The following is a 57671-nucleotide window of genomic DNA, read 5'->3' on the forward strand; positions in this document are numbered from 1 at the left end:
CGGCATCTTTTAGAAAAGATACAAAGAGTTTGAAGAGTTTTTTAAGTCCTGCTGGATTCCCCTTTCTAAAGTCGGATATACTGTGGTAGTTGGGTTTGATGCCCAATAAAAGCCACTGCAACTCTATATTACGAGCGCACTCTTTTTCTAACTTTCGGGAGCTTCTTAGCCCATTGAGATAACCATACAAATAGATTTTAAGAAACAGCTTAGTATCGTAACTCGGTCTGCCTTCGCTTTTTATAGTTTGTACGGTAAAACCCATCGCCGTTAAACTCAGGGCATCTATAAAACGAACGGGGTTGTCTGGTAAAATAGTGTCTTCTAAACTAGAAAAACACATTTGGTTGCGCGGTATTCCTGTGATGTGTTGCCTTGTTAAATATACAACTTTTCTTCCTTTTATTAAAATAATTTGACTATTTTTGAAAGAAATAAACCGAAGTTTTTTCACAGACTGACGTTAGGCATCACTTTGGCGCGACACATAGAAAAACTGAAATAAATCACAAATCTTTTGCTTAAATACCATAAATTGGTATATTTGTATAAAATAAAAAAGTATGGCACGAAACACATCGATTTTAATTGGAGAATATTATGAGAATTTCATAAATGGACAAATTGCAACTGGAAAATATAGTTCCGTAAGCGAAGTAGTTAGAACTGCATTAAGACATTTTGAAGAAGAAGAAAATCAAAAAAAATCTTTGATTAGCGAATTAGAAATTGGAGAAAAAAGCAAAAAAATCGACAATTTTGACAGGAACGAAAACTTAACTTTGCTGAATAAAAACTTCCAAAAATAATGGCGGAATATATAATCAGTGAAAAAGCGCTTGAAGACTTAAATAATATTTGGAATTACACAGCAGAAAATTGGTCACTTGAACAAGCGAACCGATATTATAACTTAATTGTTGACGAGATAGAATATGTTTCTGAAAATTTTGAGGCAACAAAAGATTTTGGCTATATTAGAAAAAATTATAAATTTTCAAAAGTTAAATCGCATTTGGTGTTTTATAAGAAAACTAAAAATACAGAAATAGAAGTCGTGAGAATTTTACACGAAAGAATGGACATAAAAAATAGAATAAACGATTAAAAAAGAAAAGCGAACGCCTAATCGAGTAGACGGCTCCGTCCCTAATGAAACGGAGTGCGCCTCTCACACCACCGAGCGTAAGGGTCACGTATTCGGCGGTTCGCAAAGAGATGGATTAAGTGAGATGTAAACATCAGTCAAGGATTGATACCCTTTTTGTTTTAAGTGTTTCAAGGTTATGGTAGTTCCTAAAATTGGACTCTGAGCAATCGCCCAAGCACCTTTTCGAGTTCGACTCCATGCATAGGCGTAGTCTTGATCAATTCCTAATCGTATGAGGTTTTTCCTCTTCCGTTCAGGTTTTTTCCAATCATGCCAAATACAGTAACGAAGCCGGTTTACTCATAAGTGTTTATTGTTTTTTTTGTATTCGTGATACCGCTTCGCTACATTCTGAGCCAGTCCTCTATATCCCGTAATTTCCCCATAATACTCGTTCCCCGAAAATAGTTTAACCATCCTCGTTGAATTTCGTTTATCTTGGCAATACGGTCTTCTAGCTTGATGGTCTAGTCCTTATGTATTTATCGTGTGAATCGTAAATACTAAAGTTTGTACAGACAAGGCGTCTACAAAACGAACTGGATTATCTGGTAAAATCGTGTCTTCTAAACTTGAAGAACACATTTGGTTGCGCGGTATTCCTGTGATGTGTTGTATTATTAAGTATACAATCTTTCTTCCTTTTACTAAGATAATTTGACTATTTTTGAAAGAACGAAATGGAAATTTTTTCACAGACTGACGTTGGCAAACATTTAAAAAAAATGAAAGAATTTATTAATACTTTTTTCCAAGCATCAAATGAAAGATTAAGAAATCCATTGATTTTTTACTTTTTTATTTCTTGGATAGCATTTAACTGGAGACCAATTATTACATTATTTCTTTCTGAAAAAAAAATTGAAGAAAGAATTAATTATATTGGTACTAATTTCAATGACATTCAGTTAACATTATATTATCCTTTGTTTGTAAGTTTAGGTTATGTAATCTTACTACCATATTTCACTTTGCTAATAGAAAAAATTGTTCAGCTTGCTAAAATTGGAAGAAAGAACAACTATGTTAATGAAAAGATTTCTGATTTTGTTGGTAAGCAAAAAATAGCAAAAGAAGAAAGAAAATATGAACAAGAAAAAGCTGGTAATGCAGAAATTTCAGAATTGAATACACGAATTGAAGAACTTCTAAGAACAAACGATGAAAAGCAAAAATCAATTGATAGTTTGAAAATTGACTTAACAAACGAAAAGAAAGAAAGAAATAAATATGAACAATATATAAGTCTTGATAGTCAGGATGATTTAGAATATTCAATTGAACTTAAAAAGCAACTAGATGAAGAATATGAAGATTTTTTAAAAACAGAAGTGTCAACATATTTTGAAAGAATTGGAACGGAAATAAGTCAATTCAAATCAATACCAAAAAATACTGAACTAATAATAATTGAAAAATTAATATATAGTGGTTTAATAAAGAAAGTTGATGACGATGAAAATCAAAGAACGTATTTTATTTTAACTAAAAAAGGAAAGTATTTTTGGAAAAATTATGTCATGTCCAAAAACATTTTGACTCAGCAAGAATCAGAAAGGGAAGATGACTTACCATTTTAAACAAAAAAACGTTTGCTAATAGCAAAGGCTTCGTTGCGTCTGAAAGACGAACAATGAACCCGCGGTTGAACGCAATCGATTACATGCCGTCAAAACTATGGAGTTATCGTAAAATGAGAAGAGAGATTACAAGAGGCTAAAACACCTCTTTTTTTTGCATTATAAACACACTCTTTTTTTATAGTGATTCCTGCACTCCAAGCTTCGGGATTGTGCATAAAATCGCTTACCCATAAAGTTAATTTTTGGGGTCCCGATAGCTTTTGGGAGAACTTTGACTACCGCCAAGATACCAAACAGGCGGACCGCGCTGGTCAAAAACCGCTATCTGGTGTAAATTACCTGCTTTGCAACACGGACATTTGGGTAAAAAATGTTTATTCTCTACCTTCTCTAGCACTTTTACCTGTAGTTTTTCTTGTAAAACCTTAATTTTTTGACATTTCCAATATTTTAGCCCCTTATAAGTTTGGAGTGTTCTTATAAATTTCAAACTCCTATATTTGATCTATATAATAAATGGACTTTTAATCAGAAGCCAGAAACATTAGCTAATGCAGAAGAAATAGGAATTGTAAAGACTTGCCGCAAATGTGCCGTTACCTAGTCAAACTAGTTTACAAAGTCTAGCAACAACTAAATTAGTTACCCTTTTTTTGAGTAAGATAGGATTTATCCGTCTTAAACTATTTTTCTCACTAAATGATGATGCCTCCTACAATATTATTCATGAAAAAGAAATTTTCAATTTAACAAATGCAATATCATTTTGTTAAAAAATACTATCGCTTACAAGTCTTCTCCGCTAATCAACACCGCTCTAATAGCAAGTGCATCATTGGTTGAAACTTACCTGATAAATTCTTTGTAAAAATCACATTCATTAATTGAAAACAGTTCTGTTAACTTTTTGAATTACCTGCTTGTTACTAAAATTTTACTATTGTCCTATTTTGTAATTTACATTCTGCTTAAGGATATAGGTCACTGAATATTCATAATAGACATCTAATTTGCTTCGACGTCCCTTTAGACTCTTCGTTCTATTACTTTGAAATGTTTTCTTTTTGATATTGCAAAAACAGCAATTTATTTATTTTGCATTACAAAAAGCAATATTTTAATACAGTAAAACTTAATTATTAAATCAAATCTGACAAAGTATCATCATAAAAACTAAAGCTTAAGTACGATTAGAAATAACAGTAAAAATTATAAACCTTTCTGACTCCAATGCAGACTCTTTGTATCAAACGAATCTTTTTACTTTGACCACAGCACCTTCAACCGAAGACAAATCCTCTTCATTCTAAACATAATTTAAAAAATATTCTGCCTAAGTTTAGAAAAAAAATTAATCGAGCGAAAGTCTTTCGGCAAAAGCCAGAAAAATAATATTCAGTCACTAAAATATTTCTCCTTCTCCACCCAAAAATTCTCCAAACTCCCTTATATTGCAATAATAATTTTTAAACTATGAAAATAAATTTACTTTATTGCGATACACAAAGACCAGATAAAAGAGCGATTGCCAAATGTATTGCAGAAATCTCTGTGAATGTAAGTGATTCGTTGGCGAATGAGCTGACAGGTATCCTGCTGGACGGTGATCCAGTGGATATTGAAATAGATGATAAAAACTCTAGTTCAGTGCTCAGAGACTTGCGGAAACTAAATATCGACTACGAAATTATAGAATAATTTTATCGGTTTTACAATAAGATATTATTGAATAAAAATATAAAAAATCGCAAATCGCTTGCCTCTAAATGATACAAGTGATTTGCTATATTCTAGAAAGCAAAACATTCTGACGAAATATTTAGTTATGGTGCAATGTGACCTAAAATTATAAAGAAATAGTTTTGAAACCCATTTCCTGCAAGCCAAACATATAAGCGAAACCATCGGGAGTTGTATGAATTGAAGTGTGGTAATCTGATTTTTTTACCTCGAGATGATTCATTGCAAACTCACAAACTACAAGACTTATTCCTGCTTTTTCGCTCATTTCGATAAAAGGTTTTAAACTTTAGTCTGTGGCTAAATCTTTTACTACCGAACTAATTAATACGATTTGGAAATCAATTTTTGGATTGTTGGCCTTTAGCGTTTGTCCGGTATGTACCGCAGCTTGAAAATAACGTGCATTTGGAACAAGTATCGCATATTTACCTGTCTTTTTAACAGCATTTTCAACCGATGCAACCGATGCTGATTGCGCCATAACTGGCGTCAAGAAAATAGATCCTGCAAAAACTAAAAGAGCAATTAAAAAATGATTTTTCATTTGATTTATTATTTTTAAAAAATTTGATTTACTTGATATTTTTCTGTGACCTAAATCACAACTGTAAAGGTAGCCCATCTGTTTTGCGGAGCATGTAACAATTGTTACAAACAATGATGGCGTTTGAGTTTTTTTCTCAATATAAGCTAAATGTCTATCTATTTTCTTTTGATTGAAATTAGCTTTCTTGCTCTTGTGCGCTTTGCTTTTAGTACCATCGATAGAGATAGTTTCACCGGCAATCAAGTCCACATCTTTAAGGAATGACAAAGAGTTTGAACAGGTTTTTTAATCCCGCTGAATTCTAATTTCTAAAGTTAGAAATACTATGGTGATTGGGTACAATTCCGCATAAAAGTTATTACAATTTGATATTGCGAGCGCACTCTTTCTCTAGTTTTCTAGCACTTCTTGGACCATTGATCTATCTATATAAATAAATCTTAAGAAACCATTTTGAATCGAAACTTGGACCAACTTCTGCCTTTATCGTGTGAATCGTAAAGCCTAAAGCTTGTAGTGATAACGCTTCCGCAAAAGCATTTACAAAATGAATTAGATTACCTGGTAAAAACGTGTCTTCTAAACTTGAAAAACACATTTGGTTGCGCGGTATTACTACGTGGTGTTGCACCATTAAATATACAACTTTTCATGCTTACAAATTCTAAATATATAGAATATTAGAAAGAATAAAACGGTAGTTTTTTCATAGACTTACGTTAGCGAGAATTTGATTATGGCAAATTATATCTTCAAAAGCTATAAAGAAGGTTCAAAAGCTGGAGCAAGATTATTGTTTTTCAACCAATTTCTAACCAACGCTATGACCTATCTTTTTCTGAATTTTAGGGCCTTTATGATTGCAATGCATCCATAATTATTCATCAGCTCTACTCTACTCAGAATTCTAATAATTTCAATATTTCCTGAACTATTTTATGCTAAGAGATACAGCGCTTCACAATCTTTATGGGCTTATGCATACAGCGTTTTGTACACATTTGAACTACTCTGGATCGCGGCTTATGCTTATTGCAAAAACAGGCAAAAGTGGCTGGCTAACAAGAAAATTGGCTACTTAGCTGTCAGTCTTTTGCTAGTAGCTTCTCAGTTTGCGATAAGAAACTCGTTGCTAAAATACTCAACTATTAAATTTAATCTTCCTTTTAACAATAAATTTTTGTGAAGCTTTAAATTCGGGAAAGATAGAAAATTTTGTCTTCGAACCTTTTTTGGGCGAGCCCTTTCGCCAGAAAGACTATTGTCAAATAGCCGATTTATCTTGGCTCAGGTCAGGCTGTCTGCTTTTTCTTTTCTGGCAAAAAAGCCAGAAAAGGATGTCGCGACCATCCTTCTCGCATAATTTTCTTGAATAGATATTTTTGAATTTCCAATTTTAATTGTGATACGAACGCCTACTGCATCTAGATTTAACATCGTGGCAGAGGCATATAGTCACTCATAAAGGAGACTTAGTGCTTCTTTCTATGTACCTTGCGAGCTTATGTTTATTTAATGCACATCTATGCCCGAAAAATTACAAGATTTACACAAAAAAAAACCATTTCTAGGTCTCATTGTTAACAAAAAAGTGTTTTATCCGTCACTTCTTATTGTCGTTGTTAGTGTCATACTAGCAATGCTCTTCAGCGGACAAGCTCAAAGTAGTTTTGAAAATGCACAGCGAATTGTCGCCGAAAAGGGCGGATGGATTTACACAATTTCTGTCAATGCTTTTATTATATTTTGCCTTTTTATGGCCTTCGGAAAATATAGCTCCATTAGATTGGGCGGACCAAAAGCCAAGCCCGAATTTAAAGTTCACGCTTGGTTTGCAATGCTCTTTAGTGCAGGAATTGGAAATGGCCTGGTACTCTTTAGTATTGCAGATCCCGTTCGAGATTTTATGAACCCTCCCCGACTCGCCGCAGATGCTGCTCCTACGGCAATAGCTCAAGAAGCTATCAATTTTTCTTTTTTGCATCACGGAATTCACGGTTGGGCAATATACTCTGTGATAGGCCTTTCACTAGCGTACTTTACTTACAATAGAAAAATGCCGCTCACTATACGCTCGGCCTTTTATCCATTACTTGGCGATCGGATCTACGGCTGGATCGGCGATGTTATTGATGTTATTGCTGTGGTCGCCACGCTCTTTGGTCTAGCAACGACAATGGGCTTTGGTGTTGGACAAATTAATGCTGGTTTCAATCATGTATTTGGCATCGCAAACAGTCTTCCTACCCAATATTTAATTATTTTGGGTATTACTCTTATAGCCACAATATCAGTGGTAAGTGGTGTCAATAAGGGAGTTAAATTTTTAAGCGAACTAAATGTTGGTGTTGCCGCAGTCATTTTTATTATGGTGTTATTATTGGGTCCGACCGCATTTATTCTTACAAGTTATGTACAAAATATTGGAAGTTACCTGACCAACTTTTTAGATCTAGCCACCTGGTCTGATTCGTATGGAGGTGATTCTTGGCATAATAATGTCACACTGATGTATTGGGGCTGGTGGGCTTCTTGGTCGCCTTTTGTAGGAACATTTATTGCTCGAATTTCCAGAGGTAGAACAATCCACGAATTTATTCTAGGCGTTTTATTTCTTCCAGCCTTAGTCACGTTTTTATGGTTTTCTGCTTTTGGTGGTACCACAATGTTAGGATTAATGGAAGGTGATTTCGCAGTAGCAAATGCGGTAGACGAAAATATTTCTACTGCGCTCTACGTCTTTTTTGAAAAATTTCCATTAGCAATAGTGCTAAAAGTCTTAGGAATGATTCTTATTTGTAGTTTCATTATTACTTCTGCAGATTCGGGAGCACTAGTAGTAGACGGAATTACCTCTGGTGGTGACAAAAAAACACCAGCGATCCAAAGGATTATTTGGGTATCACTTTCTGGAATTATTGCAGCAACATTATTAACTGGAGGTGGCTTAGGTACATTACAAGCCGCGGTTACTATTTCAGGATTACCTTTTACAATTCTGCTTTTGATGATGTGCGCGTCTTTATATATGGGTATTAAAGAAGATTACAAAGTTAGTCAGCGTAGATCTAATTTAAAGCCAGACGAATCCTATAATAGCGATTTAATTAAAATTTTAGAAGAAGAAAATGTTTTAGAAGAAGATGAAAAACTGATACTAACCGAGGAAAAAATCGCAAAACAAATCACTGATAAAGAAGAAGGAAAATTTTAAATTTCAGAAGTTTTTTTTTAAATTAAAAAGTGTCGAAAATAGCTTCCCGCTTTAGTTACACTACTGATAATGATTATAAAATTGCCATTATGAAAAATATTCTCGTTGCTACCGACTTAACCGAAATGGATGAAAAAGTAATCAACTATGCAAAATTCCTAAAAAATAAATGGAATCTTGACACTATAAATTTTGTTCATAACATCCGTCTCTATGACATTGATGATACGCTAAAAGATCTATTGGGAACAAAAGATATTAAATCTATAATTCACCGAAACCTTAATGCTAAAATATCCAAAATTTTTCAAGAAGATGAAAATTATACTTTAGAAATCCTTGAAAATGCAAATACCGAGTACGCGTTGAAAAATTGGGCAGAGCGAAATAATGTCAGTACGATTTTGCTAGGATTTAAACAAAAAGACAATGGTACTGCCGCAATGTCACAAAAACTGATTCGGATTTTTAAGGGAGATGTCCTACTGGTGCCGGCAAATGCGGCTCTGAGTTGGGATCGAATTTTAGTGCCTACAGATCTAAGCGCAATGTTTCGCACAATACATGCAAAAATGGAGGTCTTAAAGAGGATAAATCCACCAGTAAACTTTAGGATTGTGAAATCTTTTAATATTCCAACTGTGTTTTTTCCTTATATTGATATTGAGGATCAAAAGGTCATAAAAGAAGCTGAAAAACACATTAACAAACAATTTATCGATGCTAAGAAAAAATATAAAATTAGCGACGATGATGTTTTTGTTGCAGTCTTTAGAGGTAAAAATAGTATTGTAGAAATTATCAAAAAAGAAAGTAAGGCATTTAACGCCGACTTGATATTAATGAGTGCCAAAGGCGATAGTAGTGTGAGTTCAATCCTAATTGGTAGCACTATTAATGAGCTGATAAATAGCGCACCGTTTAAAGCTATCTACATTTTAAAGGAAAAGTAAACTTTAAGGTCCTAGCAATATGAATTATACAAAAAAAGACTAGTTAAAAATTTCATCTTTTTTTGTATAATTCTAATCTTGAAGTCAGTGCTGCCTAAAACTGGGCGGTACAAGAAAGTAATTCCTATAGTAATTAGATTCAAATTTATTGCTACAAAAAGATAAATCTGTCAATTTTTGATTGTCAATTTTTGCAACACTTATTATCCACAAAGCTATTTCAAAAATTAATTAGAAATCAGATTGAATCGATTTCGATTAATTTTTCAGATGGCGGTGTAAATCACTTCAATTTACAATACCGCAGGAAAGGTGTCATAAAGATGTGATTATGACACATGCAATGAACTTTGTTCAACTTAATAATTATCTAAATAGATTTTAAAAATTTTCTCTCTTAAACTTACTATATAAAAAAAATGTTGTGATCATTCACTATATTCCATTTTAATAGATAGTACGTTTACTTATTTTTCTTAGCCACTTCCTATTTTTTACTATTTCAATCGGTGAGTTCTGTTAAGGCAATTCGTGTGAGGCACGATTTTTCTGTACCTGTGGTTTCGCCCATTTCAAAATCTTTTAGTTTGTCCAAATTATCCAAACAACATTAAAAAAAACGTTTTCAGAATCTTTTAACACATGCTTTAAAATTAAATACGGCTTCTTGTTATCCAATCTAAAAACCCCGCTGGCGATATGAGTCGAACTTTCTACAAAGCTCAAAAAGAAATTTCACTAGAACCTTAGGTTTTTAAAATGATACGTTTAAAGTTTTTTAGGAATATAAGTTCATCGAGCAAATACAATTTAATTCAGTTGAAGAGTATAATAAAATGTACCATGAAGCCGAAGTGCGCATCGAGAGGAATTTGTGTTTTCTAAATAAAGTTAGCAAGTATCACCTTTATTCTATTTCAAATAGTTGTAAAATTTATATTGGAGATTTTCGAAATATTGTGCTTCAATTTTTTGTTAACCATAATAGTAGAAATAATTGCGATCCTTTACTTTATCAATTATCGTACTCTATTTATTCATAGTTCAATCATCACTGGTTTAAAATTTAGCAAAAGTCAGTTATAAAATAATTGCACATTGATTTTATTTCAAATTTATTATGTTGTTTAAACTTCAATATCGATGCTTAATTCGTTGCCTCAATCAACAGTACTTTTAGCGTACTGTTTCTAGTCATAATATTCAAATGCATCAATGATATCTAAATAAACGCCGTCAAATCCGGCATTCAGTATTTTTTTAAGATAAGAATTTTCATTGCTGTAAATAATATTTTGCCAGTCAGAACTCCAATATCTAACTTTGAAGTTCCCTGGCCAAGCCGGATTTTCTGCATCTAGCCAAACCGGTTTATTTTTACTCCAGCCTGATTCCCAATAATATCTATAATCTTCAGCCTCGCCTATTGACATATAGGAAACTACAAGTCTTTTGCCACCATTTGCCTTATTTTTTAATTGATTTATTTCTAAAGCTGTAAATGGTGTTCCATCCGTAAAGAATAAATCCATAATTAATAAATCATAATTTGTGGTCACAACGGCATTAATAAAACTATTTTTTGAGGAATAATTTGTTGGATTTATAAGATAGAGAAAGTTTTTCACTTGACCCATAGATGTTGCTGCAGCATTATTTTCTAGGTAAATTTTGATAGGATAATTTGGAATAGTATTTAATTCTCGCTGGTTTGCTGCAAAAGAAACATATCCTGAATTATTGTTTTGAAGATAGGAATTGTCAACCTTGGTAGATGTTGAGCAATAATCAGTTACTAATATTTTTTTATTTGAACTTCTAGCAAGATTTAAAAATTCTTTAAGATAGGAAATGGTAACAGCTGGTGTAGCTTGATTGTCATCGTCGTAGCCATACCATAAATCCTCTTGACCAACTGCATCTATGGCATTTAAGTATTCATTATTTTTTTGTTGTGTATTGTCTCCATCAATGCTCACTAATTCGATTCCGTTTTGAGGTATGATATTAAACTTTGGGTTGATCGCTTTAGAATATCGACTTATTCCAATGACAAAATCGCGCATTTTTTGCTTGGAATTTGCGACAGTGTTCTCAGTTGACTCGTCATTTTTACTACATGATGAAAAAGTAATAAGTACTAGGAAAGTGAAGTATAGGATTTTCATATTACATTTTAGTAAGTTTTTAGTTATTTTTTTGCAAACTCAATTATGAGAAAAGCTTAAACGAGTTTAATTTATTAAACGACTGAAAATAAACGGTATTGTAAGAGAAAGTTAAATTATGATAATTAAAGCTTTCTACTCCGATCATGCAGATTTGAAATCTGTGCGCGCTCTTATGATCAATTAAACATAAATACATTTAAAGCAACTTTCAAGTTTCACTTAAATGATTTTCCTTTTAAAAAAAAACCTCTTTTTTAATGAATGTAGCTTTTGAATCGTTTTATTTACTCAACTTTATTGGCACGAAATACAATTCGGCGTTCTCATTCGCGAGAGTAACTTGTAATATCTGAGCGATCGGCTATTGAAATAGCAATAATGAAAAATTGCTAGATCGAAAAAAGTTTGTTACGGCTCAAAATTTTTAATGGTTGATAATAACTCAGTTTTGTAATTGTAAATTTCATCTAAAGAAGATATTAATTTTTTTTCTCCGTTGTCCTTTCCGTTATTAAAAAGCTCGATATATTTATTGGAAGAATTAAAATGTAAACGACAAATAGGCTTTCTATTATTATCATCTAATAAAATTCCAAAATAAGACTGCGTATCTCTAAATGCAATTCTTGAGGCAGGTAGTACTTCGCGTAGTATTGCTTTAACGATTTGAGAACCTTCAATTTCTTCTTCTGATGTAATGAATTTTGGAGTTTCCACGTTATTGTCAATTGCAGTAATTTGTTCACCTGCTTTTGAAGGAACGGCTTCTGAAATATTTAAAGCATTTTTTAAGCGGAAATTTATAGATTCATTAATAGAACTAGAAAAAGCCTTTTTCGTATATTCTCTAAATGCAATTAATCTTGGTGCTGTTAAAGGCTTACTAAAAAATCGATTGACTAAAAGACGAACCATTTCATCAGAAGGTTCTTGAATTTCTTTTTCAAATTCGTTTCTAATTGCTTTTATATACTTTAGTCCTTCTGCTGAATCTAAGATCTCTTCGAGATTATAACCATTTTTCGAAAAATTCTCTAAGATTTTTAGACTTGTATCTTTTAAGTCAGATATGTCTAAAGTGAAAAATGGTTTTTCGTCCATTATATTCGGCTTTTCTAAATCTGCATAAAAATTATAAATATGTCCATTAGTTAAAACTCCAAAACGTGACTTTGAGACATGATAATATCTATGAAGTTGAGAATTATGCGCATCAACATTTTCTTTCCAATTTTTACATTCTATTATTAAAATTGGCTCACCATCTCGTTTGATAACGTAGTCGATCTTCTCTCCTTTTTTAGTCCCTATGTCACAAATAAATTCAGGAATTACCTCCGTTGGATTGAAGATATCATATCCAAGAATTTGAATAAAAGGCATAACAAAAGCATTTTTTGTAGCCTCCTCCGTATTTATTTGATCTTTTAAAGAGTCAACTCTTTGATGTAATTGTTGTAATTTTAATTTTAAATCTTCCATCATACAATTAATTTTAATTTTATTTACAATTTTATTTTGCGGGATTTCACACAACTCGTATATTTATAAAACTTTATTTAACCAATCTACCCATATTTGGGTTATACTAGATAGTTCGAATCATTTTTGTTATCCCCTCAAATATATAATTTATTTCCGAAAAAACTGATATAAAATTATTTGTCCAAATTAATTTTTACAAATACAGTATCATGACGGTAACCCGTTCACGTCCTCAAATAATTGAGATTTCCTAGCCCTGATGGAAGTGGTATCCTTTTTAATAATTCAGGCTAGAAGCCTTTGAAAGGCTTTTAGCCTGAATTATTAAAAAGATATAGCGGACAGCAGGATTAGCTCCAAAAAATTGATACTAGTAGCACTAGATTAAGAAACCGTTCAGTGCTTAAGATTTGGAATTATAATCTCAACTTGAAACAACTTACTTTAAACAAAAATTTCGTAAATTTGCACTCCAAATAAAGGACTAGAATATGTTAGATAGACTTCAAATAGTAAAACAACGTTTCGATGAGATCTCGGATTTGATTATACAACCCGATGTAATCTCTGATCAGAAGCGTTATGTGCAGTTGAATCAAGAATACAAAAGTTTGAAAGCGCTCGCTGAAAAACGTGATGAATATGTAATTTTAATGGCCAATATAGAAGAAGCCAACGAAATTATTGCCGATAACAGTGATGCCGATATGACCGATATGGCCAAAATGCAACTGGATGAAGCTAAAGAAAGATTACCAGAATTAGAGGATGAAATAAAATTCATGCTTATTCCTAAAGATCCCGAAGATGCAAAAAATGTGATGGTGGAAATTCGTGCCGGAACCGGTGGCGATGAAGCAAGCATTTTTGCAGGAGATTTATTTCGCATGTACACTAAATATTGTGAAAACCATGGCTGGAGAACATCTGTGGTTGATATGAATGAGGGAACTTCGGGCGGTTTTAAAGAGGTGATTTTTGAAGTAAGCGGGGAAGATGTGTATGGAACTTTAAAATTTGAAGCTGGTGTTCACCGTGTGCAACGAGTTCCTCAAACGGAGACGCAAGGACGGGTTCACACATCGGCAGCGACAGTGATGGTGCTTCCTGAAGCCGAGGAATTTGATGTGCAAATTGACATGAACGATGTGCGTGTCGATTTCTTTTGCTCGTCAGGACCTGGAGGACAATCCGTAAATACAACTAAATCAGCAGTGCGATTGACTCACATTCCTACTGGATTAGTAGCGCAATGTCAAGATCAAAAATCACAACATAAAAATAAGGATAAAGCGTTTGGGGTTTTACGTTCTCGTTTATACGAACAAGAATTAGCTAAAAAGCAAGCGGAAGATGCCACTAAGCGTACTTCTCAAGTGAGTTCAGGTGACCGTTCAGCTAAAATTCGTACCTATAATTATGCTCAAGGTCGTGTTACAGATCACCGTGTAGGTTTAACTTTATACGATTTAGGAAATATAATGAATGGTGACATTCAAAAAATTGTTGATGAATTAGCGCTAGTCAACAACATGGAAAAACTAAAAGAAGCTAGCGAAGTTTTCTAATCTTAGATTCTACTTAAAATAAAAAGCCAGCGAAAATATTTTCCGCTGGCTTTTTGAGTAAAAAATATTTTTTAAAGACTAAAGAATGCTTTCTTGTTCTTTTTCAAGGCTTAATTTCTTTTCAAAAATTTTATTTCTAAAGGACTCATATTGGGCTGTAGCAGCATTAATTTTTTTATCAAAAATGGTGTTGTCTTCAAGCTTGTCAATTTCCAGATTGAGTTTTATTAATTTCATATCGTACTCCCTAGCTATTGCGCTCCAGTTTGCAATGGCGTGATCATTATCTCCTTTCCGGACAGAATCAATAAAGCTTACATAATCTTTCGTTACTTTTTGCGCTTTCAGTTCGTTTTCACTTTTACATGAAATTAGTGTTATCAAGACTAATAACAGTAGTAATTGTAATTTTAAATATTTCATTGTATTTTAATATTTTTAATCAATAACATAGTAGACTGACATCAAGATAGATTTCTATTTCACTTTTACTATCTTACAAAGAGATCATTTCTATTTCTTAATGATTGATTTAGGGATTTACAGTACTTCCAAAGGAATTTTATGCAAGTGTTAAACTGTATAATTAATTCATTACATGCTGCTACAAAATTATAGTAGTCATAATAAAATCTGTTACATCTAGAAAGAAGTATGTTATAAAATTTAAAGATATTAAAAACGGAGGAATCGTACAATCCATTACTGTTTTTTACGGGAGTTCAGTATCGAATTCTTAGAAGTTTTTTTTAAAATTTAATTAGGTACAATTCACATTGACATTAAACCGAATTCACTTTCAAGAATCGATTATAAACTTTCGTGTTTAAGAATCGTGAAATAAGCGAAACAACAAGTTAACTTTTATTCAACTGGCAAATAAACAGTAAATTCAGATCCTACGCCTGTTTGGCCTTTTGCAAAAATAAATCCTTTGTGGTTTTCAACAATTTTTTTACAAATAGCAAGACCAATTCCTGTTCCTTTATATTCATTTTTGTTGTGCAGTCTATTAAATAGCACAAAAATATTTTTAGCATATTTTTGTTCAAAACCTATTCCGTTATCTGTAATATTTATTTTGTGGTAATTATGGTATGTATCGGGCAAAAATTCTTCCTCATTAGAAATAACTTCTGCATAAGTAATCTCGACAATTGGCGGAATGCCTTGTCGGTGATATTTAAGAGAGTTACCAATTAAATTGATAAACAATTGCTGAATTTGGAACGGAATAACATCCAAAACGGGTAAGTTATTAATTTTTATAATCGCGTTTGTATCCTCTATGGTTTGAGCCAGATCTTGTTTTGCATTTTCAAGTAACGTATTTAAATCCGTTTCTTCAAAGTTCTTTTCTGTTCTGTTTGTTCGCGAAAACTGCAATAGGTCGTCAATCAAAACGCGCATTCTGTTAGTTGATTTTTGAATATTAGAAACGTATTGCTGACCTGACGGTGATAGATTATTAAAATCTTTAGTGATGAGTCGAGAGATAAAAGTTTCAATTTTACGCAAAGGTTCTTGTAAATCGTGGCTTGCTATATAATTGAAAGCGCTTAGTTCCTTATTATTGCTTTCTAACTCTCTATTACGCTCTTCCGTTAGTATTTTATCGTCTATATCAGATGTTATGTCTCTAGTTGTACCAATGAATATTTTATTATCAGATGAAAATGTGACAACTTCTCCCGTTCCTTTTAAATACCTCACTTCTCCATCCTTTCTAATTATACGATACGTAAAAGGATGCAAATCATTATGAGTTAGTATGTTTTTTGTGTTTTTATCTAATAATTCTTTATCATCAGGATGAATAAATTTAGCATATTCCTCTCTTCCTGCCTCGAATGACTGCGGTTCACAACCCAATAATCGATATTGATTATCTGAAAAAGTATATTTTCCAGTTTCTAGATTTAATTGCCAACTCCCAAAATTTCCAATAATTTCTGAAAGCTTATTGACTTCTATGGCAACGGAAAGAGTATTAATTGTATTTCGAAGTAAAACTAAATCTTTATTCATCTTAATGAAAGCAATCGTAATTAAGATTAAAGTTATTAATAGTGTAAGGTAAATTAAGAGCGGTGTATAATTCATAGTTGAATTATAATCTTGCTGTCTGTATCTCAAAAGGCTTTTTTGAGTAACTATCATCCCTTCAATCTCAGTCCGAATAGAATCCATTGCAAGTTTGCCAATAGTCGAATTTTCAGCTAATGCCTTTTCATCATTTACTTCTTGTTCTACTAGATAAAGCGTTTTTGATAAAAAATTTAGTCGCCTACTGATGAGATATTGCAGCCGTTTTAAATTTCGTTGTTGTGTACGGCTATTTGAAGTGAGTTCAGCAACTCTTTTATATGATTTTTTTATTCGTTGCTTAGAACTGTAATAAGGGGTTAAAAAATTCTTGTCTTTGCTTAATAAGTAGCCTCTTTGACCCGTTTCAGCATCTTTAACATAAGAGAGTAAGCGCTCCAATTCTATATTAACTTCATAACTTTGAGCAATCCATGTTGACGATTTTTTTAAAACCGTAATATGCTTAAAAGTAATTGCCCCTATGAAAAAGATAATTGCCACTGAAATGATGAAAATTATCTTTAAAAAAAGAGGGGATTTATGAAGCTGAATATGTTCCATCTTACATTCTCATTAAAAAATTTTCTTTATTTAATCCTGATGTATGGTATTGCCAGTTCATGGTTACAACCTCGGAAAGGATTTTTTTAAGATTTTCAAAATCATTTGGTTTTTTAATGTAAATATTGGCGCCATTTACAAAAGTTTCCTCAATATGCTCTTCTGAGGAAGAAGTCGAGTATATTGCTATTGCAATATCATCTAATTTTCTATTTTTTTTAATCTCTAATAAACATTCTACGCCGTTCTTTTTTGGCATATTTAGATCTAGAAACAATACATTAGGCAAAATTGAATCTTCATTGTTTAAATAATTCATCAACTCAACACCGTCATTAAATGTGCTTACTTTTGTATTTATTCTCAACTCATCAAATGCATCTGTAAAAAACAATCTGTCGTCTTCATCATCGTCAGCAAGGCAAATGTTAATGTAATCAGCTGTCATAAAAGTGGGGTTTAGTTGTTGTTTTTATTTGATAATTCTCGTCGTTTGTTTATGATTTTATGGAAAGCAGAGGGAGTCATTCCTGTCATGTGTTTAAACTGTGTACTTAAATGAGCTACGCTTGAATAATTCAATTGAATTGAAATTTCAGTTAAATTGAATGAAGTATTGATCATTAATTGTTTTGCAAGTTCTATTTTTTGAATTATGATAAAATTTTCAATCGAAGTATACGTTACTTCTGAAAAAACATTAGATAAATAAGGATAGCTAAGATTCAATTTTTCAGCAATATAAACGGAGCTCTTTATATTAAATGGTTTATCAGTGTGAACCATTTCAACAATTGTATCTTTTATTTTTTGAACCAAAACACTTTTTTGATTTTCAACAATGCCAATGCCATATTCAGAGAATGTGCGGGTAATTTCCTCGATTTTATCAGAGGGTACTTTTTCTAGAAAATTGAATTCTCCAAATCCAATAATGTTAAATTTAAATCCCAATTCTGATAGCTTTTCATGAACAATTTTTTTTGTCAGTTGAGCGTAATCAAACTTTAAATATATCTTCATAAAATTCTGTTTAACGGTAAAGATATAAAATTGTTTAAATTAAATTGAATTTCCTTTTTAAATCATATCAAAATAAACAACTGTAAAAAGATACAGTACTTTTGTACGCCTATTTTATGTACTTAACATTAGTTTGTTATATTTTGAATATAAGGAATTTATAAAAAAAAATAGATTGACATTTGCAAAAAATTAAATTACAAAAAAACCAAATTATACAATTGTTAATTTTAAATTATTTTTAAAATAAGTTTATTTTTTAAAATACAATTTGATTCTTTACGAACTTATAATCTAATATTTTATGCAATTTAAAGTCGATATCAATTCTATGTTTGTAATTTTGCAAAACAACTTACAAACATGACAACACAACAAATAATTGAACAGATTAAATTTAAAAAATCATTTCTTACAATAGGCTTAGATGTTGATTTAGAAAAGATTCCAACGCACTTATTACAAGTCGAAGATCCAATTTTTGAATTTAATAAAGCGATAATTGATGCTACACATGATCTTGCAGTTGCTTATAAACCCAACATCGCTTTCTATGAAGCTTACGGGATTAAAGGCTGGATTTCATTAAAGAAAACAATTAATTATATCAATGAGAAATATCCTGAGATATTCACTATCGCTGATGCAAAACGAGGAGATATAGGAAACACCTCATCAATGTATGCAAAGGCATTCTTTGAAGATCTTCAATTTGATAGTGTTACGGTAGCCCCTTATATGGGGAAAGATTCAGTAGAACCCTTTTTAGCTTTCGAAAATAAACATACAATTATGTTAGCGCTTACTTCTAATGACGGCGCTTTTGATTTTCAAACGTTACTTGTAAATAAAGATCAACAAGAAAAGGAATTGTATAAAGAAGTTTTAGAAACTTCAAAAAAGTGGAAAAATAGTGAAAACTTAATGTATGTTGTAGGAGCTACAAAAGCAGAATATTTCGCTGAAATTCGAAAAATAATCCCTGATAGTTTTTTATTAGTTCCTGGGGTTGGTGCACAAGGCGGAAGTCTTGCTGAAGTTTGTAAATACGGTTTGAATTCAAATATTGGATTACTAATCAATTCGTCACGAGCTATTATTTATGCTTCAAATCGAACTGATTTCGCTAAAAAAGCAAGAGAAGAAGCATTGAAAATAAAACAAAAAATGGAAGTGATATTGCAAGCAAATTTATAAAATATAACAATATTCAGTAACATTAATTTATAGGAATCAAAATACCAGGTCTATAACAGTAAAATTTGCTGCTTAATGCCTTTGTGGCAAAAGATAAAATCAAATGATAGAATAAAATTTGAATCTTTCGTCATAATTTTTATGTTGATTTCTTATTTATAGTCAAAGCTTGTTGATTCATTTTGAGCTTTTAGAACAACAAGAACTGCAGCATTTCATCAAGCATCAGTTAACAAATAAAACAGTGAAGGATCTAAAAAGTAAGTAAAACTGCAATAATTTGCGTCTTCGTAGCTAAAAAAAAAATTCCCTAAGTAAAATAAAATTTTAAAGTGAAATTAAAAACACTAATTGATCAAATTGGCACTTCCCATTCTTTTACAACTTCGCCACAGCGAATCATTTCTCTCGTTCCTTCACAAACAGAATTGTTATTTGAATTAGGTTTAGAAAGTCGTTTAGTAGGAATTACAAAATTTTGTGTTCATCCTTGTCATTTAAAATCCACAATTAAATTAGTAGGCGGTACAAAAAAAGTGCATTTTGAAAAAATTAAATTATTAAAGCCTGATATTATAATTTGTAATAAAGAGGAAAACACAAAGGAAATTGTAGAAGAATTAAGTAAGATTTGTCCAGTTTGGATTACTGATATTATCACCATTGAAGATAATTTCCAAATGATAAATGATTTTGGAAAACTTTTTAATTGCAGAACTGAAGCGCAGAAGTGGAATGACAAATTAGCTTTTGCATTGAGCGATTTCAAAAATTTTGTAAAAAATATTCCAGTTAAAAAAGTTGCGTATTTTATATGGAAAGATCCTTTTATGGTCGCCGGAAGAGATAATTTTATAAATGAATTACTAAAACTTAATCATTTTGAAAACATCTACGCCAACAACTCTGAAAAAGCAGGAAGATATCCCGAAATCGAGATCGAAAAAATAAGATCAGCTGGTGATCCAGATTTAGTATTTCTTTCTTCGGAGCCATTCCCATTCAAAGAAGAACACGCTTTCGAAATTGGATTACACACACATCACGCGACAACGGTATTTGTAGATGGTGAAATGTTCTCTTGGTACGGAAGCCGCTTGCTTAAAGCATTCGACTACTTTAAAAAATTACATGCAAAGCTATGATTCGCATTTTTCCAAAATTAATTCTTTTTTAAATACAGGAATTTTAGTACAGTCAAAATTAATTTTAGACATCATTTTATATTCGGCGACAAGCTTTTCAATTTCACTATTATCTTTCAATAATCCTTTCATAAATGAAAATTTTGACGAATTTACATTTTACATTTTTAATTTTAGCATTATTTTTGGTTAAGATTGACTTTTAAAATTAAAGTTCTATTTTTACAAAAAAAAGAGGTGATCAACTATACCATTTACGAAAACACGAATACTACACAATGGGTTACTTTTGTGCATGGTGCGGGCGGTAGCTCTTCTATTTGGTTTAAGCAAATACGTGATTTTAAGAAAGAATACAACGTTTTACTACTTGATTTACGCGGACATGGCAAAAGTAAAACCACTCTTAAAACAGCTTTTAAACAAAAATATACTTTTTCAGCACTTGCTAATGATATTCTTGAGGTCTTAAATTTTTTAAAAATTGAAAAATCACATTTCGTTGGAATATCTTTAGGAACTATTTTAATTCGGCAATTAGCTGAAATGTATCCTGAACGTGTACAAAGCATGATTTTAGGAGGCGCAATTTTAAAAATGAATTTTAGATCACAAGTTTTAATGCGCGTAGGAAATGTTTTTAAATATGTTTTACCTTATTTACTGCTGTATAAGCTTTTTGCATTTGTAATAATGCCAAAAAAAAATCACAAACAATCTCGTTTGCTTTTTATCAATGAGGCGAAAAAATTATATCAAAAAGAGTTTATAAAATGGTTTAAATTGACCGCAGAAATTAATCCAATATTAAAATGGTTTCGCCAAGTCGAATTAAATATCCCTACGCTTTATGTAATGGGCGAAGAAGATTATATGTTTCTCCCTTCTGTTAGAAAAGTAGTTGAAAGTCATTATAAGTCATCAGAGTTATTTGTAGTAGAAAACTGTGGACACGTTGTAAATGTGGAACAACCTAATGCTTTCAATGAAGCTGTTCTTGCTTTTATGAAAAGGACTAAATAAAAAAATGCCCACATCACAAAGTGATGAAGGCAATTCTTTAACTAACCAAAACCAAAATAATAAATAACCAGTTTATTACTCTACAAAGATCAGGTTAAAAGCCGTGTTTCGTTGTTAAGATTATGTTATTACTTTGTTGATGATAAGTTAAAGATTATTGGCTGATTTTTTGGCTTATTTATAACTAAAGATTTAATGTATAGATTTATAATATTAATAGTTCAATTCTACTTTACGATCGTTTTTATTCACTGCTAAGCAAGGCAACTTGCTCCTAAATTTCTATCCTGAATTAATAAAATACGACTGTCTTATTTTCGTAGACCATCACCTTCCTCTCCGCATGTAATTTTATGGCTCTCGCCAAAACCGTGCGTTCTAAATCCTTGCCTTTCATAATAAAATCAGCAACTGAATTTACATGTGAAACTCTTACTATATCTTGCTCAATAATGGGGCCTTTATCCAGTGCGTCTGTCACATAATGACTCGTTGCACCTATTATTTTTACACCTCTTTTAAAAGCAGAATGATATGGTTTTGCTCCCGGAAAAGCAGGTAAAAAGGAATGATGAATATTGATGATTTTGTTTTCATACAATGAGATCATTTTAGGTGTAATAATTTGCATGTAACGCGCTAGAACTATGAAGTTAATTTCAAACTTTTTAAGTAATTCTAGCTGTCTTTTCTCGCCTTCATCTTTAGTTTCTTTAGTGATAGGAATATGATAAAAAGGAATATTAAACTGATCTGCAATTGATTTTAAATCATTGTGATTACTAATAATCAAAGGAATTTCAACATTCAATTCTTCCGCACTAAACCGACCTAAAATATCATATAAACAATGATTGTATTTGGATACAAATAATGCCATTCTTGGCTTTACTCCGCTAATGTAAAAATTCCACGACATGCTAAAATCTTTTGCAAGAGTTTGCTCGAAAATAGTTTTTACAGCGACAAAATCTGTCTTTAGTGAAAATTCACCTTCTAAACGCATGAAAAATACATTTTGTTCCACATCAACATGTTGATCTAAATAGGTAATATTTCCTTCGACTTTAGATATAAATGAGGTAACAGCGGCAATAATTCCTTTTTGATCTTTACAGTGAATGAGGAGTGTGATCTTTTGCATTTTGGTTGATTAATTTACACGTAGTTGATTAAAACTTTTTATCTTGAATAGCAAAAACTTTTTGAAGTAAAGTCGAGGTTCGAGATTTTAAATCTGTTCTAATATTTTTTTCCTCAATGGCTACCATTTTAAACACACCATTTAAAGCTTGGTTCGTAACATAATCAGTTAAGTCGGGATTAACTTTATTAACCAATGGAATACTGTTGTATTTAGTGATAATATTCGCCCACACTTTATCAGCCCCAACTCTACTAAATGAATTTTTAATCACTGGATTAAATTTACCGTACAAAGCAGTCGAAGTACTATTTTGTAAATAATTAGTGGCCGAGTTTTGACTTCCTAGCAAAATTGCTTTTGCATCCATGAAACTCATATTTCTAACTGCATCTACAAATATTGGAGTAGCTTCTTTTACGGCATCTTCAGCAGCCCGATTCAAGACTTTTAATCCTTCGTCAGCTAGCGAACTTAAGCCAATTTTGCGCAAACGAGAATCTACTTTTCGCAATTCCTCAGGTAATAGTATTTTTACTGCTTCGTTTCTGTAAAAACCGTCAGTAGCAGTAAGCTTGGTAACTTGTTTAGTAATCCCGTTGTTCAGTGCTTCCTTCAAACCACCAGCTATGTCAATTCCGTTGATGCCTTGCGTTTGCGGTAGTTGATTGATAACTTGCTGCACCTGAGCACAACTTGAAAGGGAGGCTGCAACCATTACAATTAAAATTTTTTTCATCTTATTTAAATTTGTTATTAAAATACCTTTTGGCGTTTGATTAAAAACTACCGTTTCAAAAATAGTTCCATAATTTTTTTTAGGAGCAGCTATTAATCTTTTTTTTTAACATTGATCCCGCTTTTTGCTGTATCCTCGCCCGAAAAGGCGAGGGATGCCGCTACAATCGGGGCTAAATAACAACAATCTTTCGTATTTATTAACAAGCTATCAATACTTCAGATAATTTTTAAAATAAAATTGTAAATTGCAGGCTTAAATTATCATATTCATAAAATGGAACAACAAATACCATATATCCCTATTAATAAAGTAAGAATTGTTACGGCAGCTGCCCTTTTCGATGGGCACGATGCAGCAATCAACATCATGCGTCGAATTATTCAATCTACAGGTGTAGAAGTCATACACTTAGGACACGATCGAAGCGTTGAGGAAGTGGTTAATACAGCCATTCAGGAAGACGCTAATGCAATAGCAATTACTTCTTATCAAGGCGGACATAATGAATACTTTAAATACATGTATGATTTGCTTCAAGAAAAAGGAGCGGGACAAATAAAAATATTTGGTGGCGGTGGTGGCGTAATTCTACCCTCTGAAATTGCTAATTTACAAGCGTATGGTATCACCAGAATATATGCTCCTGATGATGGACGTGCGATGGGATTGCAAGGAATGATTAATGATTTAGTAAAGCAATCTGACTTTGCTACTGGAGATAAATTGACGACTGAGTTGGAGGAATTAGAATTAAAAAATCCAACTGCTATTGCGCGAATTATCTCTGCTGCAGAAAATTTTCCTGATGTAGCAAAACCTGCTTTGGAAGCCATTCAAAAAATGAACCAAAACTGCAAAACTCCAGTTCTTGGAATTACAGGAACAGGCGGTTCAGGAAAATCTTCATTAGTGGATGAATTAGTGCGTCGCTTTCTTATTGATTTTCCGGAAAAAACAATCGGACTAATTTCTGTAGATCCGTCTAAGCGTAAAACTGGTGGCGCACTTCTAGGAGATAGAATCCGAATGAATGCGATTAATAGCCCAAGAGTCTACATGCGTTCCTTAGCAACTCGTCAATCTAATTTAGCATTATCTAAGTATGTAGCTGATGCGATTCAAGTAATCAAAGCGGCAAAGTACGATCTAATTATTCTGGAAACTTCAGGAATTGGACAATCGGATACTGAGATTATGGATCACTCTGATGTTTCTTTATATGTGATGACACCTGAATTTGGAGCTGCAACTCAATTAGAGAAAATCGATATGCTTGATTTTGCTGATTTAGTAGCTTTAAATAAATTTGACAAGAGAGGTGCTTTAGATGCAGTTCGTGACGTGAAAAAACAATACCAACGCAATCATAATTTATGGGATGTCAGCCCAGATGAAATGCCTGTTTTTGGAACTATTGCTTCACAGTTCAATGATCCGGGAATGAATACGCTATATAAAGCGATCATGGATAAAGTGCATGAAAAAACTGATTCTGATTTGAAATCTACATTCCAAATCACTCGTGAAATGAGCGAAAAAATTTATGTAATTCCACCTCATAGAACCCGCTACTTATCTGAAATTGCTGAAAGTAATCGCAAATATGATGTTACAGCGGTTACTCAAGAGCAAGTGGCTCAAAAATTATATGGTATTTATAAAACCATTGAAACAGTATCTGGTAAACTTCCTACCATTAATAAAGCTGGAATTGGTGATGAATCTGTAATGCCTTCTGCTTTAGAACTAGAAAAAGCGGGAGCAGCTGAAAATAAAATATTCTTGAATTTACTACTCAATCAATTTGAGAAAGTAAAAATGGATCTCGATGCGTACAATTGGGAAATAATATTGACTTGGAACGAGAAACTAAACAAATACAAAAATCCAATTTACACTTTCAAAGTTCGAGATCGAGAAATAAAAATGGCAACGCATACCGAGTCACTATCGCATTCTCAAATTCCGAAAATTGCTTTACCAAAGTACCAAGCTTGGGGTGACATCTTACGCTGGTGTTTACAGGAAAATGTGCCAGGTGAATTTCCTTTTACTGCAGGATTGTATCCGTTCAAGAGAGAAGGTGAAGACCCTTCTAGAATGTTTGCTGGAGAAGGTGGACCAGAAAGGACAAACAAGCGTTTTCATTACGTAAGTGCCGGTTTACCAGCTAAAAGATTGTCTACTGCTTTTGACAGTGTTACTTTATATGGTAATGATCCACATGTACGCCCTGATATTTATGGAAAAATAGGTAATGCTGGAGTTTCTATTTGTTGCTTAGACGATGCTAAAAAACTATATTCGGGTTTTGATTTAGTTCACGCTATGACTTCAGTTAGTATGACTATTAACGGTCCAGCTCCTATGTTACTTGGCTTTTTTATGAATGCGGCTATAGATCAGCAATGTGAATACTACATTAAAGAAAACGGTTTAGAAAAAGAAGTTGAGCAAAAATTAAATAAAATATATAAAGATAAAGGAGTTGAAAGACCGCATTATCAAGGTGATTTACCAGCTGGTAATAATGGATTAGGCTTAATGCTTCTGGGAGTGACTGGGGATTTAGTTTTACCGCTCGAAATTTACAATGAAATTAAAGCGAGAACGCTTTCACAAGTTCGAGGAACAGTGCAAGCTGATATTTTAAAAGAAGATCAAGCACAAAATACGTGTATTTTCTCTACTGAATTTGCACTTCGATTAATGGGTGACGTTCAGGAATATTTCATCAATAAAAATGTCAGAAATTTTTATTCAGTATCTATTTCAGGCTATCATATTGCTGAGGCTGGAGCAAATCCGATTACACAATTGGCGTTCACACTTTCTAATGGTTTTACTTACGTAGAATATTATTTGAGTCGTGGGATGAACATCAACGATTTTGGACCTAATTTATCCTTCTTCTTTTCAAACGGAGTAGATCCAGAATATGCGGTAATTGGCCGTGTAGCACGTAAAATATGGGCGAAAGCCATGAAAATTAAGTATGGCGCTAATGAAAGAGCACAAATGTTGAAATACCATATTCAAACATCGGGACGTTCTTTACATGCACAAGAAATTGATTTTAATGATATACGTACTACTTTACAAGCACTTTACGCGATCTACGATAACTGTAATTCATTGCATACAAACGCTTATGATGAAGCGATTACTACACCTACAGAAGAATCAGTGCGTCGTGCAATGGCGATTCAGCTGATTATTAATAAGGAATTAGGTTTAGCTAAAAACGAAAACCCAATTCAGGGTGCATTTATTATCGAAGAATTAACTGATTTAGTAGAATCAGCTGTGTTATTAGAGTTTGATAGAATCACAGAACGTGGTGGAGTTCTTGGTGCAATGGAAACCATGTATCAACGAAGTAAAATTCAGGAAGAGAGCTTGTATTATGAAACTTTGAAACATACTGGTGAATTTCCTATTATTGGAGTGAATACTTTTTTGAGTTCAAAAGGTTCTCCAACGGTTATTCCAGCAGAAGTAATTCGCGCAACGGAAGAGGAAAAACAATACCAAATCACAATGTTGAATAATTTACATCAGTCTAATCAAGAAAATGTGAGCAAACAATTAAACGACATTCAGGAAGCAGCCATTAAAAACGAAAATTTATTTGAACACTTGATGGAAGCTACAAAGGTATGTTCATTGGGACAAATCACTGCTGCGCTGTTTGAAGTTGGTGGTCAATACAGACGAAACATGTAAGCAGAGAACCATTTTCTTAGTAGAAGAAAATGTGTGAATCGCTTATCCCGGATTAGAACGGGATCGCAGAGAACCATTTTCTTAGTAGAAGAAAATGTGTGAATCGCTTATCCCGGATTATAACGGGATCGCAGAGAACCATTTTCTTAGTAGAAGAAAGTGTGTGAATCGCTTATCCCGGATTAGAACGGGATCGCAGAGAACCATTTTCTTAGCAGAAGAAAATGTGTGAATCGCTTATCCCGGATTATAACGGGATCGCAGAGAACCATTTTTTTAGCAGAAGAAAATGTGTGAATCGCTTATCCCGGATTAGAACGGGATCGGAGAGAACCATTTTCTTAGTAGAAGAAAATGTATGAATCGCTTATCCCGGATTATAACGGGATCGCAGAGAACTATTTTCTTAGTAGAAGAAAATGTGTGAATCGCTTATCCCGGATTATAGCGGGATCGCAGAGAACCATTTTCTTAGTAGAAGAAAATGTGTGAATTGCTTATCCCGGATTATAACGGGATCACAGAGAACCATTTTCTTAGTAGAAGAAAATGTGTGAATCGCTTTTTGTTTAGCGAATAACACATCATTCTTTGTTAAAGAAAAAATATAAAATACGATCTCATTTTTTAGTTTGATCTTTTTCAGTTCGGTACTCAAAAAGATAGAGTTAGAAAAAATACTAAATGTAAAGCATAAAAAAAGGCAGAAATTAATTTCTGCCTTTTTTGTTTTAAGAATATTTATAACGCTGGTTGATGTTTACCTTCTTTAATTTCTTCAACCATTTTTTTATTAAAGGCAATCAAGTCATCTGGATTTCTACTTGTGACTAAACCTTTATCGACCACAACTTCTTCGTCATACCATTCTGCACCTGCATTAATTAAATCTACTCTAATAGAAGGATTCGAAGTCATTTTTCTTCCCTTAACTAAATCTGCACTGATTAGAATTTGCGGTCCGTGACAAATTGAAGCAACTGGCTTTCCTACTAAAAAAAATTCTCTAATAAAAGATAAAGCATCTTCGTTTGTCCGCAATTTATCAGGATTAATAACTCCACCTGGTAAAACTAAAGCATCGTACTCACTCGCTTTTACACTTTTCAATTCTTTATCAACTTTGTACTCTTTTCCCCAATCGGTAGCAGCCCATGATTTTATATATCCACTTTCTGGACTCACTATTTCTACTTTCCAACCTTGTTTCTCTAGATATTCTTTAGGTGAACTTAATTCAACTTCTTCAAATCCATTTGTTGCTAAAATTGCTATTCTCTTTTCCATATTGTATTTTTTTGATGAATAATACGTCTTTTCATAAAATTACAAATTAGATATATTAAAGTCTCATAAAACGTGGTTAAAAAAGTAATAAAACATGTTAATGCTTTTGTGTGAAAATTAATTCTATAGAAGTTTACTTAATTTTACATATCCAATATTTAATTGGTTTTTTTCCAAAGTTGTGCCCGATTTTACAATTCTAATTGTATATTTTTCTTTGAAATGTGCGCTAAGCATTTCATTGACATTATAAATATCATCAACATCGATTCCGTATTTATCATCAATGTGTGAGGTAGCACCTTGGAAACCGCAATGTTTATAAAAGGCTGATTTCTTAGATTCTTTTGAGGCTGATGCTAAATTTTCTGCAACTGTTATCAATTTATAATGATATTCTTCAAACTCATTTTCTTTATAGCCACCAAGATTAATGAAATATAAATTATCTAAACTTTTGATTGGTTCCGTAGTTTTTGGAATGATTTGTATGGAACAATTATCTACCACGGTAACTTCTCTCCAAGCATCAATGTGAAGTTGTCCTTTGGCTTCAGGCCAAAAAAGATTCATGCTTGGAATCAAATCTTTAAGAGAATTTCCGATTCCAAAAAAAACATCATGCTGCTCTGTAAATCTACCCTTGGGCTTGCAGCCTAGCAATATCATATATAATTTAAGTTCTTTATCCATTTGCCAAAAGTAAGTAATATATCAAAATAAATTTTGGCACAATTAGTGAATAGTGTACTCAAGTACAAATTAAAAACGATAAAAAAATGAAAAAAATTACCTTATTCTTAGTTTTCATCGGGATGATGGCGCTACAAAGTTGTGAAGTAACTGAAGTAACAGAACTATATGAAACTAATAATGCTGGGCCTAAAACCGAAGTGTTTGAAATAACCAAAACATTTAATTTCAATAATAATTACAGTGTTTTGGTGCCGTTTGATCCACCATTACGATCATCAGATTCGGTTTTATTTTATCACTTGTATGACGTTGTGAACGGCCAAGATGTTTGGAAATTAATGCCACAAACTTATTTCTTTAATGATGGTGGTGAACTAGATTTTAACTTTGATTTTACAAAATTCAATGCGAAAATATTCTTAACAGCTAATTTTAATTTAAACACCTTAGATGCAACTTGGACAAAAGATCAAACTTTTAGAGTTGTGATAATACCCGATGGTTTTGCTAAAACAGTAAATAAAAACAATATCGATGCTGTTTTATCAGCATTAAAAGTGGCAAAGACTGATATCAAGAAAATTAATCTTTAAAAAATTACAGTATGAAAAAGGGAAACTAAATTGTTTCCCTTTTTCATACTATAAAATTATGGTTTACTGCTTTTCTTCAATGAAATTATTATACCAAGAATTAGAGAAAGTGCTATGAATGCTAATGAAACCCATTCAGGAAGTTTAATGAAATCATGAAGAAGCATTTTAATACCCACAAAACTTAATATTGCAATTAAACTGTATTCTAAATAACTAAATCTAGCTAACATGTTCGCTAAGAAAAAATACATGGAACGCAAACCTAATATTGCAAATATATTAGAACTAAAAACTAAAAAAGGATCATTTGTAATCGCTAGAATTGCGGGCACGCTGTCAATAGCAAAAACTACATCCATTACTTCAATTACTACAAGTGCTACAAAAAGCGGAGTCGCAGCTGTAATATGTTTTCGTTTAACAAAGAAATGTTCACCATCGATATGATTTGAAATGGGCATTATTTTTTTCAAAGTGCGATAAACTAATGACTTTTTAGGTTGAAACTGCTCATCTTCACCACTAAAAAGCATCTTCAAAGCGGTATAAAGTAAAAACGCCCCAAAGATATAAGTCATCCAAGTAAATTTATTGATCAGCATTACTCCAAAAAAGATCATCAGACCTCTAAAAATAATAGCACCCATAATTCCCCAAAATAGTACTCGATGTTGATACTTAGGTGGGATTTTAAAAGCAGCGAATATTAGTGCGATCACAAATATATTATCGATACTTAGTGATAATTCAATTAAATATCCAGTGATAAATTTAATAGCAGCGGTTGTTGGCAGCAATCCATCAGGATTTGCAATATAATCTGTAGAATATAACCAGTACACTACGCCAGAAAACATAAATGATAAAGCTACCCATATTGCGGTCCATTTTCCTGCTTCTTTAGAACTTATAACGTGTGCCGTTTTATTGAAAACACCTAAGTCAAGAGCTAAAAAAATTAAAACAGCGGCAAGAAAAATTATCCAGACAATCATAAATTCTATTATTTAATATTTTTGGTAAAGATACTTTTTGGTTTTTAAATTCTTACACATAAATAAAGCAAAGTTAGATTTACTCTTTTTTGTCATTTTTTTTATCTAATTATAGGAATAGAATAAATTGGATAAGTAGAATTACTATATGATAATTTTACAGGCCTGTTTCTCTAATATTAATAAAAATTTATTTTTATCCTATAAAAACAAGAGGTATGAACTTAATAAAATGATAAATAAATTATATTTGCATCAAAATAATAGGGGTCTAATTAATAAAAACTAATTTTTATGTCAACATTACGTTTCCAAGCTTTGAGAGAAGCTTCAACAAGAAAGCCAGTTAAATTTGAAGAATCAGATAGAAAGTCAGCAATTTTTGGTTCAAATGTATTTAATGATAAGGCAATGAGGCAATATTTAACGGCTGATGCCTTTAAAGGGGTACAAGGTGCCGTGCAACATGGAACTAAAATAGACAGAAAACTAGCTGATTACATTGCTATGGGAATGAAAGAGTGGGCACTATCTAAAGGAGTGACTCATTACACGCATTGGTTTCAGCCACTTACAGGTATAACTGCTGAAAAACATGATGCTTTTTTTGAAACTTCGTACGACGGTAGCGATCCGGTTGAAAAATTTGGTGGTGCACAATTAGTACAGCAAGAACCTGATGCTTCTAGTTTTCCAAATGGTGGAATTAGAAATACATTTGAAGCGAGGGGTTATACGGCTTGGGATCCAACTTCTCCCGCATTTATTTTTGGAACTACTTTATGTATTCCAACCGTTTTTATTTCCTACACTGGAGAGGCGCTAGATTACAAAACACCACTCTTACGTGCTTTAACTGTAATAGATGATGCTGCTACGGAAGTGTGCAAGTATTTTGATAAAAATGTAAAGAAAGTAACTGCAACATTAGGTTGGGAGCAAGAATATTTCTTAATAGATAGTGCTTTGGCTAATTCTCGTCCAGATCTTATGATGACTGGAAGAACTTTGCTAGGACATACTTCAGCTAAAGGACAGCAACTAGATGATCATTATTTTGGATCGATACCTACTCGAGCCCTAGTATATATGAGAGACCTTGAACAACAATGTATGTTATTAGGTATTCCAGTAAAAACGCGTCATAACGAAGTAGCACCAAATCAATTTGAGTTGGCACCCATTTTTGAAGAAACAAATCTTGCAGTAGATCATAATTGTTTGCTTATGGATGTGATGCAAAAAGTGGCGGAACGTCATAGCTTTAAAGTACTTTTCCATGAGAAACCTTTTAAAGGGGTGAATGGCTCAGGAAAGCATAATAATTGGTCACTGGCAACTGATACGGGAGTTAATCTTTTAAGTCCAAGTAAAACACCAATGAGTAATTTACAATTTTTAACTTTCTTCATTAATACAATCAAAGCGGTAAATGACAATGAATCATTATTAAGGGCGGCCATAGCATCTGCAAGTAATGACCATCGCTTAGGAGCTAATGAAGCACCGCCAGCGATTATTTCAGTATTTATTGGTGCACAGTTAACTAAAGTCCTAGCAGAATTAGAGGGTGTCACCGCAGGTAAATTATCTCCAGAAGAAAAAACAGATCTCAAATTGAATGTAGTAGGAAAAATTCCAGATGTCTTATTAGATAATACCGATAGAAATAGAACTTCACCGTTTGCTTTCACAGGAAATAAATTTGAATTTAGAGCAGTGGGTTCAACCGCAAACTGTTCTAATTCAATGACCACCTTAAATGCAATAGTTGCAAAACAACTGAGAGATTTTAAAGTAGAAGTTGATACTTTAATTGAAAAGAAAGACATGAAAAAAGACGATGCCATCTTTAATGTGTTGAGAGAATATATTAAGCAATCTAAAAAAATCCTTTTTGAAGGTGATGGTTATAGTGAAGAGTGGGAAATTGAAGCTGCAAGTAGAGGTTTAAGTAATTTTAAGACCACTCCTGAAGCGCTAAAAGCGAGAATTTCAAAACAATCTTTAGATTTGTTTTCTGAATTGAATATCATGAATCATGTTGAAGTTGAAGCGCGATATGAAATTGAGTTAGAAGAGTACACTAAGAAAATCCAAATTGAAGGTAGGGTTTTAGGAGATATTTCTAAAAATCATGTGATCCCAACCGCAATTCGTTATCAAAATACGCTTATCGCCAATGTCAAAGGTTTAAAAGATATTTTTGGTGATGAATTTGAAAATATCGCTAAAGAGCAAATAATTCTTATCAAGCAAATTTCTAAACATATAGAAGGTATAAATTCTAATGTTGTTGAAATGACTAATGAAAGAAAAAAGGCAAACATGCTAACTGACGCACAAGAAATGGCGGAGGTTTATTGTAATAAGGTTAAGCCTTATTTTGAAATCATTAGAAAACATTGTGATAAATTAGAGCTGCTTGTTGATAATGAAATTTGGACTCTTACCAAATACCGAGAGTTATTGTTCACCAAATAGAAAAAAAGTTAAGTAAAAGCCTAGTCTTAAACGATTAGGCTTTTTTTTGCCTAGTAATGAAGAAAATTAATGAATATAGATCAAGCCACTTTATATTATAAAATCTGGTTAAAAATTTGATGCTTTTTATTTTAAATAATAAATTTAAGATAATATAAGTAAAAACTGATATTAATTATTTTAAAAATATTTATTAACAAGTTATTTACAACTAAAGTGATATTAAATAATTTTTCTTATAAGAAATATCTTTATTTTAATTAAAATGTTTATGTAATTCATCGATTATATTACACAGATCATCTTTTAATTGTATAAATCCTTAAAATTTAAGTACTTATAATTTTTTTGTCAAATTCAAATTTTCTAAATTTGAATAGTTAAAATAAAACGCCGGTGTTGTTTTAAACTAATTGCAATTGTAAAGAATGCCCTTATTCTTCTTAACCTACGTAATAAAAATTATTAATAACCAATTAAACATTATTTATTATGAAGAAAGTAATTTTAAGCATCTCCGCGATGCTATTTGTAGGAGCTATGTCATTTGCTCAGGGAAACATTTCTAACGCAAATCAAGTTGGTAACAGCAATGCTGCACTTGTGGATCAATTCGGTAACGTTAATAGTTCCGATATAGATCAAATAGGAAACAGTAACAAATCTGATGTTTTTCAAGGTAGAAAACCGTCAAACTTTAATGCTGTGAACAATAAGGCAGAAGTAATGCAAAATGGAAATTCCAACACGGCTTTTGTTTCTCAAAGCAACAAAAATAATGAGGCTTATCAAACTCAAACGGGGGACAATAACTCTGCTACTATCTGGCAAGATCAAATCGTTGGAGCACCTGCAGCAACTCAAGGTTCTGATTGGGGTAAACAAGTACAAACTGGTAAGTCTAATAAAGCTACTATAGATCAAGGTACTTCTGGTAATGAGAGACCAACATCTTCATCTGTATTTAGCCCTGCTCAAATTGCAGCAGTTGCATTAGTTCCTGTTCCTGTATCGCCTAACACTCTTAACAAGGCACTGCAAACTCAAACTGGTGATTCTAATACGGCGTATGCAAGTCAAGGTGGTGAAAGAAATTCATCTACTCAAACTCAAACGTCTCCAGCGGGAACCTCTCTCGCAAATGGTAACTTATCCAATCACTATCAATATGGCAAAGATAATAAGGCCACAAATACTCAGAATGGAACTAAATTAACGAATAATACACTTCAAATTGGTGAATCCAATATGGCAACTGTTAGTCAAACTGGTTCAATGCATCAAAGTATTAATTATTCACAAGGGAATTTAAATTCAATTTCTGTGACTCAAAACAACGGAATGTAAATTTTCATAAGTATTAGAAGATGAGATAGTCGAAATACTATCTCATCTTTTTAATTTAAAACGATAGTGATGAAAAATATCTCTTTAAAATCGACCGCGTTTTTGCTTTTTTTAAGTTCAATATTATTTTCTCAAAATAGGGAGGATAATTTGGTGTTTCAAAACTATAGTTCTTCTGCTTTCGATCAAAAAGATATAGCACTGAATCTAGTTGGTAATTCTAGCAGCATTAATGAAAGTAATAGAAATTCTTATTTATCGTATCGAAGTTCCTTGATTAATATTCAGCAAATAGGAAATTACAATAATGCGATAGTAAATATAAATTCGCAAATTTCTTCTGTAAGTGTATCGCAAGAAGGAAATAATAATAAATATTCTTTAGTAAAAGATGTAAAAAAAATTATCATGAGTGTGCAGCAAAGTGGAAATGACAATATAATAAATGATTATTCTTACCGAAGTAATTATGATATCAATGCAAAAATGATTCAAAATGGTAATGATTTAAATATCAAAAGTATTGGAGCCAATTCAATATCTAAGGATATGACTGTTTCTCAAAAAGGTAATAGCGCTTCCGTAATAATAATTAATAAACTTAATTGACATGCAGTTTATTAAAAAAATTTTAATCATAAGTCTCTTTTTATTTTTTACAAATTTTTATTCACAAGAGAGCACAACTCAAGATGAAGTTAAGGCAAAGATCGAGATTGAAAGAATTGAAAATAATATAAAAATATTTGGAACAGCCGAAAACTTCACTGAGATAACAAAAAGTGCTTCCTACAAATTATCTGTTATACGAAAAAATATTTTGGATGGTAATACCAGTAACAATGCCCAAGAGGGAATATTTACTTTGAAACCTAATGAAAAGATAAAATTATCTACAACTCAAGTCAATATTACTGCTGATGACGAAGTAATTGTAATGTTAATTTTTTATAATGAACAGAAACAAATTATTAGTAAGGAAAGATTGGTTTTTAATTCAGAAAAAAAAAAGTAGAAGAAGTACTAAAAAAGCCTGATCAAAGTTTCATTTTAAAAGGAATTATTACTGATAATACAAAAACTAGAGTTGGAAAAGAATTTTACGATAAATATTTTTATTTCTATAATGATCTTGAAATTAATGGTGGCGAAATTGTTATTATTGGAGAGGAGTTTAGTTTTGGCCGGAACATTAAAATATCAGTCGAAATCAACAATGAGATTATTTATGAATTTATCGCAAGACCGGATGAAGAGTTTTTAGAATCAGCAGCTTCTGAAGCTGTTAATGTGACATTCTTTTATTTTAAGGAAAAAGAAAAACTAAGTAAATATTTTACTCAATACTAAAATCATTTTTTGTTATGAAATATTTTTATTTTTTAATAGCGTCAATTTTTTCTTCAGTTCCTACAAATGCACAAGCGTTCGTGTATAAGCCTGTTAATCCGGCCTTTGGTGGAGACACTTTTAATTATCAATGGTTAATGAGTAGTGCAGAGAACCAAAATAAATTTAAAGATAAAGTAAGCCAACTAGAACAAAAAACTGACCTACAAAAATTTAAAGAAAGTTTAAATTCACAATTATTAAGTCAGATTTCTAGTTTGCTTTATAGACAGCAGTTTGGTACTGATGGTCTTTCGGAGGGATCTTATACTTTTGGAAGCTATTCAGTAGATATTTTTCCTACCGCAGATGGTCTTTCACTAAATATTCTCGATACAAATACTGGCGAGCAAACTCAAATCATTATCCCAAAAAAATAATATGAGAATTTTAACCTACACTTCTTTACTAATTTTATCGGTTTTATCTAGTTGCACTGCTTACTATAATCAGCCCACTGGATTGCAAAAAGCAATCATAGGAGAGGGTACCCCAGCAACATCTTTATTAAGAAATCTTCCAACTCCAAAAGAGCAGGTTGTTGTAGGTGTTTATAAATTTAGAGATCAAACCGGTCAATATAAACCCCAAGATAATGGAAATAGTTTTAGTACTGCAGTTACCCAGGGCGCTACTTCAATTTTAATTAAAGCACTAGAAGATTCAAAGTGGTTTATACCAATTGAAAGAGAAAATGTTGGTAATTTACTTCAAGAACGAAATTTAATTCGTTCAACACGACAAGAATATAATAAAAATGCAAATCCAAACGATCCTCAGTTGACCCCATTATTATATGCGGGTGTCTTGCTTGAAGGTGGAATAATATCTTATGATTCCAATATTATCACTGGTGGATTTGGAGCACGTTACTTTGGAGCTGGAGGGTCGGTTAAGTATCGCCAAGATAGAGTTACAATTTATTTGAGGATGGTCTCTACTTCTAATGGTAAAATTCTTAAATCTGTCTACATATCAAAAACAATACTATCTCAAGCTGTTGATCAAAGTTTATTCAGATATGTCAATTTCAAACGACTTTTAGAAGTGGAAACAGGATACACGGCAAATGAACCTATTCATATGGCGGTTAGTGAAGCGATTGAAAAGGCAGTAGAATCGATTGTGTTAGAAGGTATTCAAGATGGAATTTTATTGACAGACGATCCAAAGGAAAAGGTCGAGGCTCTTTTAAATAATTATAAAAAAGAAAATGAAATAGCTGATAATTCAAAAATTTATGGCCGAGCTTTAACACCACAAAGACGCAAGTTTGGTATCGAATTATCTGGAGGAAGTACATTTATGAACGGCGACTATTCTAATCCGTTAGCGAAGCCATTTATTAGAGGTGCTTTAAAATTTGCTCCTTCTCAAAGTTTTATTATTTCAGCATCTACAAATGCTTTAAAACTGGCAAATGAAAACGCAATAAATGTTGGGTATGCCACTTTTGATTTAAACGGTGAATGGATTATTTTACCTAAAGATAAACTGTCACCATATTTGTCCGCTGGTGCTGGAATTGGGTTTAACAGTAAGTTTGAAAACAGCCATAGTAAAGTACAGTTTGGTACTGGCTTAGAATATTTAGTTTCGGACAATTTTGGTATAAAATTGTTTGGTGAATACAATGTTAATTTTAGCGACAACATTGACTATTTGGTCGCTGGAATTAGAGATGATTATTATTATAAATTTGGTTTTGGAATCACTTATTATTTAGGTAAAAAAGCAAAATAAACAGGTATTTTTAATTCTAAAATAACGCTAAATGAAATATATTACCCCACTTATTATTTTAACATTTATGTCCGTTTTTTTTTCGTGTAGTGAGGAAAAAATAGATGGTAGTGCAGAAATATTCGGAACAGTCAAAGGTAAAATAGTGTCGAGTGATACTTTCGAACCATTAGAAAATGTTAAAGTTTTTTCAAGTCCAACATCAAGTACTGTTTTCACTGATGCTGAGGGTAAATTTACGATCAGTAATATAAAAGTTGGTGAATATTCAATCCAAGCGCAGAAAGACGGCTATTTATCAAAATTTGAATCGGTTACCGTTAATAAAAATTTAGAAAGTGAAGTTGTATTTGAACTAACAAAAAACACTGGTAACAACCTACCACCTTTGGAACCCAAGATTGTTGCACCTTTGGATAATGCTACAAATCAAAGCTTGAGTACAAAAATAGAGTGGGCAGCAAGTGATCCTAACGGAGATGTTTTAAGCTATGAAGTCACGTTGAGAAATGATAAAAGTAGCACTGTTTTAATATATTCAGGCATAAAGGAAAAGGAGCTGTTACTGACAAATTTATTCTACGGAACTAAGTATTTTTGGCAGGTATCTGTTACAGATTCTAAAAGTAAACCAGTTTTTAGTTCTGTTTTTACATTCTCAACTTTAAGTTTTCCGTCAACTAGATATTTAATGGTAAAAAAGATCAATTCAAACAATGTGATTTTTGCTGCTGACCAAGATAAAAATAGATATCAAATAACTAGTTCGGAGACAAATAGCTGGCGTCCCAGAAAAAACAATCAATCTGGTAAAATTGCATTCATACAATCTAATGGTTCGCAAAATCATATCTTTATTATGGATGCAGATGGATCAAATAAGACCAAAGTCACTAACTCAGTTTCTATTGCTGGATTTAACCCTGACTTTATAGGATTTTCTTGGAATACCACTGGCGATAAATTAATCTATCCAAATTTTGATAAATTATACCAGATTAATAGCGATGGTAGTGGATTGAAAAAAATATTTGAAACATCAAATGGTAAGTTTATATCAGAATGCGATTGGAGTAATGATGGTATGAAAGTAGCAATAAAGGTTAATGACAACGAAGGATACAACGCTGAAATATATGTAATTAACCTTGCAGGTGCAATTATTAGCAATGTCCTGCCGTCACAAACTGGTGCTGTAGGTAGCTTAAATTTTTCGATCACAGGTAGAAAACTACTTTATACAAGGGATGTTTCTCAGTATGAAAGTCCTAATTACAGACAACTCGACAATAGGATTTTCGAATATAATTTTGACACCTCTTTTTCGGTTCAAATTACGACAGAAAAAATCGCAGGTACTAATGATCAAGATGCGAGGTATTCACCTAACGAAGCAGAAATTATATTTACGAACACATCAAATGATGGCACGTCTGAAAAAAATATTTTAAAAATTGAAGTAAATCCCGCTGGTCTCAATGCATTAAGAAGAGAAACCTTATTTACTGGACAATTTATGCCTGATTGGGAATAAATTTCACATCTATTATTTAAAAGATGCCTATTTCATTTGATTTAGGCATCTTTTTTTTCAAAATTATAAATTGCAAGGATTCATTCTTAATAAAACATCATATTCAAAACCCAATTAAAATATTTACCTTTGTCCAACAACTAACTGCTTCAAAACAGATTTTACAACTATACTACATGAGTTCAGATACTTCAAAACGATATGCACTTAGAGGCGTTTCGGCATCTAAAGAAGATGTACATAATGCCATAAAAAATATTGACAAAGGATTGTTTCCGCAGGCTTTCTGTAAAATTGTTCCCGATTATTTAACTCAAGATCATGAGTATTGTCTTATCATGCATGCAGATGGAGCTGGAACTAAATCCTCTTTAGCATATATGTATTGGAAAGAAACGGACGATATTTCAGTTTGGAAAGGCATAGCTCAAGACGCATTGATAATGAATATTGACGATTTATTATGCGTAGGTGCAACTGACAATATTTTGCTTTCTTCCACTATTGGTCGAAATAAAAACTTGATTCCCGCAGAAGTTATTTCAGCAATTATAAATGGAACTGAAGAATTAATAAAAGAACTTGAAACCTTTGGAGTTACTATTCATTCAACAGGAGGCGAAACTGCTGATGTAGGTGATATTGTGCGCACAATAATTGTTGACTCAACCGTAACGGCTCGTATGAAACGCAGCAAAGTAATTGATAATGCCAACATTAAAGCTGGTGATGTAATTGTTGGGCTAGCTTCTTTTGGTCAAGCTAGTTACGAGAAAAGTTATAATGGTGGAATGGGAAGTAACGGACTTACATCAGCCAGACATGATGTTTTTGAAAAATATTTGGCAACCAAGTATCCAGAAAGTTATGATGCAGCTGTTCCTGAGGACTTAATTTATTCTGGTCAAGTCCAATTAACTGATAAAGTAGAAAATTCTCCTATCAATGCTGGACAATTAGTGCTTTCGCCAACACGAACTTACGCGCCAATTATTAAGAAAATTTTAGACAAATATACTTCCAGCGAGATTCATGGAATGGTTCATTGCAGTGGCGGTGCTCAAACAAAAATTTTACATTTTATTGAAAATCTGCATGTCATAAAAGATAATTTATTTCCCGTACCACCACTTTTTAAATTGATTCAAGAGCAGTCACAAACCGACTGGAAAGAAATGTATCAAGTGTTTAATTGTGGACACCGAATGGAAATTTACGTTTCTGAAGCTATTGCGCAAGATATTATTTCAATTTCAAAATCTTTTAACGTTGATGCTCAAATTGTAGGGCGAGTGAGTGAATCAGATGGTAAAAAGCTAACGATTAGCAGCGAACACGGAACTTTTGAATATTAATTAATCCATTGAATAGTTTTATATTTTAATCTAATTATTTCAATTTTATAGATATTAACATGTACGAATTACTTTTTTGGAATTATATTGAAGGAATATATCTAAATCACCACGAAGTTTACGAAGCCATTATTGAGGAACAATCAGACATTGATGGACTTGAGGAGCTTCCTGTTCAGATTATTCTAAATAGAATTGCAAAAGTATTTTTAAAATGGGAAAAAGTAGATGAGAGAAGTTGGAAAAATAACGACGGATTAGGAGCTTTTCACATTAGAACTACACCTCAAAGTATAAAAATTGATTGTTATGGCACCGAGGGTAAAACTATGGACACGTTAGTCAATATTATGGAGGAATTCAATTGTGCGCTCTATGACCCGCAAGTTCCGCAGCGATATGATGATATGGCTGAATAATACTATAAGGAGCTAGATCCAGCACTCCGTTTCAAGTCCTCCCTAAAAAAAATATTTTTCTAAATCCTGAAAGGAGCTTCTTTTAGTCGCTCTTTCAGGATAATAAAAATTATTTTTTTGTAGTCCGGGCTTTTCACTTCTTTCTGGGCTAAAAACGATTCGTATAAATAAACAATACTTTTATTACTTGCTCGTTTTTTATTTTGTAGCAGATTCATTTAAAAGTATCGGTTTTCCAAAACCAATTTGCTCCAATTTCCCTAGTTGCGTTTCTGCATCGCCTATAATCAAGTAAATCATTTTATCTGCGTTTAAATATTTGTCTGAAAGCACTTTTACATTGGCTAACGATATATTTTTTACAACATCCTCTTGTTCTTTTGCGTAAGCATCCGTATAGCCATAATTGCTTATGTTGTACAACATATCTAATTTTGAACTAAGTGTTTCAAATTCTCTAGCATTACTCTTTATTAAATAACCTTTAGTAACATCGAGATCGTTTTCATTGAAATTTTTGCCATAATTATTCAAGATTTCTTTAATTAAACTTACGGCTTCAAATGTAATATTAGAACGAACGCCACTAGAAATACTAAACGGCCCTTTATTGTTAGATCCTGAAAAAGATGACCCTATGCCATACGTATATCCTTTTCCTTCACGTAATTGTTGGGTTAATTGTGATGCAAATCCTCCACCACCTAAACGATAATTTAAAATAGTAGCTGGATAAAAATCAGTATCAGTAGCTGCTAAAGCAGGATATCCAATTCTAATCACGGACTGTTTTGCGCCAGGAACATCATAAAAATATATCTTAGATGCCGTAACTACATTAGCAGCTGGCATTTTAGGAAATAAAACTTCTTTAGACTTCCATTCTTTATTCAAAGAAGAAACTGATTTTATTACTTCATTCTCTGAAACAGCTCCTACAATTTGAAAATTAGAAACGGATGGCGATCCGTTAAGTAGATAATAACTTTTCAAATCATCCATTGAAATACTCTCCACACTTTTCTCAGTCCCTATTCTATTGTGAGATAATATAGATTCATTTCCATACACTAATTTTTTAAATTCATTTCTCGCAATGCTATTAGGATCAGCTTTTTGCTGTTGAACTTGGCTCAACGTGCTTTGCTTAATTAAATCAAATTCCTTCGTGTCCCATCTAGGCTGAAGAATTATTTCCTGCACTAGTGCTGCAGTCGCTTTATAATTTTTTGCCAGTGAACTTCCGCTAATAAATATGCCTTCATCAGAAGAATAAGCTTTAATTGTTGCTCCTAAACTTTCAATAGCGTTCTCTAGTTGCTCTGGTGTTTTATTTTTTGTGCCTTTAGTCAGTAAATCCGCCAGCATATTAGAAACTCCAATTTGAGTCGATTTTTCAAGCAACATTCCTCCTTTTATTTGTAGTTGAAACTGTACTAATGGTACTTCATAATTCTCAATTCCTATTAAGTTTAAACCAGATGATAATTTACTTTTCCATACTTTAGGTAATTTTACATCAGGACTTTCTCCATAAGCAGGCTCGGCACTTCGGTCAAATGACGATGGTGTTTTATCATAAGTTGCTACAATACTTGCGTCAAAAGAATCTTCTTTACCTTCAATTATTTTTTCCTCTACTACTGTTGCCAGTTTTGATTCAGATAAAACAAGATTAGATTCTCCTTTTGGTACAAAACTAGTGGCAATAAAGTTTTTCCCTTTAATGTATTTTTGATAAACTCGCATTACATCTTCAGTAGTTACTGCAAGAATGTTCTTCACATCTTGAGTGATATAATTTGGATTTCCTGCAAAAATCTCATACTGAGCAAGCTGAAATCCTTTCCCGAGAACACTTGATAAGCTTGTATAAAAAGCAGTTTCTTGTCCTGCTTTAATTCTGTCAAGATCTTGTTGCGAAATCCCTTTGGATTCAAAGTCCTTAAATGCCTCATTTATGCCATTCATTACGGCATTAAGATTTGTTTTTTCAAATGCAGTTACACTTAACATATATTGACCAGCAATTTCGGAATTGTATTGATAAATATCTACAGCATCAGTTAACTTTTTATCTTCGACGAGTGTTTTATAGAGTGGTGCTTTTTTACCTTTTGATAAATAACTAGCCAGAACTTCAAGCGCATAGCTATCAGGATGATATTCATAAACTGAAGGCCAAGTAAGTGTAAGTTGTGGTAGTCGTGCAAAATTATCTTCGTAATATAATTTTTTAGTTGTCGTTAGACTTACTGCTTGCTTTTCCATTTTTGGGATATCTTGACCTCGTTTAATCTCGCCAAAATATTTTTCAACCCAACTTTTAGTTTGTATTACATCAAAATCTCCAGCAATAGTTAATGTTACATTATTAGGAACGTACCAGCGGTTATAAAAGTTTTTTACATCTTCAAGTGTAGCGTTTTGCAAATCTTCAAGTGAACCAATTACTTCCCAATTGTACGGATGCGTTTCAGGATATAAATTTTTAGAAATCACAGAATTAGTATGTCCATAAGGTCTATTGTCATAACTCTGTCTTTTTTCATTTTTCACCACTTGTTTCTCTTTAGCTAAAACAGGCTCAGTTACCGTATTGATAAAATAACCTAATTTATCAGCCTCGGCCCAGATCATTTTTTCTAAGGCATCTTTTGGAACTGTTTGAAAGTAATTTGTTCGATCGCGGCTCGTGGATCCATTTGCTCCCTCGCCACCAATGCGTGCACTCATTTTATCTAATCCACCTTTACCTAGATTCTCTGATTCTAAAAATAGTAGATGTTCAAATAAATGTGCAAACCCAGTTCTACCCACTTTTTCTCTTGCTGAACCCACATGACTTGTTAGAGCAACAGCCACAACAGGATCTGATCTATCAACGTGCAAGATAACTTGCAATCCATTTTTTAATGTAAATTTTTCGAAATCTACCTTAAAATCTTTAGATTTCTCATTCTGTGAATAGCTAGAAATTGAAACACAAATAAATAAATAGAGAGATAGAGATTGAATTTTTTTCATGATATGTTTGAGTTTTGGCTTTGTTACAACTTTGATTTTAAACAACTAAATTAATAAATAATTGCGATAAATTAAAAAATGATTTATATCGAAGTAATAATTTGTTATGCTCTTGAATAAGATCGCCTGAAATAATAAATAAATAAAACATTTACTAATTTAACTTCTTATCTTTCACCTATTATAATTCACTATATAATTAGGATCGTTGCTAAATAAAAGTGTGAACTAAAAATGTTTTGGGAACAAATATAATAGCACAACCATTTACTTTAACAGAAAATTTATGGAACCAGAAAATAAAAGTCAAGAGAAACACCAGCAAGAATTAGAGGAAACTTCAAAAGAGATTGATGGAGTTAGTGAATACCGTGACATCTTAAGCAGAGTGATTCACGAGGGCGAAGAAATATTTAAAATAAAAAGCCAAGCATTGACTTTAAGTGCTGTTATCGCAGGTTTAGAAATTGGATTTAGTTATTTATTACTTTGTACCTTATATTTTTCATTACAGGGAACTTACGAGGAAACCACTATTTTTAAAATGTTCAGTTTTGTATATCCTGTAGGATTCATGTTTGTTATTTTAGGCAAATCTGCTTTATTTACGGAGCAAACATCTGTATTGACTCTGCCCGTTTTGAACGGCCAACGCTCTATTTGGGAATTATTTAGAATTTGGGGATTAGTGATCTTAGGAAATGTTGTCGGCGGAATTTTATTTACTCTATTTATTGCATTTTTAGGGCCAAATCTAAAATTGTTCACGCATGAAACGATGGTCAGTATTGGTACACATGTAATTCACCATGAAAGTTGGGTTTTATTTTTGAGTGCAATAGTTGCTGGTTGGCTTATGGGTTTGCTGAATTGGTTATTGAACAGCACCATAAACTCAATGACGCGTATAATTCTAATTTTTATAATTACAGGCGTAATTGGTTTTGGTGGATTTCATCATAGCATTGTTGGAAATTTAGAAGTGTTTGGTGCTTATTTATATTCCGATGCCATTACTTTAGTAGACTATTTGTGGTTTTTACTTTTAGCTTTACTTGGAAACGCAATTGGCGGCGCAATAGTCGTTGGACTTTTTAAATATCGAATATTTGAATCTAATTATTCCGAGTAATTATTGATAAATATTTTTTACAACACTATATTTTGTTGTTTATGAAATTTTTTACATTATCAAAATAGATACAACAATTTAGTATTTGAATGTAGTTAATTATTAATCTGAACAAGACGTATATTTTTTTAAATTATCATAATTCATGCGAATGACTTTTTTTAAAGCTAATTATAATGGTTAAAATCCCGAGCGATAATTACGGTTTAATCCGGAATTTTATTTCGGTGATTTCGATCTAAAGCTACTATTTTTTACATTAATTATTTTTTATTTTCGTTTCACTCTTTTTCATAATTTTGCATCGCTTTCGAAATAATAGTAAGCCTAATATTCAAATGAAAAATACTATCGTTGTTTCCTTAATCGTCCTGAGTTTTGTTGCTTGTAAAGATGCAAACGCAGGTGAAAAAGATAAAATTAAATTAGCTCATGATTTATTGGGAAAGTGGGAAAACAAATCCGTCGACGGAACATTAACTGAAAATTGGACAAAAGTTAACGACAGCACCTTTGAGGCGACTTCTTACTTTATCAAAAACAAAGACACTTTGCATTTTGAGTTTATATCGCTGCAGCAAAAGACAGATGAACTAACGTATCACTCTACTATTAAAGGACAAAGTGGTGATAAGCCCGTTGTATTTAATTTAATAGTTTCAGACGAAAAACAACTGGTTTTTGCAAACTTGAAACAGGATTATCCTCAAAAAATCATTTACAAACAATTGTCAAAAAACAATGTAGTTGTCGAAATTTCAGGTGTTCAACAAGGTAAACCAAGTGCCGAAAAATATACAATGATAAAATTAAAATAGATTATCTGTACTATTTGTCTAAAATAATATCAAAATTTAGTTTTCAAAAGGACACAAATGATAAAAATTATAACCATTTTTTAAAAAATATTTCTGAGTTTAAGTAAACAAAATATTTTCTTATGCTTGTGAAAATAATTGCTTCTAGATCGTCAAATTTAGAAAAATTCTTAAAGAATTCATTTTTATTTCTAAGATTTAGTCCTGAAATTAAGTCGCGATAATTAGCCCTGATTGAAGTGGCATCCTCGAAGCGCAGCGAAGAGATACAGCGTAAAGCAGGACGAATCGTCACCAAATAAATCACTTTTCTGCTCTTAAAGAAACCTACAAAATAAATTACGTTTATAACTCGCATTCATTTACTTGCGATTTCAATTTCTAAAATGGTACTTTACAACTTTAAATAAACGATAAAATGAAGGTTTGTATTGCTGAAAAACCAAGTGTGGCTCGTGAAATTGCTTCTGTTTTAGGAGCAAATACTAAGCATGACGGCTACTTTGAAGGCAATGGTTATATTGTGACCTATACTTTTGGTCATTTATGTACTTTGAAAGAGCCTAATGATTACAAAGCGCACTGGAAAAGTTGGGATTTAAATAATTTACCTATGCTTCCGGAAAAGTTTGAGACAAAAGTAGTTGCCAATTCTGGTATACAAAAGCAATTTAAAATCATAAAAAGTCTGTTTGATAAAGCTGACTTGGTTATTAATTGCGGAGATGCTGGACAAGAAGGTGAACTAATCCAGCGGTGGGTGATGAATGAAGCAAATTATAAAGGTGAGGTAAAGCGTTTATGGATTTCATCCTTAACCACCGAAGCAATTAGAGAAGGTTTTGAAAACTTAAAACCGTCCTCTAACTACGATAATTTATATTACGCAGGATTTTCCAGAGCGATAGGAGACTGGTTGCTTGGAATGAATGCAACGCGGTTGTACACTGTAAAACACGGCGGATACAAGCAAGTGTTATCAATAGGTCGCGTACAAACGCCAACTTTAGCAATGGTTGTAAATCGCTTCAAGGAAATTGAGACTTTCACATCTCAACCTTATTGGGAGCTACAAACGATGTATCGCGATACTCTTTTTAATTACGAGGAAGGACGTTTTTTAAAGAAAGAAGATGGTGAGATTTTAGCAAATAAAGTAAAGGACTGTGAATTTGAAATTGTTTCAGTGGAAAAAAAGAACGGCAATGAGTTTGCACCAAAATTATTTGACTTAACAGGCTTGCAAGTTTATTGTAATACTAAATTTGGCTTTTCGGCAGATGAAACTTTGAAAATTGCACAAACACTATACGAGCAAAAAGTGATTAGTTATCCAAGAGTTGACACGACATTCTTACCCAATGATGTGTACCCAAAAGTAGCTGGGATTTTGCAAAAATTAACGAATTACGCTGCACTGATTCAACCGTTATTGGATAAAAAGATAAAAAAATCTCCTAAAGTTTTTAATGATAAAAAAGTTACGGATCACCACGCAATTATCCCAACAGGGGTTCAAAATAAGTTGCAACACAATCAGCAACTAGTTTATGAAAGTATTACAAAGCGATTTATTGCTGTGTTTTATGATGATTGTTTAGTAGCAAACACCACAGTTATAGGGAAAGTGGATAATGTTGTTTTTAGGGCCACTGGAAAAGAAATTTTAAAAAAAGGATTTCGCGTTGTATTTGATACTTTAAGTTCGCAAAGTGTGAACGCCAAAGAAAAGGAAATAGATTTACTACCCAGTTTTATAGTGGGCGAAAAAGGCCCTCACCAACCTTCTTTTTTAGAGAAAGAAACAAAACCGCCTAATCAGTTTACAGAAGCCACTTTGTTACGAGCAATGGAAACGGCTGGCAAGCAAGTTGATGATGACGATCTACGGGAACTAATGAAAGAAAATGGTATTGGCAGACCTTCAACTAGAGCAAATATCATAGAAACTTTGTTTAGGAGGCAATATATTGTTCGGAATAAAAAGCAAGTTTTACCAACTTCTACCGGAATTAAATTGATTGACATCATTCAAAATGATTTAGTTAAATCAGCTGAACTAACAGGATCATGGGAAAAGCAACTGAAAGATATTGAAAAAGGAACTTTTAGTGCTGCTGCTTTTATCAATAATATGAAACAAATGGTGGAAGGATTAGTATCTGAAGTACGAAGTGAAACTACACATGCTAATATTTCACACACTGAAAAGACGCCGAAAATTATAATCGCCGTTGAAAATAAGAAAGCAAAAGGAATTTTAGCAGAAGTATGTCCTAAATGTAAAAAGGCCAAGCTTATCAGAGGAAATTCGGCTTTTGGTTGTGCTAATTACAAGGTAGGTTGTGACTTTGTGTTACCGTACACCTTTAATTCAAAAAAAATATCAGAAAATCAATTTTTACGTTTATTACAAAAAGGCTCGACAGTAAATTTAAAGGATTTCAAAACAGATGCAGGACTTGTTGATGGTTTGCTTCGTTTTGATGAGAATTTTAAAACTATACTAGAACCAAAAAAAACAAATACTCCTACTCTATCAAAAACTAGTAAAAATAACATATTAACAATACCATGTCCTAAATGTAATAAAGGAACGGTCTTAAAAGGAAAAGCAGCATACGGTTGTAGCAACTATAAATATGGCTGTAATTTTCAAGTACTTTTTACAGTGGTTCGCGAAAAATTACAAAACATGAAGCCCACAAAGGAACGTGTTTTTAGAATTTTGTCTGAAAATTATTGACTTAAAGCTCACTCACATCTTTGATTTATACTACTTTTCGCTTAAAAGAACTTAACAACTTAAAATTCTAAGGGCTCTAATTTTTGAACAAATGTTAAACTTTAATGTTACATAATTGATTATCAATTATTTAATTTTTTGTCGTAAATATTATTGATATTAAGTCTAAATAAACTTTGTGAAATCAAAATGAGATTTTATCTTTGCATCATTATTTTTAATTATTCCAAATAAATTTATGAACATGCATTTTAGAATACTCATTATCTTATTTTTTACATCAGTTTTTGGTCAAGCGCAGGAATATGGCATTATCAAGGGAAAAATTCTTTCAGCAGATGGATATCCACTTGCAGGAATAGCCATTAAATTAGGTAAAGATGTAACTACTACGGAAACCAACACGAGCGGCGATTTTAACTTTACTAATTTCCCGGTGGGAACTCATACAATTACCTTAGAAGGAAACGGTATGAAAAAGCAGTCAAAACAAATTTTGGTTTTAGGCGGTCAAACTAATTATATAGAATTCAAATTAATTGAGGATATTACAACTCTAAAAGAGTTAGTAATTAAAATTAAGCAAAGTCCCAATAAGAAAAAATTATCTATTTTATCTGGCTTAAATATCAAGGCTATTGATTTACCTCAAAGTATACAAGTAATAGGCGCTGACGTGATTGAACAGCAGCAAGCTGTTCGAATGAGCGATGTAATTAGAAATGTAAACGGTGTTTATGTAGGATCAGCTCGAGGTGGTGCACAGGAATCTTTTTGGTCGAGAGGATATGACATGTCAGCTAATAATATGTTTAAAAATGGATTCCGTTTTAGCAATGGATCCGTTCCAGAAGTTTCTTCACTAGAGCGAATTGAAGTGCTTAAAGGAAGCGCTGCTCTACTTTTTGGGAATGTAGCGCCAGGGGGAATATTAAATATGGTTACAAAAAAGCCCAGTTTTACAAGTGGTGGAGAAATAACAATGCAGTTAGGCAGCAATGCGTTTTACAAACCATCAATTGATATTTATGGCCCTTTAGATAAAAATATTGCCTATAGATTTACCGGCTCTTATGAAAATTCAGAGAGTTTTAGAGATGTCGTCAAAAAGGAACGTTATTATATCAATCCTTCATTGCTTTTTAAAGTCGCTGAAAAAACAGAGATTGTGTTACAAGGGGATTATCTACACGATGATTGGACACCAGATTTTGGAACTGGAATCATCGGAAAAACAATTGCCGATTTGCCACGAAGTACTTATTTAGGCGCTACATGGTCAAATGGTCAAACCAGACAAGCAAGCGTTTCTGGATTAGTAAAGCAGGAAATTAATGACTATTGGAAGCTTAATTTTAATAGTTCATTTCAAAATTATGAAAGAGATTCAAAAGGAACAGAACGCGTGCAACCCAGTGCGAATGGCGATTGGAGCAGACCGCTAGGACAAAATAGAAATTTAGAACAAATTTTAGGCGAACAAATTAGTTTACAAGGAAACTTTTTAACTGGAAAAGTGAAACATCAATTGTATACTGGAGTTGATTTTGAAAACTCTTTTGCGCAAGCATATACCTTTACTTTCTCGCCAAAAACTTATGGTAGTGGAAATATTTTTGACTTTGATAATTTTAATCAAGGAGGTGCAATTCCAGACGGCACTAACACAAAAATAGTTAAAACAAATACGAATCGTTTTGGAATATATGCACAAGATTTAATATCACTTACAGATAAATTCAAAGTATTAGCTGGAGTTCGCTGGTCTTGGCAAGAAGCACAAGCCGAAACCACTGATTTAACCAAAAATCCAACAATAATCGACAAAGCTGCGAAACGTATGGATCAAGCTTTTACGCCACGTGTAGGATTGGTCTATCAGCCTAGTAAAGATATCTCTTTGTTTGCTAGTTATTCTAACTCCTTTACTCCAAATTCCGGAACTACAGTTGATTTAAAAGTGATCAAACCATCTTTGATCGATCAATATGAAGTAGGGATTAAGCATGATTTTTTGCGCGGTTTATTGAGTACGAACATCACCTTCTATCAAATTGAAAATAGTAATCTTGCACAAACTGCTGAATTTAAAGCCGATGGTTCGCCTAATACTGATTCAAGCATTAAATTACTAAGTGGATCTACAAAAAGTAAAGGTGTTGAATTAGATATTACAGCTAGACCTATAGACGGCTTAAGTATAATTGCAGGATATAGTTACAATGATATGCGCTATACAAATACATCAGGATTAGAGGGAAGTTTCATAGAAGGCAATCGTTTAGCTCGAACACCAGCAAATACAGCAAATTTAAGTTTCTTCTATACAATGCCAACAGGTTTATTGAAAGGATTATCTATAGGCTCATCTACTAATTATATAGGCAACCGTGTAGGAGGCTGGAATAATCAATATAGAGCTGGAGATCCAAATGGTATTTGGGATCGTGAAATTCCATTAAATGATTATACAACTATTGATTTTTCTGCAGGTTATGAATGGGGGAAATTCTCGATATTATGTAAACTTTCTAATATTACTAATGAGTTGAATTATACGGTACATGAAAATTATAGTGTTAATCCAATTGCTCCTCGCCAAGTTCTAACATCGCTACGATATAAATTCTAAAAGAGCACTAAAAAACTTTTTTTTGTATTCTCAGAAAATGAAAAATTAGAAAAAAGTTTTTATAAGTGGTTGTATTTTGTATTATTTTCGCCAATTCAAAAACATTAAAAACGAATGAAAAAGAAAACATTTCGCAATCTTCATAGAGATTTAGGTTATTTTTATGTAGGACTTATTATTTCGTTCGCTGCATCTGGATTACTAATGAACCATAGAGATTCTTGGCATCCTGAAAAGTACACTACAAATACTAAAGTAATTAATGTTACGCTTCCGGCAGAAGATAAAATCACTGAAAAATTTGCAGAAGAGTTAGGTAAAACTTTAGGTATTGAAGATAAACTTCGTAAGCACAATGTAAAAAAAGGAGCTTTGAAAATTTCGTTTGAAAATCACGATGTTGAAATAGATGTTGCAACTGGAAAAGGTGAAGTGGTTACTTTTATAAAAACACCAATCATCAGCCAAACGATGAAATTACACAAAAGCACTTCTAACTTTTGGATTTATTATTCTGATATTTTTGCGCTTAGTTTAATAGCGATTGCACTTACTGGAACGATAATGGTAAAGGGCGGTAAGTTTAGTTTTAAAGAACGCGGCTGGAAACTCGCTCTTGCAGGAATTATATTTCCACTAATTTTCTTGTTTTTGTTGGGGTAATAAGTACAGCGATGTACTCACTGATCCGTCTCGTTTAAAAATAGCGAGACGGATTTTTGTGTTTCTGATTTATCACCCAGACATTCCATTAGAATTTTCATGCATTGATGAACGATAAATTAAGTTATATCTATTCTAATCTTACATCTTAGTAAATTTCACGCCTTCCAATTTACAGTAAAAACAATTGTTTAAAAAAACAAATAACTTATGAATTCATTACAATATTTCTCCTTGATAGCACCATTACTGGTAACTTTATCACGTTCATTAATGAAAAAAACTACTAAAAATTTAAATGTAAACAGTAAATTCAATTAGGTGTACAAGACATGTATAAAATTATTTTCGGATAATTTAAATTCTGAACAATTCATTAAATTAATACCTGCACTTGAAAAAGTTTTAAAATACAATACTGCCTACAGACAAATTTATTTAAATAAATTTTAGTCAAAATGCTTAGAATTGTTTCTCAGCATGTAAAAGTAAAGATGGTGCGTCAATATTTATAAATAAAGGAAGACCATGAAATACAAAACAATATGCGAAGAAAACAACACTATTGCGTTCTTTATTTTCTCAGAACAGGCGTTCTTTGAAAAGCAACTTGAGGTAAAACCGAATTTTATATTAGATACTGGGGGTTTTTCTACTTAAGTCTTTACACTTCATAAAAATGATAAGGCCTTTTTTTTCTTAAATTCAACGGAGATTTTATAAAATTCTACGGCGAAGATTATTTTAGTAATATTCCAAGCTTCTTGAAGAGTGATGAATTTTAATGCGAATTGTAAAGACTTTTTACATCTCCTTAAGTAGTTAAAGCTAAGATTTTAAAAACATCTTTTTAAAGCCATCAGGAGTATTATTTTCGTATTTTTTAAAGAATCGACCAAAATATGAATTATCAGTAAATCCTAATTCATAAGCAATCTCTGATGCTGTTTTTTTCTCGTGGATTAACAATCGTTTCGCTTCTAGAATGATTCTATTCCGAATTAAATCACCTGCTGCACTATTCGTTACTTCATTGCAAACGGCATTAAGGTAGTTAGGACGCACGTGCAATATTGAGGCGTAATCTTTTACAAAATGCTTCTCTCTATAATATTTATCAATCAGTTCCTCAAAATGATAAATTAATTGAAGAGACTGAGTGAATTCAGTGTTTTTATTATTTGTTTTGAACAAACGATCCAATTCTAACAATAATAAATTAAGTAAAGAATATAAATGTTTATCAAAATTATTTTCCTTTCCGTTAAACTCTTTTAACATCCAAATTGCAATCGATTTTAAATTTTCAAATTGCTCCCGTGAAACTGTAGCGTAAGGAATTTTGTGTCTATATGTTAAAAATGAAAACTCACTTAGTTGATAATTTTGATGGCGCAATGCAAAGAAATCGTTTTCGAATATAATTATATAACCTTCAATTTTATCATAATCTAACCATTGATGAATTTGTCCGTAATGCAAGCATGTAATAGAAAATGGTTCTATTACACATTCCTCAAAATCAACTAGTTGTTTTCCTGAATTACGTTCGTTCAACAAAATCATATTGTAATTATGTCTGTGCGGAACATCCAATTCTTTCATGTAGGGGAGAAAATCAATCGTTTTATAAATAGAAAATTTCAACTTATTTCGGGCAATAGCGGTAGAGTTGATATTTTTTATTTCACACATAATTTTATCCTAAAGAAGTAATTGTATAATATATAGCCCATGCTACAAAAGCGATAATTCCCGCAATGACTCCTGACGGCACACTTTTAGGTGTTTCAGAACCGTCAATTAAAAATTGCTTTTGATTTCCTTTACCATAAGCGTTTATCATTAAAGGCAAAATACCATCCACTTCATCATTTGGATCTAGGCCATCAATGGTAATTGAAGGCCCGTTTCTTACCATGAATGGAATGATTTTTATCCCTTCCTTTCCAATAGGATCTTTGCTTACTATTTTTAAATGGTGTAATCCATCGATCAGTTTTCTGGTGTCCAAATCAAAATTTACCGGCGTTATAAATTCGCCTATCGGCAAAACGTCCTCATCTACAAATATAATCACTTTTGTTTTACTGTCCATATTAGTCGAATTTTAGGATGGTTCGTTTAATGTGATTACTATTTGTTTCTTTTGGTTGAACAATGTATTTCACTGAGTAAAAAAGTGTTATCAAAACGATGATACTCATTGCAATCACGATAGCATAATCCACGTTTCCGTCTGGACCTGCCCCGTGTGCGATACCTTGTAAAATTTTAGGCTGTTGTTTATCACAAACTGGACAAGCAAATAAACCTACTGAAAAAAGGCTAAAAAGCGTAATAAAGATTGATTTTTTCATACTATTTATTGTACTGGTGCGGTTGCTTTTGCAAGCTCCATTAATTTTTTTACTTGATCCACTGTCACTTTTTTGGCATCATTACCCCAACTCGTTTTCTCATGGTTCATGATAGCTGCTACTTCTTCGGCGGTAAGACCAGCATTTGTCCCAACAGCGGGCATAACACCGTATTGTTCTTGAGCGTTATATCCATTCATAATAATGGCAACCATAATTTCAGAGTCATCATTGAGCACAACTTTACTTCCCTTTAAAGGTGGAAATGCCCCAGCAAGTCCTTCACCATTTTGCTGGTGACAAGCCATACAATTTGCAGCATATAAATCACTTCCATTTAGCTCAGGCTCAGCACCACCTGCAACAGCCATTGCCTCTTTTTTCTCTTTCTTGTATAAAAATTTTGGATCTGGCATACCATCTGGTAATTTAACTTGTTTCAAGCTTTGTAGATAGGCTACTAAATTTAAGCCATCTTGTGTAGCCACTACAATTCCTTTTTGGCCTTTCATGAATGCTTCTGGAACCGCAACTTTAACATCCCCTTTTGCTGCTTTGTCTTTGACCTCAAATAGCCATGGATAAGGTGCCATAATAGATTGTGGCGTAACGATTCTTGGATTGTACAGGTGAACTAAATGCCAATCTTGACTTGGCTGACGTTCACCAATATTCGTCAAATCGGGACCTGTACGCTCGGTTCCCATCAAAGTTCCTGCGTTTTGCCAAATACTTTTTCGAGTACTTAACGCATAATCCGCTGCAATTCCCGGACGTTTTCCCCATGTTTTATCCATATCTACATTTCGGACTTGCTGCGTGTGACAGCCTACGCACCCATTACTAATATAGATTTGTCTTCCTGCTTCCTGAGCCTCTGTTAAAGGAATAGCTCCGTACAACGGAACGCTGTTTTTTTGATTATACAAACTTGGAATTACAGCAACAAAAAGTGTCAGAGTCCCAAATAATAGTGACGCCGCCGTAAATAATTTTTTATGATCGTGAAATATACTCATCGTAATTAAATTTTAGGTTCAGCCAAATTTGTTTCCAAATTTTGATTGATAATTTCAAATGCTTTTTCCTTAACATCAACATCCACAGTTGGTTGTAGCATTTTATACATATTATAAACTAACACAATATGCGAAAGCCACATTAAAGTTCCTCCAATTGCTCTCCACAACCAATACGGACCCATCATGACAACACTATCTATAAATGGAGCACCTTCAGCCCACATTAATCCTTTTAGAGTACCACCAATCATCAATGGAATAGTATAAAATTGCAAACCTATTAATGCCAACCAGAAATGCGCTCCTACCCCTAATTGTGGTGGTTCTTTTCCTGTGAGTCGAGGGACTATAGCGTAAATTCCTCCAAAAAGTAAGAAAGTAATAATTCCGTACATGGTGATGTGCGAGTGAGCAATCGTAAAATCAGTAAAGTGCCAAATTAAATTAGTAGAACGAAAGGCCTCGGCTGTTCCTTGAAAAGATCCTGTAAAATAATAAATGATCCCTACAAAAAAGAAAGGTAGCGAATAACTATTACTCACTTTACTCCAAGAACCTCGCAATGTCATTATGTAATTAGTAGTTCCTGCAACTACTGGAATTAGCATTCCCACACTTCCTACAATGGCAACCGTTTGCAACCACCAAGGTAAAGCACTAAATACAAAGTGGTGAGTACCTATAACTGTGTAGAACAATATTTGCGACCAGAACGCTAAAACTCCTAAACTATAGGAATAAATAGGTTTATTCAATTGTTGCGGTAATAAATAATAAAGAACACCTAACATAGAAAACATAAACCACATTCCTACTGCTTGATGCATGTAATAACCTTGCACAATAGTTTCGCCAATTCCATCTTGTCCCATTGGGATGTAAGCGATAAAAGCAACAATTAAAATAAATATATAAGAAGCAACAATGAACCAATTGGAGATATAAATTTCAGTAGTGGTGCGTTTAGCAATTGTTTTTATAAAATTAATTACAGTAAGAAGTAATCCAACAGCCCAAATTGCCATAATAGGCCAAATGATTTCACGATATTCTCCACCCCCATTATTAATTCCTGCCATAATTGTTATAGCTCCTACAAACATGGCAAAATTTACACAAATAAGTGCGATCCAACCATTTTTTATACTATTCAAAGGGGCATTGCTTACCATAGGAACAATGTAATAACCCAAGCCCATAATTCCGATAGTTGCCCAAGCCCAAAAAACTAAATTAGTATGAACGGCACGCAGGCGGCCAATGCTCAACCAACTATAGGTATCAGCATCAGGGACTATAAATTTAATTCCCACATATTCGCCAACAGAACTACCCACAAAAAGCCAAAAGACAGCTGTTCCTAAAAACCACAAAACCAACTTCGTCAGTGCAGGATCGATTTTTGGACGTTTTATTGGCGGTCTTTTTGTAGCGAAGAATCGGTAATTAGTTTCAGAAGTTACATTTTTCAGTAAACCTTTAGAATCGTGTGATTTTTTACCAGCAGAAATTTCATTGGGAACTACTTCAAAAGTTGACTTTTGTTTGATTTCCTCTAATTCCGTGTCACTCGGCAAATTTTCGTCATCAGAGATAAATTCGGCAAATGCTTCTGCTTCTTTGAGTTTTTGAAAATTATTATAATTCCTAAAACTGGTAGTCACTTTTGAAACTAAATAAATTAAAGCGAAAAAAAGTGGAATAAAAATTAGCACTAAAGTAATTACGATTCCGGGTTCAGAGAAAATGTCTTCCCTTTTTGCTGGACCAGTCTGTGCAAAAATAATTTGCGGAGAGAGATAAAGTAATCCTATAATAACAACAGAAAGCCTTTTATTACTATTGCTTCTTTTACTTTTAATAACATCAATTTCAGCAGCATTTAGATTAGTGATATATTCTTTAAACTTGCTTTTTTGATGTTCCGTCTGGTCGTTGGCTGTCTTATTAGTATTAGAAATGAGCTTTAACAATAACACAACAATAGATGCGACTGTGATCAAAACGACTGTGATGAGCAAATCTATAAATTGTATAGATTTGTTAGGAAAAAAACTAATATCAGTATCATTTTGAGAGAAACCAATAAAAGGCTGGAAAAATAGACAAAGAGTTATAATAACCAGCTGTAGCTTAGATTTAAATAAACGATTTATTGTTTTGAATATCATATTATATTATTTTATACAAGGTGTAAAAATAAAAATAGAAGCTTATCGATTTATGGTAATAAAAGTTGTAATGATGGTACTATTTACTGTAAGTGATATTTAACTATTGTTCAAGACTTAAAAATCCCAACCCTGAAAATTTTCAGAATTGGGCTTTTTATTTTTTGTAGAAAATCTTTAATCTCTATTGTA

At 32.5% G+C, this 57671-nt stretch carries 53 protein-coding genes and 1 pseudogene (1 of these 54 running past the window's edge); 28 read left to right on the top strand and 26 right to left on the bottom strand.

What is annotated here, in order from left to right; genetic code table 11:
• Positions 1-454 (bottom strand): transposase (locus BUA99_RS06370; RefSeq protein WP_234972921.1); only part of this gene is annotated, 454 nt, incomplete at its 3' end.
• Between the two features lie 109 nt (positions 455-563).
• On the opposite strand from BUA99_RS06370, the gene BUA99_RS06375 reads away from it, so the two are divergent.
• Positions 564-809: a type II toxin-antitoxin system ParD family antitoxin gene (locus tag BUA99_RS06375; protein WP_072989775.1), complete on the top strand. Its 246-nt coding sequence runs from the start codon at positions 564-566 to the stop codon at positions 807-809.
• The gene (locus tag BUA99_RS06380; RefSeq protein ID WP_072989778.1) at positions 809-1108 is read left to right on the top strand and encodes a type II toxin-antitoxin system RelE/ParE family toxin; all 300 of its coding nucleotides are present in this window, start codon (positions 809-811) and stop codon (positions 1106-1108) included. Before BUA99_RS06375 ends, BUA99_RS06380 begins: the two co-directional genes overlap by 1 nt.
• Before the next feature lie 386 nt (positions 1109-1494).
• On the opposite strand, the gene BUA99_RS15600 is transcribed toward BUA99_RS06380, so the two are convergent.
• Both BUA99_RS15600 and BUA99_RS06390 read right to left on the bottom strand, forming a co-directional pair.
• On the bottom strand, positions 1495-1614 hold the full coding sequence (locus tag BUA99_RS15600) for a group II intron maturase-specific domain-containing protein (RefSeq protein WP_449404141.1): 120 nt from the start codon (positions 1612-1614) through the stop codon (positions 1495-1497).
• A 10-nt stretch (positions 1615-1624) separates the two neighbouring features.
• Entirely contained in the window at positions 1625-1846 is a 222-nt protein-coding gene (locus tag BUA99_RS06390; RefSeq protein ID WP_072989781.1) for a hypothetical protein, read from the bottom strand.
• Positions 1847-1875: 29 nt separating this feature from the next.
• Between BUA99_RS06390 and BUA99_RS06395 the strand changes: the two genes are divergently transcribed.
• Complete coding sequence (locus BUA99_RS06395; RefSeq protein WP_143151723.1) at positions 1876-2730, top strand: hypothetical protein; 855 nt, start codon at positions 1876-1878, stop codon at positions 2728-2730.
• Positions 2731-2968: 238 nt separating this feature from the next.
• Here the strand turns inward: BUA99_RS06395 and BUA99_RS15605 are convergent.
• Positions 2969-3178, bottom strand: a pseudogene (locus BUA99_RS15605) (IS91 family transposase); the annotation flags it as partial.
• 1028 nt (positions 3179-4206) lie between these two features.
• Between BUA99_RS15605 and BUA99_RS06405 the strand changes: the two are divergent.
• The gene (locus BUA99_RS06405) at positions 4207-4431 is read left to right on the top strand and encodes a hypothetical protein (RefSeq protein WP_072989787.1); all 225 of its coding nucleotides are present in this window, start codon (positions 4207-4209) and stop codon (positions 4429-4431) included.
• Between the two features lie 148 nt (positions 4432-4579).
• On the opposite strand, the gene BUA99_RS15080 is transcribed toward BUA99_RS06405, so the two are convergent.
• From BUA99_RS15080 to BUA99_RS15085, 4 genes are all read right to left on the bottom strand, one after another.
• Positions 4580-4741 (bottom strand): hypothetical protein, encoded by a 162-nt coding sequence (locus BUA99_RS15080; protein ID WP_159430926.1) that lies wholly within the window; start codon positions 4739-4741, stop codon positions 4580-4582.
• A gap of 21 nt (positions 4742-4762) precedes the next feature.
• Positions 4763-5290 carry a hypothetical protein gene (locus BUA99_RS14940; RefSeq protein ID WP_143151724.1) on the bottom strand — a complete coding sequence of 176 codons (528 nt, stop codon included), beginning with the start codon at positions 5288-5290 and terminating at the stop codon, positions 4763-4765.
• Positions 5291-5444: 154 nt separating this feature from the next.
• A complete protein-coding gene (locus tag BUA99_RS14945) occupies positions 5445-5657 on the bottom strand; it encodes a hypothetical protein (protein ID WP_072989792.1) in 213 nt (70 codons plus the stop codon).
• 653 nt (positions 5658-6310) lie between these two features.
• Positions 6311-6460, bottom strand: a complete 150-nt coding sequence (locus BUA99_RS15085) for a hypothetical protein (protein WP_159430927.1) — start codon at positions 6458-6460, stop codon at positions 6311-6313.
• Positions 6461-6548: 88 nt separating this feature from the next.
• Here BUA99_RS15085 and BUA99_RS06420 point away from each other — a divergent pair, with 88 nt between their 5' ends.
• The gene (locus BUA99_RS06420; RefSeq protein WP_072989795.1) at positions 6549-8237 is read left to right on the top strand and encodes a BCCT family transporter; all 1689 of its coding nucleotides are present in this window, start codon (positions 6549-6551) and stop codon (positions 8235-8237) included.
• 89 nt (positions 8238-8326) lie between these two features.
• Entirely contained in the window at positions 8327-9190 is an 864-nt protein-coding gene (locus tag BUA99_RS06425) for a universal stress protein (RefSeq protein WP_143151725.1), read from the top strand.
• A 1190-nt stretch (positions 9191-10380) separates the two neighbouring features.
• Here BUA99_RS06425 and BUA99_RS06430 read toward each other — a convergent pair.
• Both BUA99_RS06430 and BUA99_RS06435 read right to left on the bottom strand, forming a co-directional pair.
• Entirely contained in the window at positions 10381-11358 is a 978-nt protein-coding gene (locus BUA99_RS06430; protein WP_072989800.1) for an endo alpha-1,4 polygalactosaminidase, read from the bottom strand.
• A gap of 411 nt (positions 11359-11769) precedes the next feature.
• The gene (locus BUA99_RS06435) at positions 11770-12846 is read right to left on the bottom strand and encodes a type I restriction endonuclease (protein ID WP_072989803.1); all 1077 of its coding nucleotides are present in this window, start codon (positions 12844-12846) and stop codon (positions 11770-11772) included.
• 491 nt (positions 12847-13337) lie between these two features.
• Between BUA99_RS06435 and prfA the strand changes: the two genes are divergently transcribed.
• Entirely contained in the window at positions 13338-14414 is a 1077-nt protein-coding gene (gene prfA, locus BUA99_RS06440) for a peptide chain release factor 1 (RefSeq protein ID WP_072989807.1), read from the top strand.
• Between the two features lie 78 nt (positions 14415-14492).
• Here prfA and BUA99_RS06445 read toward each other — a convergent pair whose 3' ends face one another.
• The 4 genes from BUA99_RS06445 to BUA99_RS06460 form a co-directional block, all read right to left on the bottom strand.
• Positions 14493-14837: a hypothetical protein gene (locus BUA99_RS06445; protein WP_072989810.1), complete on the bottom strand. Its 345-nt coding sequence runs from the start codon at positions 14835-14837 to the stop codon at positions 14493-14495.
• Between the two features lie 441 nt (positions 14838-15278).
• Positions 15279-17063 carry a sensor histidine kinase gene (locus BUA99_RS06450; protein WP_072989813.1) on the bottom strand — a complete coding sequence of 595 codons (1785 nt, stop codon included), beginning with the start codon at positions 17061-17063 and terminating at the stop codon, positions 15279-15281.
• 1 nt (position 17064) lies between these two features.
• Entirely contained in the window at positions 17065-17511 is a 447-nt protein-coding gene (locus BUA99_RS06455; protein WP_072989816.1) for a response regulator, read from the bottom strand.
• An 11-nt stretch (positions 17512-17522) separates the two neighbouring features.
• The gene (locus BUA99_RS06460; protein WP_072989819.1) at positions 17523-18086 is read right to left on the bottom strand and encodes a helix-turn-helix domain-containing protein; all 564 of its coding nucleotides are present in this window, start codon (positions 18084-18086) and stop codon (positions 17523-17525) included.
• Positions 18087-18449: 363 nt separating this feature from the next.
• On the opposite strand from BUA99_RS06460, the gene pyrF reads away from it, so the two are divergent.
• The 3 genes from pyrF (at position 18450) to BUA99_RS06475 (ending at position 21451) form a co-directional block, all read left to right on the top strand.
• Complete coding sequence (gene pyrF / locus BUA99_RS06465; protein ID WP_072989822.1) at positions 18450-19283, top strand: orotidine-5'-phosphate decarboxylase; 834 nt, start codon at positions 18450-18452, stop codon at positions 19281-19283.
• Between the two features lie 332 nt (positions 19284-19615).
• A complete protein-coding gene (locus BUA99_RS06470; RefSeq protein ID WP_072989825.1) occupies positions 19616-20428 on the top strand; it encodes an ABC transporter substrate-binding protein in 813 nt (270 codons plus the stop codon).
• Between the two features lie 237 nt (positions 20429-20665).
• Positions 20666-21451 (top strand): alpha/beta fold hydrolase, encoded by a 786-nt coding sequence (locus tag BUA99_RS06475; RefSeq protein WP_072990618.1) that lies wholly within the window; start codon positions 20666-20668, stop codon positions 21449-21451.
• A 292-nt stretch (positions 21452-21743) separates the two neighbouring features.
• Here BUA99_RS06475 and purU read toward each other — a convergent pair whose 3' ends face one another.
• Both purU and BUA99_RS06485 read right to left on the bottom strand, forming a co-directional pair.
• On the bottom strand, positions 21744-22595 hold the full coding sequence (gene purU / locus BUA99_RS06480) for a formyltetrahydrofolate deformylase (RefSeq protein ID WP_072989828.1): 852 nt from the start codon (positions 22593-22595) through the stop codon (positions 21744-21746).
• A 28-nt stretch (positions 22596-22623) separates the two neighbouring features.
• Positions 22624-23334, bottom strand: coding sequence for a DUF4197 domain-containing protein (locus BUA99_RS06485; protein WP_072989830.1), 711 nt, complete (start codon positions 23332-23334; stop codon positions 22624-22626).
• Positions 23335-23610: 276 nt separating this feature from the next.
• Here BUA99_RS06485 and BUA99_RS06490 point away from each other — a divergent pair, with 276 nt between their 5' ends.
• Positions 23611-27063, top strand: coding sequence for a methylmalonyl-CoA mutase family protein (locus BUA99_RS06490; RefSeq protein WP_072989833.1), 3453 nt, complete (start codon positions 23611-23613; stop codon positions 27061-27063).
• Between the two features lie 741 nt (positions 27064-27804).
• On the opposite strand, the gene BUA99_RS06495 is transcribed toward BUA99_RS06490, so the two are convergent.
• Positions 27805-28350: a type 1 glutamine amidotransferase domain-containing protein gene (locus BUA99_RS06495; RefSeq protein ID WP_072989836.1), complete on the bottom strand. Its 546-nt coding sequence runs from the start codon at positions 28348-28350 to the stop codon at positions 27805-27807.
• Positions 28351-28473: 123 nt separating this feature from the next.
• Positions 28474-29043, bottom strand: a complete 570-nt coding sequence (locus BUA99_RS06500) for a DUF1543 domain-containing protein (protein WP_072989839.1) — start codon at positions 29041-29043, stop codon at positions 28474-28476.
• Positions 29044-29129: 86 nt separating this feature from the next.
• Between BUA99_RS06500 and BUA99_RS06505 the strand changes: the two genes are divergently transcribed.
• A complete protein-coding gene (locus BUA99_RS06505) occupies positions 29130-29639 on the top strand; it encodes a hypothetical protein (protein WP_072989842.1) in 510 nt (169 codons plus the stop codon).
• A gap of 56 nt (positions 29640-29695) precedes the next feature.
• Here the strand turns inward: BUA99_RS06505 and BUA99_RS06510 are convergent, their stop codons facing one another.
• Entirely contained in the window at positions 29696-30637 is a 942-nt protein-coding gene (locus BUA99_RS06510; RefSeq protein WP_072989845.1) for a TerC family protein, read from the bottom strand.
• Positions 30638-30931: 294 nt separating this feature from the next.
• Between BUA99_RS06510 and BUA99_RS06515 the strand changes: the two genes are divergently transcribed.
• The 10 genes from BUA99_RS06515 (at position 30932) to BUA99_RS06560 (ending at position 40908) form a co-directional block, all read left to right on the top strand.
• Complete coding sequence (locus tag BUA99_RS06515) at positions 30932-33121, top strand: glutamine synthetase III family protein (protein ID WP_072989848.1); 2190 nt, start codon at positions 30932-30934, stop codon at positions 33119-33121.
• 492 nt (positions 33122-33613) lie between these two features.
• Positions 33614-34468, top strand: coding sequence for a hypothetical protein (locus tag BUA99_RS06520; RefSeq protein WP_084673491.1), 855 nt, complete (start codon positions 33614-33616; stop codon positions 34466-34468).
• Positions 34469-34537: 69 nt separating this feature from the next.
• The gene (locus tag BUA99_RS06525; RefSeq protein WP_072989853.1) at positions 34538-35077 is read left to right on the top strand and encodes a hypothetical protein; all 540 of its coding nucleotides are present in this window, start codon (positions 34538-34540) and stop codon (positions 35075-35077) included.
• Between the two features lies 1 nt (position 35078).
• Positions 35079-35483: a hypothetical protein gene (locus tag BUA99_RS06530; RefSeq protein WP_072989856.1), complete on the top strand. Its 405-nt coding sequence runs from the start codon at positions 35079-35081 to the stop codon at positions 35481-35483.
• 47 nt (positions 35484-35530) lie between these two features.
• The gene (locus tag BUA99_RS06535; protein WP_234972935.1) at positions 35531-35818 is read left to right on the top strand and encodes a curli production assembly/transport protein CsgE; all 288 of its coding nucleotides are present in this window, start codon (positions 35531-35533) and stop codon (positions 35816-35818) included.
• A 14-nt stretch (positions 35819-35832) separates the two neighbouring features.
• Positions 35833-36237 (top strand): curli production assembly/transport component CsgF, encoded by a 405-nt coding sequence (locus BUA99_RS06540; protein ID WP_072989859.1) that lies wholly within the window; start codon positions 35833-35835, stop codon positions 36235-36237.
• Between the two features lies 1 nt (position 36238).
• A complete protein-coding gene (locus BUA99_RS06545) occupies positions 36239-37600 on the top strand; it encodes a CsgG/HfaB family protein (RefSeq protein WP_072989862.1) in 1362 nt (453 codons plus the stop codon).
• A gap of 31 nt (positions 37601-37631) precedes the next feature.
• Complete coding sequence (locus tag BUA99_RS06550) at positions 37632-39134, top strand: carboxypeptidase-like regulatory domain-containing protein (protein ID WP_072989865.1); 1503 nt, start codon at positions 37632-37634, stop codon at positions 39132-39134.
• 176 nt (positions 39135-39310) lie between these two features.
• Positions 39311-40489 carry an AIR synthase related protein gene (locus tag BUA99_RS06555; protein WP_072990624.1) on the top strand — a complete coding sequence of 393 codons (1179 nt, stop codon included), beginning with the start codon at positions 39311-39313 and terminating at the stop codon, positions 40487-40489.
• A gap of 59 nt (positions 40490-40548) precedes the next feature.
• Positions 40549-40908 (top strand): hypothetical protein, encoded by a 360-nt coding sequence (locus tag BUA99_RS06560; RefSeq protein ID WP_072989868.1) that lies wholly within the window; start codon positions 40549-40551, stop codon positions 40906-40908.
• Between the two features lie 198 nt (positions 40909-41106).
• Here BUA99_RS06560 and BUA99_RS06565 read toward each other — a convergent pair whose 3' ends face one another.
• Complete coding sequence (locus BUA99_RS06565) at positions 41107-43935, bottom strand: M16 family metallopeptidase (protein WP_072989871.1); 2829 nt, start codon at positions 43933-43935, stop codon at positions 41107-41109.
• 286 nt (positions 43936-44221) lie between these two features.
• Between BUA99_RS06565 and BUA99_RS06570 the strand changes: the two genes are divergently transcribed.
• The 6 genes from BUA99_RS06570 (at position 44222) to BUA99_RS15470 (ending at position 52586) form a co-directional block, all read left to right on the top strand.
• Positions 44222-45067, top strand: coding sequence for a formate/nitrite transporter family protein (locus BUA99_RS06570; RefSeq protein ID WP_072989873.1), 846 nt, complete (start codon positions 44222-44224; stop codon positions 45065-45067).
• Positions 45068-45405: 338 nt separating this feature from the next.
• A complete protein-coding gene (locus tag BUA99_RS06575; protein ID WP_072989876.1) occupies positions 45406-45885 on the top strand; it encodes a DUF6265 family protein in 480 nt (159 codons plus the stop codon).
• Between the two features lie 418 nt (positions 45886-46303).
• Complete coding sequence (locus tag BUA99_RS06585) at positions 46304-48631, top strand: type IA DNA topoisomerase (protein ID WP_072989880.1); 2328 nt, start codon at positions 46304-46306, stop codon at positions 48629-48631.
• Between the two features lie 244 nt (positions 48632-48875).
• Positions 48876-51263 carry a TonB-dependent siderophore receptor gene (locus tag BUA99_RS06590; protein WP_143151726.1) on the top strand — a complete coding sequence of 796 codons (2388 nt, stop codon included), beginning with the start codon at positions 48876-48878 and terminating at the stop codon, positions 51261-51263.
• 114 nt (positions 51264-51377) lie between these two features.
• Positions 51378-51926 carry a PepSY-associated TM helix domain-containing protein gene (locus BUA99_RS06595; RefSeq protein WP_072989885.1) on the top strand — a complete coding sequence of 183 codons (549 nt, stop codon included), beginning with the start codon at positions 51378-51380 and terminating at the stop codon, positions 51924-51926.
• Between the two features lie 528 nt (positions 51927-52454).
• A complete protein-coding gene (locus tag BUA99_RS15470) occupies positions 52455-52586 on the top strand; it encodes a hypothetical protein (RefSeq protein WP_262487697.1) in 132 nt (43 codons plus the stop codon).
• A 168-nt stretch (positions 52587-52754) separates the two neighbouring features.
• Here the strand turns inward: BUA99_RS15470 and BUA99_RS06600 are convergent, their stop codons facing one another.
• The 6 genes from BUA99_RS06600 to BUA99_RS06625 all read right to left on the bottom strand — a co-directional run.
• Positions 52755-53621, bottom strand: coding sequence for a helix-turn-helix domain-containing protein (locus tag BUA99_RS06600; protein ID WP_084673492.1), 867 nt, complete (start codon positions 53619-53621; stop codon positions 52755-52757).
• 4 nt (positions 53622-53625) lie between these two features.
• Positions 53626-54024, bottom strand: a complete 399-nt coding sequence (locus BUA99_RS06605) for a cytochrome C (protein ID WP_072989890.1) — start codon at positions 54022-54024, stop codon at positions 53626-53628.
• A gap of 1 nt (position 54025) precedes the next feature.
• Positions 54026-54286 carry a hypothetical protein gene (locus BUA99_RS06610; protein WP_072989892.1) on the bottom strand — a complete coding sequence of 87 codons (261 nt, stop codon included), beginning with the start codon at positions 54284-54286 and terminating at the stop codon, positions 54026-54028.
• A 5-nt stretch (positions 54287-54291) separates the two neighbouring features.
• Positions 54292-55305 (bottom strand): cytochrome c, encoded by a 1014-nt coding sequence (locus BUA99_RS06615; RefSeq protein WP_072989893.1) that lies wholly within the window; start codon positions 55303-55305, stop codon positions 54292-54294.
• A gap of 5 nt (positions 55306-55310) precedes the next feature.
• On the bottom strand, positions 55311-57479 hold the full coding sequence (locus BUA99_RS06620; RefSeq protein ID WP_072989895.1) for a cbb3-type cytochrome c oxidase subunit I: 2169 nt from the start codon (positions 57477-57479) through the stop codon (positions 55311-55313).
• 184 nt (positions 57480-57663) lie between these two features.
• Positions 57664-57671, bottom strand: partial view of a valine--tRNA ligase gene (locus BUA99_RS06625; protein WP_072989897.1) — the 3' end only. It continues 2626 nt past the right edge of the window; 8 of the gene's 2634 nt are visible here — the last part of the coding sequence; its start codon lies off the right edge, out of view; its stop codon occupies positions 57664-57666.

This window comes from Flavobacterium segetis (assembly GCF_900129575.1).
In the GTDB taxonomy this organism is placed as follows: domain Bacteria; phylum Bacteroidota; class Bacteroidia; order Flavobacteriales; family Flavobacteriaceae; genus Flavobacterium; species Flavobacterium segetis.

Bases quoted from the DNA above. Each gene is read 5' to 3' on its own strand.
- BUA99_RS06595 (WP_072989885.1), top strand. From the start codon at position 51,378: ATGAAAAAGAAAACATTTCGCAATCTTCATAGAGATTTAGGTTATTTT.
- BUA99_RS06395 (WP_143151723.1), top strand. From the start codon at position 1,876: ATGAAAGAATTTATTAATACTTTTTTCCAAGCATCAAATGAAAGATTA.
- BUA99_RS06610 (WP_072989892.1), bottom strand. From the start codon at position 54,286: ATGAAAAAATCAATCTTTATTACGCTTTTTAGCCTTTTTTCAGTAGGT.
- BUA99_RS06620 (WP_072989895.1), bottom strand. From the start codon at position 57,479: ATGATATTCAAAACAATAAATCGTTTATTTAAATCTAAGCTACAGCTG.
- BUA99_RS06530 (WP_072989856.1), top strand. From the start codon at position 35,079: ATGCAGTTTATTAAAAAAATTTTAATCATAAGTCTCTTTTTATTTTTT.
- BUA99_RS06515 (WP_072989848.1), top strand. From the start codon at position 30,932: ATGTCAACATTACGTTTCCAAGCTTTGAGAGAAGCTTCAACAAGAAAG.
- BUA99_RS06570 (WP_072989873.1), top strand. From the start codon at position 44,222: ATGGAACCAGAAAATAAAAGTCAAGAGAAACACCAGCAAGAATTAGAG.
- BUA99_RS06520 (WP_084673491.1), top strand. From the start codon at position 33,614: ATGAAGAAAGTAATTTTAAGCATCTCCGCGATGCTATTTGTAGGAGCT.
- BUA99_RS06420 (WP_072989795.1), top strand. From the start codon at position 6,549: ATGCCCGAAAAATTACAAGATTTACACAAAAAAAAACCATTTCTAGGT.
- pyrF (WP_072989822.1), top strand. From the start codon at position 18,450: ATGACAACACAACAAATAATTGAACAGATTAAATTTAAAAAATCATTT.
- BUA99_RS06445 (WP_072989810.1), bottom strand. From the start codon at position 14,837: ATGAAATATTTAAAATTACAATTACTACTGTTATTAGTCTTGATAACA.
- BUA99_RS06615 (WP_072989893.1), bottom strand. From the start codon at position 55,305: ATGAGTATATTTCACGATCATAAAAAATTATTTACGGCGGCGTCACTA.
- BUA99_RS06550 (WP_072989865.1), top strand. From the start codon at position 37,632: ATGAAATATATTACCCCACTTATTATTTTAACATTTATGTCCGTTTTT.
- BUA99_RS06555 (WP_072990624.1), top strand. From the start codon at position 39,311: ATGAGTTCAGATACTTCAAAACGATATGCACTTAGAGGCGTTTCGGCA.
- BUA99_RS06405 (WP_072989787.1), top strand. From the start codon at position 4,207: ATGAAAATAAATTTACTTTATTGCGATACACAAAGACCAGATAAAAGA.
- prfA (WP_072989807.1), top strand. From the start codon at position 13,338: ATGTTAGATAGACTTCAAATAGTAAAACAACGTTTCGATGAGATCTCG.
- BUA99_RS06565 (WP_072989871.1), bottom strand. From the start codon at position 43,935: ATGAAAAAAATTCAATCTCTATCTCTCTATTTATTTATTTGTGTTTCA.
- BUA99_RS06380 (WP_072989778.1), top strand. From the start codon at position 809: ATGGCGGAATATATAATCAGTGAAAAAGCGCTTGAAGACTTAAATAAT.
- BUA99_RS06490 (WP_072989833.1), top strand. From the start codon at position 23,611: ATGGAACAACAAATACCATATATCCCTATTAATAAAGTAAGAATTGTT.
- BUA99_RS06435 (WP_072989803.1), bottom strand. From the start codon at position 12,846: ATGATGGAAGATTTAAAATTAAAATTACAACAATTACATCAAAGAGTT.
- BUA99_RS06585 (WP_072989880.1), top strand. From the start codon at position 46,304: ATGAAGGTTTGTATTGCTGAAAAACCAAGTGTGGCTCGTGAAATTGCT.
- BUA99_RS06540 (WP_072989859.1), top strand. From the start codon at position 35,833: ATGAAATATTTTTATTTTTTAATAGCGTCAATTTTTTCTTCAGTTCCT.
- BUA99_RS14945 (WP_072989792.1), bottom strand. From the start codon at position 5,657: ATGGTGCAACACCACGTAGTAATACCGCGCAACCAAATGTGTTTTTCA.
- BUA99_RS06590 (WP_143151726.1), top strand. From the start codon at position 48,876: ATGCATTTTAGAATACTCATTATCTTATTTTTTACATCAGTTTTTGGT.
- BUA99_RS06495 (WP_072989836.1), bottom strand. From the start codon at position 28,350: ATGGAAAAGAGAATAGCAATTTTAGCAACAAATGGATTTGAAGAAGTT.
- BUA99_RS06600 (WP_084673492.1), bottom strand. From the start codon at position 53,621: ATGTGTGAAATAAAAAATATCAACTCTACCGCTATTGCCCGAAATAAG.
- BUA99_RS06450 (WP_072989813.1), bottom strand. From the start codon at position 17,063: ATGGAACATATTCAGCTTCATAAATCCCCTCTTTTTTTAAAGATAATT.
- BUA99_RS15080 (WP_159430926.1), bottom strand. From the start codon at position 4,741: ATGAGCGAAAAAGCAGGAATAAGTCTTGTAGTTTGTGAGTTTGCAATG.
- BUA99_RS06505 (WP_072989842.1), top strand. From the start codon at position 29,130: ATGAAAAAAATTACCTTATTCTTAGTTTTCATCGGGATGATGGCGCTA.
- BUA99_RS06525 (WP_072989853.1), top strand. From the start codon at position 34,538: ATGAAAAATATCTCTTTAAAATCGACCGCGTTTTTGCTTTTTTTAAGT.
- BUA99_RS06425 (WP_143151725.1), top strand. From the start codon at position 8,327: ATGAAAAATATTCTCGTTGCTACCGACTTAACCGAAATGGATGAAAAA.
- BUA99_RS06545 (WP_072989862.1), top strand. From the start codon at position 36,239: ATGAGAATTTTAACCTACACTTCTTTACTAATTTTATCGGTTTTATCT.
- BUA99_RS15470 (WP_262487697.1), top strand. From the start codon at position 52,455: ATGAAATACAAAACAATATGCGAAGAAAACAACACTATTGCGTTCTTT.
- BUA99_RS06560 (WP_072989868.1), top strand. From the start codon at position 40,549: ATGTACGAATTACTTTTTTGGAATTATATTGAAGGAATATATCTAAAT.
- BUA99_RS06485 (WP_072989830.1), bottom strand. From the start codon at position 23,334: ATGAAAAAAATTTTAATTGTAATGGTTGCAGCCTCCCTTTCAAGTTGT.
- BUA99_RS06605 (WP_072989890.1), bottom strand. From the start codon at position 54,024: ATGGACAGTAAAACAAAAGTGATTATATTTGTAGATGAGGACGTTTTG.
- BUA99_RS06510 (WP_072989845.1), bottom strand. From the start codon at position 30,637: ATGATTGTCTGGATAATTTTTCTTGCCGCTGTTTTAATTTTTTTAGCT.
- BUA99_RS15085 (WP_159430927.1), bottom strand. From the start codon at position 6,460: ATGTTAAATCTAGATGCAGTAGGCGTTCGTATCACAATTAAAATTGGA.
- BUA99_RS06460 (WP_072989819.1), bottom strand. From the start codon at position 18,086: ATGAAGATATATTTAAAGTTTGATTACGCTCAACTGACAAAAAAAATT.
- BUA99_RS06430 (WP_072989800.1), bottom strand. From the start codon at position 11,358: ATGAAAATCCTATACTTCACTTTCCTAGTACTTATTACTTTTTCATCA.
- purU (WP_072989828.1), bottom strand. From the start codon at position 22,595: ATGCAAAAGATCACACTCCTCATTCACTGTAAAGATCAAAAAGGAATT.
- BUA99_RS06375 (WP_072989775.1), top strand. From the start codon at position 564: ATGGCACGAAACACATCGATTTTAATTGGAGAATATTATGAGAATTTC.
- BUA99_RS06575 (WP_072989876.1), top strand. From the start codon at position 45,406: ATGAAAAATACTATCGTTGTTTCCTTAATCGTCCTGAGTTTTGTTGCT.
- BUA99_RS06455 (WP_072989816.1), bottom strand. From the start codon at position 17,511: ATGACAGCTGATTACATTAACATTTGCCTTGCTGACGATGATGAAGAC.
- BUA99_RS06500 (WP_072989839.1), bottom strand. From the start codon at position 29,043: ATGGATAAAGAACTTAAATTATATATGATATTGCTAGGCTGCAAGCCC.